This is a genomic window from Pseudomonas putida (assembly GCF_004357765.1).
Classification (GTDB): Bacteria; Pseudomonadota; Gammaproteobacteria; order Pseudomonadales; family Pseudomonadaceae; genus Aquipseudomonas; species Aquipseudomonas putida_U.
Genome location: NZ_SMTE01000002.1, coordinates 344,275 through 401,945, shown reverse-complemented (window position 1 = coordinate 401,945; position 57,671 = coordinate 344,275). Strand labels below are relative to the sequence as shown.

Annotated in this window: 47 protein-coding genes and 1 pseudogene (2 of these 48 only partly in view); 30 read left to right on the top strand and 18 right to left on the bottom strand. The window is 63.3% G+C overall.

Translation table 11 applies throughout. The features are described from left to right. The 4 genes from metX to E2H86_RS04260 form a co-directional block, all read right to left on the bottom strand. Positions 1-776, bottom strand: partial view of a homoserine O-succinyltransferase MetX gene (gene metX / locus E2H86_RS04275; protein WP_133325047.1) — the 5' portion only. 364 nt of this gene lie to the left of the window's left edge; the window shows 776 of its 1,140 coding nt (coding positions 1-776); the start codon lies at positions 774-776; its stop codon lies beyond the left edge, outside the window. A 98-nt stretch (positions 777-874) separates the two neighbouring features. Next, positions 875-1,465, bottom strand: coding sequence for a YggT family protein (locus E2H86_RS04270; RefSeq protein WP_133325045.1), 591 nt, complete (start codon positions 1,463-1,465; stop codon positions 875-877). Between the two features lie 10 nt (positions 1,466-1,475). Beyond that, positions 1,476-2,294, bottom strand: coding sequence for a pyrroline-5-carboxylate reductase (gene proC, locus E2H86_RS04265; protein WP_133325043.1), 819 nt, complete (start codon positions 2,292-2,294; stop codon positions 1,476-1,478). 38 nt (positions 2,295-2,332) lie between these two features. Further along, complete coding sequence (locus E2H86_RS04260) at positions 2,333-3,019, bottom strand: YggS family pyridoxal phosphate-dependent enzyme (RefSeq protein ID WP_133325041.1); 687 nt, start codon at positions 3,017-3,019, stop codon at positions 2,333-2,335. Positions 3,020-3,084: 65 nt separating this feature from the next. Here E2H86_RS04260 and E2H86_RS04255 point away from each other — a divergent pair, with 65 nt between their 5' ends. Beyond that, positions 3,085-4,089 carry a type IV pilus twitching motility protein PilT gene (locus E2H86_RS04255; protein ID WP_133325039.1) on the top strand — a complete coding sequence of 335 codons (1,005 nt, stop codon included), beginning with the start codon at positions 3,085-3,087 and terminating at the stop codon, positions 4,087-4,089. 95 nt (positions 4,090-4,184) lie between these two features. Here E2H86_RS04255 and E2H86_RS04250 read toward each other — a convergent pair whose 3' ends face one another. Next, a complete protein-coding gene (locus E2H86_RS04250) occupies positions 4,185-4,808 on the bottom strand; it encodes a C40 family peptidase (protein ID WP_133325037.1) in 624 nt (207 codons plus the stop codon). Between the two features lie 165 nt (positions 4,809-4,973). Here E2H86_RS04250 and E2H86_RS04245 point away from each other — a divergent pair, with 165 nt between their 5' ends. Next, the gene (locus E2H86_RS04245; protein WP_133325035.1) at positions 4,974-5,390 is read left to right on the top strand and encodes an NINE protein; all 417 of its coding nucleotides are present in this window, start codon (positions 4,974-4,976) and stop codon (positions 5,388-5,390) included. 546 nt (positions 5,391-5,936) lie between these two features. Here the strand turns inward: E2H86_RS04245 and E2H86_RS26745 are convergent. The 4 genes and pseudogenes from E2H86_RS26745 to E2H86_RS04230 all read right to left on the bottom strand — a co-directional run. Further along, positions 5,937-6,032 (bottom strand): annotated as a pseudogene (locus E2H86_RS26745) (helix-turn-helix domain-containing protein); the annotation flags it as partial. 174 nt (positions 6,033-6,206) lie between these two features. Then, positions 6,207-6,905: an SPOR domain-containing protein gene (locus tag E2H86_RS04240; RefSeq protein WP_133325033.1), complete on the bottom strand. Its 699-nt coding sequence runs from the start codon at positions 6,903-6,905 to the stop codon at positions 6,207-6,209. Position 6,906: 1 nt separating this feature from the next. Continuing rightward, positions 6,907-8,643: an arginine--tRNA ligase gene (gene argS, locus E2H86_RS04235; RefSeq protein ID WP_133325031.1), complete on the bottom strand. Its 1,737-nt coding sequence runs from the start codon at positions 8,641-8,643 to the stop codon at positions 6,907-6,909. A 107-nt stretch (positions 8,644-8,750) separates the two neighbouring features. Continuing rightward, entirely contained in the window at positions 8,751-10,970 is a 2,220-nt protein-coding gene (locus E2H86_RS04230; protein ID WP_133325030.1) for a primosomal protein N', read from the bottom strand. 168 nt (positions 10,971-11,138) lie between these two features. On the opposite strand from E2H86_RS04230, the gene rpmE reads away from it, so the two are divergent. From rpmE to E2H86_RS04215, 3 genes are all read left to right on the top strand, one after another. Beyond that, a complete protein-coding gene (gene rpmE / locus E2H86_RS04225) occupies positions 11,139-11,351 on the top strand; it encodes a 50S ribosomal protein L31 (protein ID WP_133325028.1) in 213 nt (70 codons plus the stop codon). A gap of 2 nt (positions 11,352-11,353) precedes the next feature. Then, positions 11,354-12,181: a thermonuclease family protein gene (locus tag E2H86_RS04220; RefSeq protein ID WP_133325026.1), complete on the top strand. Its 828-nt coding sequence runs from the start codon at positions 11,354-11,356 to the stop codon at positions 12,179-12,181. Positions 12,182-12,359: 178 nt separating this feature from the next. Further along, a complete protein-coding gene (locus tag E2H86_RS04215) occupies positions 12,360-13,628 on the top strand; it encodes a malic enzyme-like NAD(P)-binding protein (RefSeq protein ID WP_133325024.1) in 1,269 nt (422 codons plus the stop codon). Positions 13,629-13,689: 61 nt separating this feature from the next. Here the strand turns inward: E2H86_RS04215 and E2H86_RS04210 are convergent, their stop codons facing one another. Next, positions 13,690-16,137 carry a penicillin-binding protein 1A gene (locus tag E2H86_RS04210; protein ID WP_397466169.1) on the bottom strand — a complete coding sequence of 816 codons (2,448 nt, stop codon included), beginning with the start codon at positions 16,135-16,137 and terminating at the stop codon, positions 13,690-13,692. A gap of 177 nt (positions 16,138-16,314) precedes the next feature. Between E2H86_RS04210 and pilM the strand changes: the two genes are divergently transcribed. From pilM to gspM, 22 genes are all read left to right on the top strand, one after another. Continuing rightward, positions 16,315-17,154 (top strand): type IV pilus biogenesis protein PilM, encoded by an 840-nt coding sequence (gene pilM, locus E2H86_RS04205; protein ID WP_133325020.1) that lies wholly within the window; start codon positions 16,315-16,317, stop codon positions 17,152-17,154. Beyond that, the gene (locus E2H86_RS04200; RefSeq protein ID WP_165976029.1) at positions 17,154-17,690 is read left to right on the top strand and encodes a PilN domain-containing protein; all 537 of its coding nucleotides are present in this window, start codon (positions 17,154-17,156) and stop codon (positions 17,688-17,690) included. The genes pilM and E2H86_RS04200 overlap by 1 nt, the downstream gene beginning before the upstream one ends. Continuing rightward, entirely contained in the window at positions 17,687-18,700 is a 1,014-nt protein-coding gene (locus E2H86_RS04195) for a pilus assembly protein PilP (RefSeq protein ID WP_133325016.1), read from the top strand. The genes E2H86_RS04200 and E2H86_RS04195 overlap by 4 nt, the downstream gene beginning before the upstream one ends. After that, on the top strand, positions 18,618-19,889 hold the full coding sequence (locus tag E2H86_RS04190; protein ID WP_133325014.1) for a type IV pilus secretin PilQ: 1,272 nt from the start codon (positions 18,618-18,620) through the stop codon (positions 19,887-19,889). Before E2H86_RS04195 ends, E2H86_RS04190 begins: the two co-directional genes overlap by 83 nt. Positions 19,890-19,893: 4 nt before the next feature. After that, positions 19,894-20,412: a shikimate kinase AroK gene (gene aroK / locus E2H86_RS04185; RefSeq protein ID WP_133325012.1), complete on the top strand. Its 519-nt coding sequence runs from the start codon at positions 19,894-19,896 to the stop codon at positions 20,410-20,412. A gap of 90 nt (positions 20,413-20,502) precedes the next feature. Continuing rightward, positions 20,503-21,600, top strand: a complete 1,098-nt coding sequence (gene aroB, locus E2H86_RS04180; protein WP_133325010.1) for a 3-dehydroquinate synthase — start codon at positions 20,503-20,505, stop codon at positions 21,598-21,600. A 15-nt stretch (positions 21,601-21,615) separates the two neighbouring features. Beyond that, on the top strand, positions 21,616-23,205 hold the full coding sequence (locus E2H86_RS04175; RefSeq protein ID WP_133325008.1) for an SPOR domain-containing protein: 1,590 nt from the start codon (positions 21,616-21,618) through the stop codon (positions 23,203-23,205). Between the two features lie 372 nt (positions 23,206-23,577). Continuing rightward, positions 23,578-28,023, top strand: coding sequence for a glutamate synthase large subunit (gene gltB / locus E2H86_RS04170; RefSeq protein WP_133325006.1), 4,446 nt, complete (start codon positions 23,578-23,580; stop codon positions 28,021-28,023). A 123-nt stretch (positions 28,024-28,146) separates the two neighbouring features. Continuing rightward, a complete protein-coding gene (locus E2H86_RS04165; protein WP_133325004.1) occupies positions 28,147-29,565 on the top strand; it encodes an FAD-dependent oxidoreductase in 1,419 nt (472 codons plus the stop codon). A 160-nt stretch (positions 29,566-29,725) separates the two neighbouring features. Further along, entirely contained in the window at positions 29,726-30,790 is a 1,065-nt protein-coding gene (hemE, locus tag E2H86_RS04160; RefSeq protein WP_133325002.1) for a uroporphyrinogen decarboxylase, read from the top strand. 212 nt (positions 30,791-31,002) lie between these two features. After that, positions 31,003-32,472, top strand: coding sequence for an N-acetylglucosamine-binding protein GbpA (gbpA, locus tag E2H86_RS04155; RefSeq protein WP_230385167.1), 1,470 nt, complete (start codon positions 31,003-31,005; stop codon positions 32,470-32,472). Between the two features lie 83 nt (positions 32,473-32,555). Next, the gene (locus E2H86_RS04150) at positions 32,556-33,008 is read left to right on the top strand and encodes a hypothetical protein (protein ID WP_133325000.1); all 453 of its coding nucleotides are present in this window, start codon (positions 32,556-32,558) and stop codon (positions 33,006-33,008) included. Beyond that, complete coding sequence (gene gspD, locus E2H86_RS04145) at positions 33,005-34,855, top strand: type II secretion system secretin GspD (protein ID WP_133324998.1); 1,851 nt, start codon at positions 33,005-33,007, stop codon at positions 34,853-34,855. The genes E2H86_RS04150 and gspD overlap by 4 nt, the downstream gene beginning before the upstream one ends. Further along, on the top strand, positions 34,852-36,315 hold the full coding sequence (gene gspE / locus E2H86_RS04140; RefSeq protein ID WP_133324996.1) for a type II secretion system ATPase GspE: 1,464 nt from the start codon (positions 34,852-34,854) through the stop codon (positions 36,313-36,315). Before gspD ends, gspE begins: the two co-directional genes overlap by 4 nt. Before the next feature lie 2 nt (positions 36,316-36,317). After that, positions 36,318-37,523 (top strand): type II secretion system inner membrane protein GspF, encoded by a 1,206-nt coding sequence (gene gspF / locus E2H86_RS04135; RefSeq protein ID WP_133324994.1) that lies wholly within the window; start codon positions 36,318-36,320, stop codon positions 37,521-37,523. A gap of 1 nt (position 37,524) precedes the next feature. Beyond that, the gene (gene gspG, locus E2H86_RS04130; RefSeq protein ID WP_133324992.1) at positions 37,525-37,971 is read left to right on the top strand and encodes a type II secretion system major pseudopilin GspG; all 447 of its coding nucleotides are present in this window, start codon (positions 37,525-37,527) and stop codon (positions 37,969-37,971) included. Then, complete coding sequence (gspH, locus tag E2H86_RS04125) at positions 37,971-38,432, top strand: type II secretion system minor pseudopilin GspH (protein ID WP_207955610.1); 462 nt, start codon at positions 37,971-37,973, stop codon at positions 38,430-38,432. The genes gspG and gspH overlap by 1 nt, the downstream gene beginning before the upstream one ends. Then, positions 38,410-38,793, top strand: a complete 384-nt coding sequence (gene gspI / locus E2H86_RS04120; RefSeq protein WP_133324988.1) for a type II secretion system minor pseudopilin GspI — start codon at positions 38,410-38,412, stop codon at positions 38,791-38,793. Before gspH ends, gspI begins: the two co-directional genes overlap by 23 nt. After that, the gene (locus E2H86_RS04115; RefSeq protein ID WP_165976031.1) at positions 38,780-39,358 is read left to right on the top strand and encodes a type II secretion system protein GspJ; all 579 of its coding nucleotides are present in this window, start codon (positions 38,780-38,782) and stop codon (positions 39,356-39,358) included. Before gspI ends, E2H86_RS04115 begins: the two co-directional genes overlap by 14 nt. Beyond that, positions 39,355-40,212: a general secretion pathway protein GspK gene (locus E2H86_RS04110; protein ID WP_133324984.1), complete on the top strand. Its 858-nt coding sequence runs from the start codon at positions 39,355-39,357 to the stop codon at positions 40,210-40,212. The genes E2H86_RS04115 and E2H86_RS04110 overlap by 4 nt, the downstream gene beginning before the upstream one ends. After that, on the top strand, positions 40,205-41,317 hold the full coding sequence (gene gspL, locus E2H86_RS04105; protein WP_133324982.1) for a type II secretion system protein GspL: 1,113 nt from the start codon (positions 40,205-40,207) through the stop codon (positions 41,315-41,317). The genes E2H86_RS04110 and gspL overlap by 8 nt, the downstream gene beginning before the upstream one ends. Next, the gene (gene gspM, locus E2H86_RS04100) at positions 41,314-41,784 is read left to right on the top strand and encodes a type II secretion system protein GspM (RefSeq protein WP_133324980.1); all 471 of its coding nucleotides are present in this window, start codon (positions 41,314-41,316) and stop codon (positions 41,782-41,784) included. The genes gspL and gspM overlap by 4 nt, the downstream gene beginning before the upstream one ends. 12 nt (positions 41,785-41,796) lie before the next feature. Here the strand turns inward: gspM and E2H86_RS04095 are convergent, their stop codons facing one another. After that, positions 41,797-43,041: an MFS transporter gene (locus tag E2H86_RS04095; RefSeq protein ID WP_133324978.1), complete on the bottom strand. Its 1,245-nt coding sequence runs from the start codon at positions 43,039-43,041 to the stop codon at positions 41,797-41,799. 107 nt (positions 43,042-43,148) lie between these two features. Between E2H86_RS04095 and E2H86_RS04090 the strand changes: the two genes are divergently transcribed. Both E2H86_RS04090 and E2H86_RS04085 read left to right on the top strand, forming a co-directional pair. Next, positions 43,149-44,042, top strand: coding sequence for a LysR family transcriptional regulator (locus tag E2H86_RS04090; RefSeq protein WP_133324976.1), 894 nt, complete (start codon positions 43,149-43,151; stop codon positions 44,040-44,042). Positions 44,043-44,146: 104 nt separating this feature from the next. Further along, a complete protein-coding gene (locus tag E2H86_RS04085; RefSeq protein WP_133324974.1) occupies positions 44,147-44,920 on the top strand; it encodes a ParA family protein in 774 nt (257 codons plus the stop codon). 91 nt (positions 44,921-45,011) lie between these two features. Here the strand turns inward: E2H86_RS04085 and trxC are convergent, their stop codons facing one another. From trxC to betI, 7 genes are all read right to left on the bottom strand, one after another. Continuing rightward, positions 45,012-45,446, bottom strand: a complete 435-nt coding sequence (gene trxC / locus E2H86_RS04080) for a thioredoxin TrxC (RefSeq protein WP_133324972.1) — start codon at positions 45,444-45,446, stop codon at positions 45,012-45,014. A gap of 58 nt (positions 45,447-45,504) precedes the next feature. After that, a complete protein-coding gene (gene selO / locus E2H86_RS04075) occupies positions 45,505-46,965 on the bottom strand; it encodes a protein adenylyltransferase SelO (protein ID WP_133324970.1) in 1,461 nt (486 codons plus the stop codon). A 162-nt stretch (positions 46,966-47,127) separates the two neighbouring features. Further along, on the bottom strand, positions 47,128-50,436 hold the full coding sequence (gene mscK, locus E2H86_RS04070) for a mechanosensitive channel MscK (protein ID WP_133324968.1): 3,309 nt from the start codon (positions 50,434-50,436) through the stop codon (positions 47,128-47,130). A 34-nt stretch (positions 50,437-50,470) separates the two neighbouring features. Then, complete coding sequence (locus tag E2H86_RS04065) at positions 50,471-52,213, bottom strand: potassium/proton antiporter (protein WP_133324966.1); 1,743 nt, start codon at positions 52,211-52,213, stop codon at positions 50,471-50,473. Positions 52,214-52,392: 179 nt separating this feature from the next. Further along, positions 52,393-54,090 (bottom strand): choline dehydrogenase, encoded by a 1,698-nt coding sequence (betA, locus tag E2H86_RS04060; RefSeq protein WP_133324964.1) that lies wholly within the window; start codon positions 54,088-54,090, stop codon positions 52,393-52,395. Between the two features lie 76 nt (positions 54,091-54,166). After that, the gene (betB, locus tag E2H86_RS04055; protein WP_133324962.1) at positions 54,167-55,639 is read right to left on the bottom strand and encodes a betaine-aldehyde dehydrogenase; all 1,473 of its coding nucleotides are present in this window, start codon (positions 55,637-55,639) and stop codon (positions 54,167-54,169) included. A 37-nt stretch (positions 55,640-55,676) separates the two neighbouring features. Continuing rightward, positions 55,677-56,333 (bottom strand): transcriptional regulator BetI, encoded by a 657-nt coding sequence (gene betI, locus E2H86_RS04050; protein WP_133324959.1) that lies wholly within the window; start codon positions 56,331-56,333, stop codon positions 55,677-55,679. 334 nt (positions 56,334-56,667) lie between these two features. Between betI and E2H86_RS04045 the strand changes: the two genes are divergently transcribed. Further along, on the top strand, positions 56,668-57,671 hold the 5' portion of the coding sequence (locus E2H86_RS04045) for a BCCT family transporter (RefSeq protein WP_243744028.1). 943 nt of this gene lie beyond the right edge of the window; the window shows 1,004 of its 1,947 coding nt (coding positions 1-1,004); the start codon lies at positions 56,668-56,670; its stop codon lies beyond the right edge, outside the window.

Here is a 57,671-nt window from a genome sequence, read left to right as displayed (position 1 = left end):
CTGTGGAAATCGTAGTTGAGCTTGTCGCTCTTGAGTTCCCGGCCGAATTTCTCGCCCATCGAGTCGTCGGACAGGTAGGTGATGTGGCCGACCATGCGCGCCAGCATGAGTCCGCGCTTGGGGATCACGCCCTGATCCTGGAACGAGCCACCGTGGAACTCGGGGTCGGTGAGAATGGCCTGGCGCGCCACTTCGTTGAAGGCGATGTTCTGCGCCGAAAGCTTGGGCGCCGAGGCGATGTCGACGCAGTGGCGCACGCGCTCAGGATAGGTGATGGTCCATTGCAGGGCCTGCATGCCACCGAGGCTGCCGCCGACCACCGCGGCCCACTGGCCGATGCCCAGGCGATCGGCCAGGCGCACCTGGCTGTGCACCCAGTCTTCCACGGTCAGCACCGGAAAATCGGCGCCATAGGGCTTGCCGGTGGCCGGGTTGAGGCTGCTTGGCCCCGTGCTGCCATTGCAGCCGCCGAGGTTGTTCAGGCTGACCACGAAGAATCGGTTGGTGTCGATCGGCTTGCCTGGGCCGATGCAGCTGTCCCACCAGCCCGGCTTGCGGTCGGTGACCGCGTGATAGCCGGCGGCATGGTGGTGGCCGGACAGAGCATGGCAGATCAGCACAGCGTTGCTCGCGCTGGCATTCAGGGTGCCATAGGTTTCGTAGACCAGCTCGTAGCTGGTCAGGGAACGGCCACAGGCCAGGGCCAGGGGCTCGTCGAACCGGGCGACCTGCGGGGTCACCAGACCGACGGAATCTTCGGGAAGGACAGTGGACATCGACCCTGCTCACGCTTGACGGAGGCGTAAGTCTAAAGAGCGCTACCCCCAGCGGCAAGCAAAGGCTTGCCGCCAGGCTCAAGGAGCGCTGATCCGGGTCAGATCATCCGCCACAGTTCTTGTGGCATGCCGGCGTAGGCGGCCAGCGGGGGCATGACGAACGACTGGATCACCTGGATGGCGATGAAGGCGAAGATCGGCGAAATGTCCAGGCCGCCAAGGTTCGGCACCAGGCGGCGGAACGGCGCGAGTACCGGTTCGCTGATCTGGTAGGCCAGCTCGGCTGCCGGGTTGTGGCTGTTGGGCGCGATCCAGGACACGATCACCATGACGATCATCGCCACCCAGAAAATCTTCAGGAACAGCGACGTGATGCCGATGATCGCCCACAGCAGCAGGTGCAGCACATCGCCGAAGACGCCGTAGGTCAGCATCAGCACGAAGGCCATCAGCAGCGCCTGAATGACCACGGCGAGCAGCAGCGAAGACGTATCCAACCCGCCGATGCTGGGGATGATACGGCGGATCGGCTTGAGCAGCGGTTGGGTGGCGCGCACCGTGAACTGGCTCAGCGGGTTGTAGAAGTTGGCTTTGACCAGTTGCAGCACGAAGCGCAGCAGGACGATCACCAGGTACAGGCTGACCAGGGTTTGCACCACGAAGATCGCGGCGCCGGACAGTGCATTCATCAAGAACTCCTTATTTGCCCAATTGTTCGGCGAGTTCGGCCGAGCGTTTGGCCGCAGCCTGCAGCGCTTGCTCGACGAGGGCCTCGAAACCGTTGCCCTGGAACGACTTGATCGCAGCTTCAGTGGTGCCCGCCGGCGAAGTCACACGGCGACGCAATTCGGCGGCGTCGACATCGCTGGAAACGGCCATGCGCGCAGCCCCCAGGGCGGTCTGCAGGGTCAGCTGCGAGGCGGTTTCACGCGGCAGGCCGAGTTTTTCACCCGCGGCAATCATGGACTCGATCAGCAGGAAGAAATACGCCGGGCCGCTACCGGAGACAGCGGTGACGGCATCCAGTTGCTGTTCCTGCTCCAGCCAGACGGCGGTGCCGACCGCCGACAGCAACTGCTCAGCCTGTTGGCGCTGGGCGTCGGTCACTTCGGAAGTGGCATACAGGCCGCTGACGCCTTCGCGCAGCAGGGCCGGGGTGTTGGGCATGCAGCGCACCAGCGGGCGGGCACCCAGCCAGGCTTGCAAGCTGGCACAGGTGATACCGGCAGCGATGGAGACGATCAGCTGGCCGTCCTGCAGCGAGGGCTGCAGGGTCTGGCACACGGTTTTCATCACTTGCGGCTTGACCGCCAGCACCACCACGTCGGCACTGGCCACGGCCTGGGCATTGTCTTCGTAAACCTCGATACCGTGCTCGACGTGGACGCGGGTGCGGGTCTCGGCGCCGGGATCGCTGGCGGTGATCTGCGAAGCATCCAGGCCCTGGGCACGCAGGCCACCGATCAGGCTGGCGGCCATGTTGCCGGCGCCGATAAAGGCGATACGTGTCTTGCTCATGTCAGGTCCTTGAGGGAAAGAGTGAGTAAAGCATGGAATCAGGCAGCCCCGTAGTCGCGGGCACCGAACAGGGCGGTCCCGATACGGATCCAGGTCGCGCCCTGGGCGATCGCCGCTTCCAGATCGTGGCTCATGCCCATGGAGAGGGTGTCCAGGCCAAGGTCCAGGCCGTCGCGCAACTGGCGCACGGTGGCGAAGGCCGCCTCTTGCGCCGCCCGGTCATCGGTCGGTTCGGGAATCGCCATCAGCCCGCGCAGGCGCAGGTTGGGCAACGCCATCACCGCCTCGGCCAGCGCCGGCAGGTCGGCCGGGGTGCAGCCGGACTTGCTGTCTTCGCCGCTGACGTTCACCTGCAGGCAGATATTCAGCGGCGGCAGCCCGGCAGGGCGCTGTTCGGAAAGGCGTTGTGCGATCTTCAGGCGATCCACGGAATGTACCCAGTCGAAATGTTCGGCAATGGCTTTGGTCTTGTTCGACTGGATGGGGCCGATGAAGTGCCAGATCAAGGGCAGATCGGCAAGTTCCTGTTGCTTGGCCAGGGCTTCCTGCAGGTAGTTCTCCCCGACATCGCGCACGCCGGCGGCATGGATCTCGCGGATGGCGGTGGCGGGTTTGGTCTTGCTCACGGCCAGCAACTGGATGCTCGCCGGAGCCCGGTCGGCAGCCTTGGCGGCGCTATCGATGCGGGTGAGTAGGGCGGAAAGGTTGTCTGCTATGGTGGACATGGATCGATGCCGGCGGCTCAGGAGTCTGCCGCATTCTACCTGCTTGACGGTCTTTGGGGAGTCTCATGGATGTGACCGACCTGTTGGCCCTGGCCGTGGAGGCAGGGGCGAGCGACCTGCACCTGGCCGTGGGTGAGATACCAATGCTGCGCTGTGCGGGCGAGTTGCAGCGCATGGGCCTGCCGAGCCTATCGCCGGCATTGCTGGACCATGCCCTGGCGCAATGGCTGGATGCCAGCCAGCACCAGCGCTGGCTGCGCGGAGAGGATCTGGACCTGGCACTGGACCTGGAGCCGCTTGGGCGTTTCCGCGTGAACCTGTTCCGCCAGTTGCGCGGCGCTGCGGCAACGTTTCGCCTGATCCCGAAGAACGTCGCCAGCCTCGCTGCACTCGAACTGGAAAATTTGTACCCAATGATTGCCAATCATAGCGACGGCCTGGTGCTGGTCGGCGGTCCGACCGGCAGCGGCAAGTCCAGCACCCTGGCGGCTTTGCTGCACCAGCTAGGGAGTCAGCGAGCGTTGCACATCGTCACGCTGGAAGATCCGATCGAAGTTATCCACAAGAGCGGGCGAAGTCTGGTGACTCAGCGGGAAATCGGTCGCCACGCCCAGGATTTTTCCCAGGGCCTGCGCAGTGCGCTGCGCCAGGACCCCGATGTGATCATGATCGGCGAACTGCGCGACCTGGAGACCATTCGCCTGGCGTTGCGGGCTGCGGAAACCGGGCATCTGGTCCTGGCCACGGTGCATGCGCGTTCGGCTTCAAGCAGCCTTGAGCGCCTCGTAGAGGTGTTCGCCGCCGAGGAAAAGCCGCTGGTGCGTGCGATGCTGGCCGATTCGCTGCGTTTGGTCGTGGTGCAGGCGCTGGTCAAGCGGGTCGACGGCGGACGTGTGGCAGCCCGGGAGGTATTGGTGGCGACCCCGGCGGTACGCAACCTGGTTCGTGAGGGGCGCATGGAGCAGTTGTGTTCAGTGATGCAGGCAGGTGCTGCGCAGGGAATGTCGACGATGGAGGGCGCCGTGCGGCGGCTGGTGGAGAAAAGGCTGATCAGTGACCATCACCTGTAGCCGCTCGTTGACGTGGCAGGCCCGCTCCTTCGGGCGGGCTTGAAGCAAGCGGGCCTGCCCCGCGAACAGGTCGTCGAGCTGCAGCGCCGATCGGATCAGCGCTTGGCCAAGCTCAGTTGCTGTTCCTTGGGCAGCATTCGCTTGGCCACCACGTAGTGCTTTTGCCAGTAAGGCTTGCTCAGCGTGTCGATGCTCACCCGCTTGCCGCGACGCGGCGCATGGATGAAGCGATCGTTGCCCAGATAGATGGCAACGTGATTGACCCGACGGCTCTTGATGTTGAAGAAGATCAGGTCACCGGGCTTGAGGTCGCTCTTCGCCACCTTGATGCCGTGGCCCTGGGCCATGGCATTGGAGGTGCGTGGCAAGTCGACATTGGCCACGTCATCGAAGGCGTACTTGACCAGACCACTGCAATCGAAGCCCTTCTTCGGGCTGCTACCGCCCCAGCGATAGGGGGTGCCGAGCATATTGACGGCGCGACTGAGCACAGTGCTGCTCTGCTTCGGCGACATCGCGGCCACCGGCAGACCGTGACTGCTGGCAACGCTGCTCGGGCGAGCACGCAGCGTGGTGTGCTTGGCCGGGGCGTGTTTCACCGTGGCATTGGTGGTATAGCCGGTGAACCCGTTGGGAAGACGTTGCTCACGATTGGTGGCGTGGGCGGCCAGGGGCAATAATAGGCAGAGGGTCAGCCATGTCTTGAAGAAAGGCGGCATAGATGAAGCTCTTATGAATGTTGTGTGTTGGGCGCGCAACTTTATAACAGCTTTTTGATCAATTTCTGATCCGTTGGTCGATTGTCATGTTGCCGTACGTCGGCCTGCGCCAGAAAAGTCACATTTTTCGTTAGAAAATTTTTGGATAAACCCAGGGAGCTATGAATGAACAGTTATCAAGACGGCGTGCCGTATCACGACACCCATAGCAAGGTCATCGGCTACCTGTTGTGGATCTTCGGCTTCACCGGATCGCACCGTTTCTACTACGGCAAGCCGATCACCGGGACCATCTGGTTCCTGACCCTCGGTGTGTTCGGTATCGGCTGGCTGATCGACCTGTTCCTGATCCCGTCGATGGACCGAGAGGCCGACATGCGCTTCACCTCCGGCCGTATCGACTACAACATCGCCTGGATCCTGCTGACCTTCCTCGGCATCTTCGGTGTGCATCGCCTGTATCAAGGGAAATGGATCAGCGCGATCATCTATTTCTTCACCGGTGGGTTGTTCCTGCTGGGGGTGTTGTACGACTTCTGGACGCTGAACAGCCAGGTCTCCGAGGCCAATGCCCAGCGCTGAAAGGGCTGCCGGCACCCAAAGGTTATTCACGGATTGTCGGGGAGCTTGGCTTGGCTTGGCTTGGCTTGGGTTGGCTTGGGTTGGCTTGGGTTGGCTTGGCTTGGGTTGGCATTTAGATCGTGAGCTGATCCATTGTGTGTAGCGGCGCTACTGGCCCCTTCCGCCTTTACGGCGGGCAACTTTTTTCTTGGAAAAAGTTGCACAAAACCGCTTGCTCCTGCATCCGGCCCTCCGCTTCGCTACGGGTCCCCTCGCTACGGCGCCTTCCGGGCCCGCGCGGCCTACGACTTGCTGCGCAAGTCTACATCTCGCGCCTTCGGCTAACGCCGAAGGGTGCTGCGCACCTGGCCCTACAGGCGCCTACGCTCGGCCTCCTGACGTCGCAAAGTTAGGGGCGGCGCCTGCACTGGCGTTATCTTCGAAAGACAGATCGCGAGATCCGCTACAACACAAAACGATAGGTAGAGGGAAAAGCGAGAGCGCAGCGATTCGCCTGCCGTCGCTCTGGCTTTTGATCTTGCTCTTGATCTACCCGCGACCTCAGAAGGCCGAGTGGAGGGCGCTGAAGCTAGGCGGACCCTGCAGGTAATCCGCGATGAAAAGCGTTTTCATGTCCATAGGTTTCAGCTCTTGCCAAGGCATGGTCAGATCCTCGAAAAACCGACCATGCCAGTTAAAAACTGTTACCTATGTGCGTGAACTGATTTGTAACCCATGTGGGTGAGTCATACCCAAACCCCTGCCCCCCACTAATCCGTGAAGAGCCAAAAAAGGCCTTGTCGCGTCGTGTGACAAGGCCTTTTTCACTCGCTGGCTTTATTGGCGAGTCTGACGCTGCTGCAACAGCAGGTTGCTGAAACCTGCTCCCGCCAACTGCTTCTGTGCCCCGGTCAACTGTTCGCGGTTGCTGAACGGACCTACCAATACGCGGTACCAGGTTTCATCCTTGACCGTACCCGACTCTACCTTGACCGCCTGGCCGAGCAGGATGATCTGCGCGCGAACCCGGTCGGCATCGGCCTGCTTGCGGAACGAGCCGGCCTGCAGGAAGAACTGGGTGGTGGCCGCCGGCTTGATCACGGGCGGTGCCGGTGGTGGCGTCTGTCCAAGCAGTGCTGCCTGGGCGCGTGCGGTATCGATCTTGGCGGCTTCGGCAGGGGTGACCGGTGTCGGCGGTTGGGCAGGCACGGGCGGAGTCTTCTCTGGCACAGCCTCCGGCGGCACGATCACCTCGGACTCCGGCAACAGGGTATAGAAGTCGTACTTCGGCTTCACCGGCTGCTGTGGGGTGGCGGCATTGCCCTTGCTGGCCTCGGCCACCTTCTCTGGCTTCTGCTGCTCGGGTTTGCTGCGTTTGATATCGCCGCCGCCCGGTTCGAGCTTCATCAGGAAGACGATGAAAGCACCGACGGTGAGGCCGACCGCCAGCCAGACCCATCCGGGGATGGGCTGCTTGGCGGGGGCTTGCGGGCGGCTGGCGCCGCGTTTGGGGGCGGGTTTTTTCTTGGCAGCCAACTTACATGCGCTCCAGGGTTTCCAGGCCCAGCAACTCGAGGCCCTGCTTGAGCGTGCGGCCGGTCAGGGCCGCCAGGCGCAGGCGGCTCTGCTGCTGCTCCGGGCTCTCGGCGGCGAGGATCGGGCAGTTCTCGTAGAAGCTCGAGAACAGACCTGCGAGGTCGTACAGGTAGCTGCACAGCACGTGTGGCGTACCCTTCTCCGCGACGTTGTTCAGGACTTCACCGAACTGGGCCAGGCGTGCAGCCAGGTCCTGCTCCTTCTCGGCCTGCAGCACGATTTGCCCGTCCACCTCGTCGAAGCCCTTGCCCAGCTTGCGGAACACGCCGGCCACGCGGGTGTATGCATACAGCAGGTAAGGGGCGGTGTTGCCCTCGAAGTTGAGCATCAGGTCGAAGTTGAAGCTGTAGTCGCTGGTGCGATGCTTGGACAGGTCGGCGTACTTGACCGCGCCGATACCCACCACTTCGCCGATATGGCGCAGGTCGTCCTCGGCCAGGTCTGGGTTCTTGTCCTTGACCAGGGCATAGGCGCGTTCCTTGGCTTCGGTGAGCAGGTCGATCAGCTTCACCGTGCCACCGTCGCGGGTCTTGAACGGGCGGCCGTCGGCGCCGTTCATGGTGCCGAAGCCCATGTGCTCCATCCGCATCGGATGGCCGACGAAGCCTGCGCGGCGCGCGACTTCGAACACCTGGTTGAAGTGCAGGGCCTGGCGCTGATCGACGAAGTACAGCGCGCGGTCGGCCTTGAGCACGTTGCTGCGGTAGCGCACGGCCGCGAGGTCGGTGGTGGCGTACAGGTAGCCGCCGTCGGCTTTCTGCACGATCACCGGCAGCGGCTCGCCTTCGCTGTTCTTGAATTCATCGAGGAAGACGCATTGGGCGCCCTGGTCTTCGACCAGCAGGCCTTTGGCCTTGAGATCGGCGACCACGTTGGCCAGGTCGTCGTTGTAAGCGCTTTCGCCCATCACGTCGGCCATGGTCAGCTTGACGTTGAGCAGCTCGTAGGTCTTCTGGCAGTGCGACAGGGAAATATCCTTGAAGCGCGTCCACAATGCCATGCAGTCAGCATCGCCGGCCTGCAGCTTGACCACCAGACCACGTGCACGGTTGGCGAATTCTTCGGACTCGTCGAAGCGTTTCTTGGCTGCGCGGTAGAAGTTCTCCAGGTCCGACAGTTCGTCGCTGGTGATCGGGTTCTCTTCCAGGTAGGCCAGCAGCATGCCGAACTGGGTACCCCAGTCGCCCACGTGGTTCTGCCGCACGACGTCATCACCGAGGAACTCCAGCACGCGGGCGACGCTGTCGCCGATGATGGTCGAGCGCAGATGGCCGACGTGCATTTCCTTGGCCAGGTTGGGCGCCGACATGTCGATCACCACTTTCTCGGCAGGTCCGTTCTTGCGCACGCCGAGGTGATCGTCGGCCAGGGCGGCGTCCAGGCGACTGGCGAGGGCGCCGGTGTTCTGGAAGAAGTTCAGGAAGCCGGGGCCGGCGATTTCGACCTTGCTGATGTCATCGCTGGCCGGCAGCGCATCGATGAGCTTTTCTGCCAGGTCACGCGGCTTCATGCCCGCTTGCTTGGCCAGCATCATGGCAATGTTGCTGGCGAAATCGCCGTGGGTCTTGTCGCGGGCGTTTTCGACCTGGATCGCCGGCGTCAGCCCTGCTGGCAGCACACCATCGGCGGCGAGTTGGGTGAGGGCTTGCTGGATGAGCTGGCGAATGGTGTCTTTCATGGGGTTCTCTTTTCGACCGCAAGCGCGGTGAGCGCCTGGATGCGCAGGTGGAAAAACTGGCTATTATCCGTTGCCGGGAGCGGGTTGCCAACCTTTGAACTGCTGGCTCAGTACAGGTCGACAGGGTCCACGTCCAGCGACCAGCGCACCTGGCGCCCGCTCGGCATCTGCTCCAACACTAGCAACCAGGCGCTGATGAGTCGATGCAAGGGCGCCCGGGTGTTGGCCTGTATCAACAATTGCGCCCGGAAGCGGCCGGCGCGCCGCTCCATCGGTGCCGGTACCGGTCCCAGCAGTTCGATGCCGGGCAGGCGCTGCTCGGCCACCAAGCGCTCGGCGGCACTGCAGGCCTCATCGAGAAAGCCTTCTGCCTGGCCGGGCTTGTGCGCCTCGGCGCGCAGCAGGGCGAGGTGCGAGAAAGGCGGCAGCCCGGCACTGCGGCGTTCTTCCAGGGCCTGCTCGGCAAAAGCGAAATAGCCCTGTTCGGTCAATTGCACCAGCAATGGGTGGTCGGCCAGGTGGGTCTGGATGATCACCTTGCCCGGTTCTTCGGCGCGTCCAGCTCGCCCGGCCACCTGGACGATTAGCTGGGCCATGCGCTCGCTGGCGCGAAAATCGCCGGAGAACAGTCCTCCATCGGCATCGAGGATGGCTACAAGAGTGACCCGGGGGAAGTGATGACCCTTGGCCAGCATCTGGGTGCCGACGAGAATGCTCGGCTGTCCCCGCTGGATGGTGCTGAACAGGTTGTGCATGGCGTCCTTGCGCGCGGTGCTGTCACGGTCCACCCGCAGGACCGGGTAGTCCGGGAACAGCACCTTGAGCCGCTCCTCGGCGCGTTCGGTGCCCGCGCCAACGGCACGCAAGTCGACGTGCTGGCACTTGGGGCAGTGGTGCGGCAGGCGTTCGTCGTAGCCACAATGGTGACAGCGCAGTACCCCCGAGCGCTGGTGCACGGTCATGCGGGCGTCGCAGCGAGGGCATTCCGACAACCAGCCGCAGTCATGGCATAGCAGTGTGGGCGCGAAGCCGCGACGGTTGAGGAACACCAGTACTTGCTGGCCGGCCTCGAGGGTCTGGCGAATGGCCTGTTGCAGCGGGCCGCTGATGCCGCTGTCCAGGGGTAGGCTCTTGACGTCCAGGCGCAACATTCGCGGTGGGCGCGCGCCGCCGGCGCGCTGGTTCATGCGCAGCAGCCGATAGCGTCCAGTCAGCGCGTTGTGCAGCGTTTCCAACGACGGGGTCGCCGAGCCGAGCAGGATCGGGATGTTTTCCTGATGGGCGCGCACCAGTGCCAGGTCGCGGGCATGATAGCGCAGGCCTTCCTGCTGTTTATAGGAGCCGTCGTGCTCTTCGTCGATGATGATCAGGCCGGGGTTTTTCATTGGCGTGAACAGCGCCGAGCGCGTGCCGATGATGATGTCCGCCTCGCCGTCGCGCGCGGCCAGCCAGGCGTCCAGTCGTTCGCGATCGCCGACCGCCGAGTGCAGCAGGGCGATGCGGGCGTTGAAGCGCTGTTCGAAGCGGGCCAGGGTCTGAGGGCCGAGGTTGATCTCAGGAATCAGCACCAACGCCTGCTTGCCGGCCTCCAGCGTTTCGCGAATCAGTTGCAGATACACCTCGGTCTTGCCGCTGCCGGTAACGCCGGCCAACAGAAACGCGGCGAAGCCGCCAAAGCCTTCGCGAACGCTGTCGAAGGCCTCGCGCTGTTCGTCGTTGAGCGGCAATTCCGGCTGCGCCAGCCAATGTTCGTGGCGGGTGCTGGGCAAGTGGCGACGGACCTCGACCTGGACCAGCTCCTTGGCCAGCAGCAGATCGAGGCTGTCCTTGTTCAGGTTGAGCTTGCCCAGCAAGCTGTGCGCCACGCCATGGGGATGCTGGGCCAAGGTCTTGAGCGCATCCCGCTGGCGTGGTGCGCGGGCGATGCGCGGGTCTTCCAAGCGTGCACCGGGTGCCACGTGCCAGAAACGCTCCTGGCGCATCTCGGCCGGTTCGCCTTGGCGCAGCAGGGTGGGGAGCGCCCAACTGAGGGTGTCTCCGAGGCTGTGCTGATAATACTGGGCGGTCCACAGGCACAGCTTGAACAGCGACGCCGGGATCGGCGACACCGGGTCGAGCAGGGCCGTGGCCGGCTTGAGCTTGTCGGCGGGCACCTCGCTTTGCGCGCATACCTCCACCAGCACGCCTATCATTTCGCGTCGACCGAACGGCACGCGAATGCGCATGCCTGGGGTCAGGGCAAGACGCGCCATGCTCGCCGGTGCCTTGTAGTCGAACAGGCGGCGCAGCGGAGAGGGCAGGGCAAGACGCAGGATGACATCGGACACGCGGAAGGTCTCGGCAGGGCATTTCAAGGTTTGGCGAGCCTAGCAGACGACCGTTGGTACACGCGACAACTTGCGCTAGCGCTGTGCTCTGGTATTATTCGCCGCCTAATTACGTGCGGTATTCAACAATTGGTGTTGGATGGCGGCACGCAGCTCGAGGAAGCAACCATGAAAGATATTCATCCGAACTACGAAGTAGTTGCAGTCACTTGCAGCTGCGGCAACAAATTCGAAACCCGTTCGACCCTGGGCGATACCCTGGCGATCGACGTGTGCAACCTGTGCCACCCGTTCTACACCGGTAAGCAGAAAGTCCTGGACACCGGTGGTCGCGTACAGAAGTTCGCCGACCGCTTCGGCATGTTCGGTACCAAGAAGTAATCATGCGCATGGCGAATCCTTCGGGCTTCGCGTTGTTGCAGAAGAAGGCGCCCCTCGTGGGCGCCTTTTTTGTGGCTGCGATCTGGCACTGCCCTGCTTCGGCCACTGCCTTTTGCCCGCTGCCAGCCAATCCGCAGACGGTCGCGGTTCGCCAGGTGGTCGATGGCGACACCGTGCGCTTGAGCGATGGCCGCAGCGTGCGGATGATCGGTATCAACGCGCCGGAAATCGGGCGCAAGGGGCGCACCAGCGAACCCTATGCCGAAGCCGCCAGACGGCGCCTGCAGGCGTTGGTAAAGGCCAGTGATGGCCAGGTCGGCCTGGTGTTGGGGGCGCAGGGCAGGGACAAGTACGGTCGCACCCTGGCGCATTTGTATGGGCGCAATGGCGACAATCTCGAGGCGCGGTTGCTTAGCGAAGGCTTGGGTTACCGGGTTGCGGTGGCGCCCAATGTCAGCCTGGCGCGCTGCCAGCAGCGGGCCGAACAGGCTGCGCGCGACGCTGGCGCCGGCCTATGGCGGCAATCGCCGGTGCTGCGTGCCGATGCCGTGCGGCACGCCGGCTTCGCCGTGCTCAGTGGCACCGTGCAAGGCATCGAGCGTAATCGAGGTGGAGTCTGGCTGACCTTGGATGATGCCGTGGTGTTGCAGGTGCCGGCTCGTCTGCAGCGCAGCTTTCCCTCCAGCTTCTTCGAACACCTCAAGGGGCATCGGGTCGAGGCGCGGGGTTGGGTGCTGGATCGGTCCCGCCGGGGAGGGCTCAAGTCGGGCCAGCGGCGCTGGGTGCTGCCGCTGACCGACCCCAGCATGCTGCAGCGTATTTCCGGCTAAAACATGTAGACATTAAGAGTGTAGATTGTACACACTGTGAGGCGTATGCCCCGTGGGTTATAGCGGAAAGTCTTAGGCCAAAGGCCTTGACACAAGTGACCGGGCAGTCTTGTGACTACCCGGCTCTTTGCGTATCCTCGGCGGTCCGTCAGAACAGTAAACAAGCGGAATGCCCACCATGTCAGACCTGAAAACCGCCGCTCTCGATTATCACGCTCAACCTCGTCCGGGGAAACTGAGCGTCGAGCTCTCCAAGCCAACCGCCACTGCCCGTGACCTCGCCCTGGCCTACAGCCCTGGCGTTGCCGAGCCGGTGCGCGAGATCGGCCGCGATGCAGAGCTGGCTTACAAATACACCGGCAAGGGCAACCTGGTTGCTGTGATTTCCGATGGTACCGCCATCCTCGGCCTGGGCGACCTCGGCCCACTGGCCTCCAAGCCGGTCATGGAAGGCAAGGGTGTTCTGTTCAAGCGTTTCGCCGGTATCGATGTGTTCGACATCGAAGTCGAGTCGGAAAGCCCGCAGGCTTTCATCGATACCGTGCGTCGTATTTCCATCACCTTCGGTGGCATCAACCTGGAAGACATCAAGGCACCTGAGTGCTTCGAGATCGAGCGCACTCTGATCGAGCAGTGCGACATCCCGGTGTTCCACGATGACCAGCACGGTACCGCCATCGTCACCGCGGCCGGCATGATCAACGCCCTGGAAATCGCCGGCAAGAAGCTCGAAGACGCCAAGATCGTCTGCCTGGGTGCCGGCGCTGCCGCCATCTCCTGCATGAAGCTGCTGGTCAGCATGGGTGCCAAGGTCGAGAACATCTTCATGATCGACCGCAGCGGCGTGATCCACGCTGGTCGTGACGACCTGAACCAGTACAAGGCGCAGTTCGCCCACGCCACCGACAAGCGCACCCTGGCCGACGCATTGGACGGCGCCGACGTGTTCGTCGGCCTGTCCGGCCCGAACCTGCTGAGCCCGGAAGGTCTGAAGTCGATGGCTGCCAACCCGATCGTGTTCGCCTGCTCGAACCCGGATCCGGAAATCAAGCCTGAACTGGCCCATGAAACCCGCAGCGACGTGATCATGGCTACCGGTCGTTCCGACTACCCGAACCAGGTCAACAACGTACTGGGCTTCCCGTTCATCTTCCGTGGTGCGCTTGACGTTCGCGCCAAGCGCATCAACGAAGAGATGAAGATCGCCGCCGCCATCGCCCTGAAAGACCTGGCCAAGCTGCCGGTTCCGAAGGAAGTTTGCGACGCCTACAACGTCCAAGCCCTGGAATTCGGTCGCGAGTACATCATTCCGAAACCACTGGATCCACGTCTGATCACTGTGGTTTCCGATGCCGTGGCCAAGGCCGCCATCGAATCCGGCGTCGCGACCCTGCCGTATCCGAAGCACTACCCGCTGAACAGCGTGGATGAAGTGTTCAACGGCTGAAAGTAGCAGACAAAAAAGAACCGGCTCATATGAGCCGGTTTTTTTTGCTTCAGGTTCCAGGCTAGAACAGGTCCATCGGCGTCGCTTCGTCGGCCGGTAGCGGGCTGCCAGGTGCCACCCCATTGCCCAGTTCGTCCACCGAGGGTGGCGAGTCTTCGGCCTTGAACAGCTCGAAGTAGGCGTTAGGCGTGCTTGGCGAAGCGGCCCGTCCACTGATCGGATCGACGCGCAGGCTGAGGATGCCCTCGGGTTCGGCAGGCGCATGGCTTGGCTTGCCTTTGAGCGCCGCGCCCATGAAGTTCATCCAGATCGGCAGTGCCGCGGTACCGCCGTATTCCCGACGGCCAAGACTTTCCGGCTGGTCGAAACCGACCCAGACGGAAGTCACGTAGTCGGCGTTGTAGCCGGAGAACCAGGCGTCCTTGGACTCGTTGGTGGTACCGGTCTTGCCTGCGAGGTCGTCACGGCCCAAGGCCAGGGCACGACGACCGGTCCCTCGCTTGATCACGTCCTGCAGCATGCTGGTGAGGATGTAGGTGGTGCGGCCATCGACGATCCGCTCGGCCACCGCCGGGGTCTGCGGCTGCGCAGCCTCCTGGCTGTCAGCCGGTGCCTCCCCAGGCAATGCGGCGGTGCTGAGCGGCTGCTCCGGCGCGGCTACTCCGGCGTTGTCTTCGGCGCCTTGAGGCACGCGAGCGGGATTGGCGGTGAACAAGGTTTCGCCATTGCGGCTCTCGATCCGCTCGATCAGGTACGGGTTGATCTTGTAGCCGCCGTTGGCGAAGGTGCTCCAGCCGGTCGCGATCTCCATCGGCGTCAACGTTGCGGTGCCCAGTGCCAGGGACAGGTTGCGCGGCAGGTCCTGCTTGTTGAAGCCGAACTTGCTGATGTAGTCGATGGTGCGGTCGACGCCCATGGCTTGCAGCAGGCGAATCGACACCAGGTTGCGCGACTTGTACAGCGCCTCGCGCATGCGGATCGGGCCGAGGAACGTGTTGGTGTCGTTCTTCGGTCGCCAGACTTTGTCCAGGTACTCGTCGACGAACACGATCGGTGCGTCGTTGACCAGGCTGGCCGCGGTATAGCCACTGTCCAACGCCGCGCTGTAGACGAAGGGTTTGAAGCTCGAGCCTGGCTGGCGCTTGGCCTGCATGACGCGGTTGTAGTTGCTCTGCTCGAACGAGAAACCGCCGACCAAGGCGCGGATCGCGCCGCTATAGGGGTCGAGGGTCACCAGTGCACTTTGCGCCGCCGGCACCTGACTGAACTTGAGCGAACCATCCTCCAGGCGTTGTACCCGTACCAAGTCGCCCACCTGGGCAACGTCCGCCGGTGATTGCGGCGAACGCCCCTGGGCGTTGGTGTTGAGGTAAGGACGTGCCCATTTCATGGTGTCCCAGGCAACGTGCTCTTCTTCACCGTCGCGGGTCATCACCTTCAGCCCGGTCTTGTCGACCTCGGTGACGATGGCCGGTTCCAGGCCGCCGAGGGCGCGCTGTTTGTTCAGTTCCTGCAGCCAGGCAGCGTGGGTCTTGCCGGGGAAACGCGACTCGGGGCCACGGTAGCCGTGGCGCTCGTCGTAGGCGGTGAGCCCATTGAGCACGGCTTTGTTGGCCATTTCCTGCATGTCGCTGGGCACCGTGGTGGTCACCCGGAAACCTTCCGTATAGGCGTCGCTGCCGTAGCGCCCGACCATTTCGGCGCGGGCCATCTCGGCGATGTACGGCGCGTTCACCTCCGGCGTCGGCACGTGATAGCTGGCGTTGAGCGGTTCAGCCAAGGCCGCTTCGTAGCTGGCCTGATCGATTTTGCCGAGCTTGTACATGCGGCCCAGGATCCAGTCGCGGCGCTCCTTGGCGCGCACCGGATTGGCCAGCGGATTGAAGCGCGACGGTGCCTTGGGCAGGCCGGCGATCATCGCCATCTGCGCCAGGCTGATGTCGCGGATCGACTTGCCGTAGTACACCTGCGCGGCGGCATCGATGCCATAGGCGCGGTTGCCCAGGTAGATCTTGTTGACGTACAGCTCGAGGATTTCGTCCTTGGTCAGTTCCCGTTCGATCTGCAGCGCCAGCAGGATCTCGGTGGTCTTGCGCGAGAAGCTGCGCTCGTTGGTCAGGAAGAAGTTCTTCGCCACCTGCATGGTGATGGTGCTGCCGCCGGTCTGGATATGGCCGGACTTCAACAACTGGGTCGCGGCGCGCATCAGGCTGCCCGGATCGACGCCGTAGTGGTTGAGGAAATTGTCATCTTCGGCTGACAGAAGCGCCTGAATGAATTGCGGGGGAATATCCGCAAAACGGATCGGCGAGCGGCGCATTTCGCCGAACTCGGCAATCAGCTTGCCGTCGCTGCTATAGACCCTCAGGGGGATCTGCAACTGGATGCTTCTGAGAGCGTCGACCGAGGGCAGGCTGGGACTAAGATACAGAAACGCACCGCTCACACCGAGTACGAGCGCGCAGATGACTGCGACGAGAGACCACCAGAAGAACTTCAGCAGGCGTATCAAGGCTTTTGGGTGTCCAGGTTGAGGAGTGGATTGCACGCGGCCAGCGCCGGAAAAGCGCTGGGCATTATAAGCATTTTTCGCTCCGCCGGGTCACCGCCTGGGCGGCCGGCCTCGGCGCATGGCCTGCACGGCCGTCTGTCGGCGGGGCGACATCACAGTAAAAAAGGAACAGCGATGCTAGGACGCTTCGGCAAGGATGCCGGTTCACTGCTGGGGGTGGAGATCGCCTCCGATTCGGTACGGATCATTCAACTCCAGGGCTGTCGTCGGCGTCACCGGGTGGCGGCCTGCATATCGGAGCCCCTGTCTTCCGATGGGGCTGCCGGCGACCCCGACAGCGTCGTCGCCGCCCTGGAAAACGCCCTGCGCCGTTGTGGCAGTCGGCAGCGCCGGGCAGCCCTGGCGTTACCGGGTTCCCAGGTCATCTTCAAGCACTGCCAGTTGCCACAGGGCCTCGGGGCGTCCGGACTCGAAGCGCAACTGCTCGCCGATGCCGAGCGGCTGTTTCCGTTTCCACTGGATGACCTGGCGCTGGACTTCCAGGTGCTTGGCGCTTCCGGTGAGCGGGACGGGCACCAGGACGTGCTGGTGGCCGCCTGTCGGCAGCGAGCGCTGGAGCCGGTCGAACGGATGGTTGCGCGGGCCGGACTGGACCTGGTGGCGGTCGAAGTCGATAGCATTGCCTTGCGGCGTGCGATGCCGACCCGTGCGGAGGGCGACCAGGCGCTTTTGCGGTTGGAAGGCGGGGACGCCATCCTGTATGGCTGGTCCCGCGATCAAGTCCCGCAGCGCCATGCTTTGGAGCTTGCGCCAGGTGCAGTGGGCATTCCTTCTTCGCTTGTGCTGCAGTCGCTGCAGGTGGTCGGTCGTCAAGCGCTGACGCCTGACCGGCTCGATGCATTGAGCGCGACACTGGGTGTTCCATGCCATGCGCTACCGGCCATGCCAGGGATGACCAGGGGGGATGGGACCATGGTCCTGGCCTACGCATTGGCGCTGGGAGGGCTGCATTGATGCTGCGCCTGAACCTGTTGCCCTGGCGCGAGCGCCAACGGCTGTCTGCGGTGAAGCGATTCAAGCGAGCGCTGGTGGGCAGCATGTGCCTGGCGTTGTGCCTGGTGTTGCTGATCGATCGGATGGCGAGGCAACGTGTCCAGCAACAAGCTCTCGCCAATGATCGACGTGAGCGCGCCATCGCGGCGCTGGACCAGCAACTCGAACCGTTCGCACAGGTGCGTACGACGCTGGAGGCGGCGAGCAGGCAGTCCCAGGCCCTCGCTTCGCTTCGCGCCGGGCAACAGCGCTTGCCTGCGCTATTGAGCGAACTGGAGCAGGCATTGCCTGATGGCGTCGAACTGACCACGCTAAGCCTTGATGGTGCGCAGTTACACATGACGGGTTTGGCGGTGTCTGCGGGTGCGGTGGCGGCGTTCATGAAAGGCCTCGAAGACGCCAGGGGGGTGAGTGAACCCGCGCTTCGGCACATGCAGCGCCAGGCAGGCGGGGAGCACTTCCGCTTGGCCGTGCGTGTAACGGCTTCGCCGTCGTGACGCGCTGGCCCTGGGTGGATGAGGACTGGATTGCGGTTCAGAGCAGCGCGGTGCGCTGCGCGTTGGTCGCCCTCGCTGCGCTGTTGGTGCTGGGAGCAGGTGCCGCCGTACGCCTGCCCGATCTGTTGCGGCTGCAGCAGGAACAGGCGTTGGTCAGCCAGGCGCTGGCCGCTGAGGAGCAGGCTGGTCGGCGCGATGTGGCGGGGTTGCAAGCACTGCGTGCGAAGTTGATCGGCGTGCAGAGTGAGGTGCAGGGAGCGCTTTGGCGACTTTCCGCGGGCGAGGGGGTGGCCGGTCTGGTGGAGCATCTATCCCGGTCTGCCCAGGTGCGCGGGGTGATCCTCGAGCGACTCGAGTTGCTCGATGAAATCCGCGAAGACCTTTACTGGCGAATGCCCATGCAGGTGCAGGTGGTCGGACGTTACGGCGCTCTGCGGCACCTGCTCGACGACTGGCTGGGGCAGGTTCGCGTACTGGGAACTGGCGACTTCCAGTGGCGGCAGACGGAGTCCGAGGACGGCCTGTTACGTTTGACCTTGCAAGTAAATGCCTACCGCGCCGAGGGTGAGCCGGTGATGCCCGCATCGCTGGCTGACGAGCCCGCTCGGCCTTTGCCGGCAGCTCCTGCCGGTGACCTGTTCGCCAGCGGCGGTGGGCCGGGAGAGGCCGGTCTGGCTGGCGTCGCACTGGGTCAACTGAGGATGGTCGGTAGCCTTGCCCGGGGCGAGGAGCGACAGGCCTTGCTGCTGGCCGGAGGCCAGGTGTATCGGGTCCAGTTGGGGGATGTGCTGGGGCGTAACGAGGGGCGGGTGGCGAATATCGATGAAACCACCCTGGAGGTGCGCGAGCGCTTGTTCGCAAACGGGAGCTGGCATGAACACAGCGTGTACTTGAGCGTGGGGCATCGGCGGCATGGAGAAGGCAGGGATGAAGTGGGGCAGAAGTTGGAAATGGCTGTTGGCGCTGATGATGCCGATCCCGCTGGCTTCGGCGACAGCCTACCGTGGTGAAGCGTTGTCGTTGAATGTCCAGGATGTGCCGGTGCGCGCAGTGTTGCAGGTGTTAGCCGACCATGCCGGGATCAACCTGGTGGCGAGCGATGCGGTCGAGGGCAGTGTCACCCTGCGCTTGCAGGAGGTGCCGTGGGACCACGCGCTTGACCTGATCCTGCGTAGCAAAGGCCTGAGCAGTCGTGAGGAAGGCAACGTCCTGTTGGTCGCGCCCGCCGGAGCGCTTGCCTGGCCATCGGGCGAAGCCACTTTGGGACAACCGGACCCGCCGTTGCAGCCCCTGCGTCGTGAATTGCTGCCGGTTCACCATGCCAAGGCAAGTGAGTTGGCCGAACTGCTGCTGGAGACGCTCGCCGACGACGGCATTCTCACCGGGCGTGGCAGCCTGAGCGTAGATCCACGCACCAACACCTTGGTGGCCTACCAGCCGGCCGGGCGCTTGGCGGAATTGCGACAGCTGGTCGCGCAGTTGGACGTGCCGGTGCGCCAGGTGGCGATCGAGGCGCGGATCGTCGAGGCCAATGTCGACTACGAAAAGAGCCTGGGAGTGCGTTGGGGCACTGCGTTGCATGGCGAGTCTGCGCGGCTGGGCAAGGACCTGTTCGTCGACCTTGGCGTCGAACGGCCCGCAGCTGGCCTTGGTCTGGGCCTGTTGCGGGGCGGCCTGTTGCTGGACCTCGAACTCAGTGCCATGGAAAAGAGCGGTAATGGCGAGATCATCTCCCAGCCCAAGGTGGTTACCGCCGATAAGGAAACCGCACGGATTCTCAAGGGCACAGAGGTGCCCTACCAGGAAACCAGCAAGAGCGGCGCCACTTCGGTGTCGTTTCGCGAAGCTTCGCTGTCGCTGGAAGTCACCCCGCAGATCACCCCGGATGGCAAGGTCATCATGGCGGTGCGGGTGACCAAGGACGAGCCTGATTACGTCAATGCCTTGAACGACGTTCCGCCGATCCGCAAGAACGAAGTCAATGCCAAGGTCCGCGTGGCCGATGGCGAAACCATCGTGATCGGCGGTGTGTACTCGACCACGCAAAACAAAGTGGTCGACAAGGTGCCATTTCTCGGCGATCTGCCGTATGTTGGGCGGCTATTTCGACGCGATGCATTACAAGAGAAAAAATCCGAGCTGCTGGTCTTCCTGACTCCGCGTATCATGAGTGACCAGGCGATTGCTGTGAGTCGTTGATTCTGTGCGAAATTTGATACTTGTAGGGCCCATGGGTGCCGGTAAGAGCACCATCGGGCGCCTGTTGGCCAAAGAGCTGCGCCTGCTGTTCAAGGATTCCGACAAGGAAATCGAACTGCGAACCGGCGCCAATATCCCGTGGATTTTCGACAAGGAAGGCGAACCGGGCTTCCGTGACCGAGAGCAGGCCATGATCGCCGAGCTGTGCGAGCTCGATGGCGTGGTCGTCGCCACCGGCGGCGGCGCGGTCATGCGCGAAGCCAATCGTCGTGCCCTGCATGCCGGCGGTCGGGTGATCTATCTGCATGCCTCGGTGGAGCAGCAGGTCGGGCGCACCGCGCGCGACCGCAATCGCCCGTTGCTGCGCACCGCCAATCCGGAAGCCACCCTGCGTGCCCTGCTCGAGGCTCGTGACCCGCTCTACAGGGAAATCGCCGATCTGGTGGTGGAAACCGACGAACGGCCGCCGCGCATGGTAGTGCTCGATATTCTCGAGCGTTTGCAGCAGTTGCCGCCCCGGTAAGCCGGGACTATTCTCGGCGACCAAGCCGAGGCGAGGTTCAACGCGTGGCTCCCACCATTGGCGCCGCGCCCAAGTACATTGTGGGGATACATGCAGACACTAAAGGTCGACCTGGGCGAGCGCAGCTACCCGATCTACATTGGCGAAGGCCTGCTGGACCAGCCCGAATTGCTGGCCCCGCACATTGCCGGGCGGCAGGTCGCCATCGTCTCCAATGAAACCGTTGCCCCACTTTACCTCGAGCGGTTGAGCAAGACCCTGGGGGCCTATTCGGTCCTGCCGGTGGTCCTGCCCGACGGCGAGGCCTACAAGAACTGGGAAACCCTGCAATTGATCTTCGACGGTCTGCTGACGGCGCGGCATGACCGTCGCACTACCGTCGTCGCGCTCGGCGGCGGCGTGGTCGGTGACATGGCCGGTTTCGCCGCGGCCTGCTATCAGCGTGGCGTCGACTTCATCCAGGTGCCGACGACCCTGCTGTCTCAGGTCGACTCGTCGGTGGGCGGCAAGACCGGTATCAACCATCCGTTGGGCAAGAACATGGTCGGTGCGTTCTACCAGCCCAATGCGGTGCTGATCGACACCACGAGCCTCAAGACCCTACCTGTGCGTGAACTTTCCGCCGGCCTTGCCGAGGTGATCAAATACGGCCTGATCTGCGACGCGCCGTTCCTCGGTTGGCTCGAGGACAACATGGCTGCGTTGCGTGCACTGGAGCCGGTTGCGCTGACCGAGGCCATCCGTCGCTCCTGCGCGGCCAAGGCTGCGGTGGTGGGCGCCGACGAGCGGGAGTCCGGCGTGCGTGCCACGCTGAACCTGGGCCACACCTTTGGTCACGCCATCGAGACCCACATGGGATATGGTGTCTGGCTGCATGGCGAAGCCGTGGCAGCAGGCACGGTCATGGCCCTGGAGATGTCCATGCGCCTGGGCTGGATCGACCAGGCGGCACGCGATCGCGGGATCCGCTTGTTGCGTGATGCCGGGTTGCCGGTGGTGCCTCCCCAGGAAATGACCCCGGCGCACTTCATGGAGCATATGGCGGTCGACAAGAAGGTGATCGATGGCCGTTTACGCCTGGTGCTGTTGCGCCAGATGGGCGAAGCGGTGGTGACCGACGACTATCCGAAAGAGATTCTTCAGGCCACGCTGGCGGCGGATTACCGTACGATCGTGGCCCAGCTTTGAGGTTGTGACAGCGCAATGACCAGTTTGCATGCCGATGAGGCGTTTCTCGAGCACTACCAGCTGAGCCACGATCCGTTCGCGCCGCGTGTGCCCGGCTTCAAGTTCTTCCCTGCCCAGCGCAAGCCGGTGCTCGGCCAGCTGCACCACCTGGCACGCTACAGCCAGCTGATGCTGGTGGTCAGCGGTCCGGTGGGCAGCGGCAAGACGCTGCTACGCCAGGCCCTGGTGGCCAGCACCAACAAGCAGTCGGTGCAGAGCGTGGTGATCTCGGCCCGCAGTGCCGGCGATGCTGCCAGCGTGCTTGGTCAAGTGGCCCAGTCGCTGGGCGTAGCCCAACCGGAGATGCAGGCGATCCTGTCCCAGGTGGTACAACTGGCGCTGACCGGGCAGGAAGTCTATCTGTTGGTGGACGATGCGGAACAACTCGGCGAGTCGGCACTCCAAGCGTTGCTGGAACTGGCGGCGGGCGTACCGGAAGGGCACCCCCACGTGTTCCTGTTCGGCGAGCCGTCCCTGATCGCTTCCCTTGAGGCGATCCACACCGATGAAGAGCGCTTCCATGTCATCGAGCTGGCGCCCTACAGCGAGGACGAGACCCGTGAATACCTCGAGCAACGTCTTGAGGGCGCGGGGCGCGGCATCGAGGTCTTCAGTCGTGAGCAGATCGTCGATATCCATGAACAGTCCGACGGATGGCCTGGCAACATCAATCAGGTCGCCCGCGATACTTTGATCGAAGCCATGATCGCTACCCGTTCCACGGCCAAGCGACCATCCATGGGGTTCAAAATGCCTAAAAAACACGTGCTCGCCCTGTCTGCAGTCGTAGTGGTCGCCGTGGCGGCTGCCGTGCTCATGCCCAAGAAAGGCGACAAGGCGCCCGCCGAAGCGCCGGTCGCGCAAGCGCAGTTGCCATTGGGCGATGGCCAGCCCAATGCCGCGCAATCCAACAATGGCGGCCCCGCCATCGAGTTCTCCGGCAACTCCCAGCCCATGCCATTGCCGTTGGTCGGTCAGTCCCAGCCGGTGATGCGCGAGCCGCTTGCCCAGGCCGCAGGTATGGGGGATGGAGAGGAGGGGAGCCCCGCCGGCACCACCGAGCTGCAGCCGTCCAATCCGCCGACTGTGACCACCACTGCGCCGCCTGAAGGCGTCGCTGCAGGTCCTGCGCCAACGCCGGTCCAGCCGGTTGCGCCTGCCCAGAAGCCTGTCGCTACCCAGCCCGCCAAGTCGGTTGCACCTGCCAAACCGGCTTCGCAGCCAACTCAGGTCGCCACTGCCAAACCAGCGACCAAACCTGCTGCTGGCGGCAGTGGCAACAGCGGCTGGTACAGCGGCCAGAAGCCCGGCAACTACGTCGTTCAGATCTTCGGCACCAGCTCCGAGGCCTCGGCCCAGGCCTTCGTCAAGGCGCAAGGTGGCGACTATCGCTACTTCAAGAAAAACCTCCAGGGCAAGCCACTCTACGTCGTCACTTATGGTAGTTTTGCCAACCGTGATGCCGCGGTTGCGGCGATCAAGAACTTGCCAGCGAAGGTTCAGGCTGGTAAACCTTGGCCACGTACCGTCGCCAGCGTCCAACAAGAGCTGGCTGCGGCCCGCTGATACCTGCCGGGCGGCACCACCCCGCTGCCCAGTTGCTGAGCGACCACTGATACCCGTCTAGCCTGCTGCGCCTGAGCGCGGCAGGCTTTTCTGTCCCAGACTGCCGGCCACAAGCCCAACTTGCAGTCATGGCTGAAACGCTTCAGACTCGAGCCAATCCGCTATCACGGCGTATGGCGTAAAACATTCAAAAATGCGACATGAATTTTCAATGGTGAGACATGAAAATTTGTGAGCGTCACTGTCGCTGTGCAACAATGGTTTTCCATGGCCACCGCAAAAAAGCTGGCATTTGATCGGCGTGGATGGTAAGTGGTTGTACTAAAAAGAGATTTGCCTCCGTTGAGAGGTGAACCTGGTGAGAAAGTGTCTATGAAAACAGGTCTGTACCATCCCGAAGAATTCAAGGACAACTGTGGTTTTGGCCTGATCGCCCATATGACGGGTGAACCGAGCCACCACCTTCTGCAAACCGCCATGCAGGCGCTGACCTGCATGACCCACCGCGGTGGCATCAACGCTGACGGCAAGACCGGTGACGGTTGCGGTCTGCTCATGCAGAAGCCCGATCAGTTCCTGCGTGCCGTGGCCCAGGAACACTTCGCCGTCGAACTGCCAAAGCAGTACGCCGTCGGCATGGTGTTCTTCAACCAGGACCCGGTCAAAGCCGAAGCTGCCCGCGCCAACATGGATCGCGAGATCATCAATGCCGGTCTGAAGCTGGTCGGCTGGCGCAAGGTGCCGATCGACACCAGCGTGCTCGGGCGCCTGGCCTTGGAGCGCCTGCCGCAGATCGAACAGGTGTTCATCGGCGGTGAAGGCCTGAGCGACCAGGAATTCGCCATCAAGCTGTTCAGCGCCCGTCGTCGTTCGTCCGTGGCCAACGCCCATGACGCCGACCACTACATCTGCAGCTTCTCGCACAAGACCATCATCTACAAAGGCCTGATGATGCCGGCGGACCTCGCCGCATTCTTCCCGGACCTGGGCGACGAGCGCCTGCAGACCGCGATCTGTGTGTTCCACCAGCGCTTCTCCACCAACACCCTGCCGAAATGGCCGCTGGCTCAGCCGTTCCGCTTCCTCGCCCACAACGGCGAGATCAACACCATCACCGGTAACCGCAACTGGGCCATGGCCCGTCGCACCAAGTTCTCCAATGACCTGATCCCTGACCTCGAAGAGCTCGGCCCGCTGGTCAACCGCGTGGGCTCGGACTCCTCGAGCATGGACAACATGCTCGAACTGATGGTCACCGGTGGCATCGACCTGTTCCGTGGCGTGCGCATGCTGGTGCCGCCAGCCTGGCAGAACGTCGAGACCATGGACGCCGACCTGCGTGCCTTCTACGAATACAATTCCATGCACATGGAACCGTGGGATGGCCCGGCCGGTATCGTCATGACCGAAGGCCGCCACGCGGTCTGCCTGCTCGACCGCAATGGCCTGCGTCCTGCGCGCTGGGTGACCACCAAGAACGGCTACATCACCCTGGCTTCGGAAATCGGCGTCTGGGACTACAAGCCCGAGGACGTTCTGGCCAAGGGCCGCGTAGGTCCGGGCCAGATCTTCGCCGTGGACACCGAGACCGGCCAGATCCTCGATACCGATGCCATCGATAACCGTCTCAAGTCCCGCCACCCATACAAGCGTTGGCTGCGTCAGCATGCCTTGCGCATCCAGGCGACCTTGACCGACGACCAGGGCGTGGCCAGCTACGACAGCGACCAGCTCAAGCAGTACATGAAGATGTTCCAGGTCACCTTCGAAGAGCGTGACCAAGTACTGCGTCCGCTCGGCGAGCAAGGCCAGGAAGCGGTCGGTTCGATGGGTGACGATACGCCGATGGCCGTGCTGTCCCAGCGCGTGCGTTCGCCGTACGACTTCTTCCGCCAGCAGTTCGCTCAGGTGACCAACCCGCCGATCGATCCACTGCGCGAAGCGATCGTCATGTCGCTGGAAATCTGCCTCGGTGCCGAACGCAACATCTTCCAGGAATCCCCAGAGCATGCCTCGCGGGTTATCCTCAGCTCGCCAGTGATCTCGCCGGCCAAGTGGCGTTCCCTCATGAGCCTGGAACGTGAAGGTTTCGAGCGTCAGCTGATCGACCTCAACTACGAGGAAAGCGTCGGCCTGGAAGCTGCCATCCGCAACATCGCCGATCAGGCCGAGGAAGCGGTTCGCGCGGGCAAGACCCAGTTGGTGCTGAGCGACCGCAACATCGCCCCGGGCAAGCTGCCGGTTCACGCTTCGCTCGCCGTCGGTGCCGTGCACCACCGTCTGACCGAAAAGGGTCTGCGTTGCGACAGCAACATCCTGGTCGAAACCGCCACCGCTCGCGACCCGCACCACTTCGCCGTGCTGCTGGGCTTCGGCGCCTCGGCCGTGTATCCCTACCTGGCCTACGAAGTGCTCGCCGATCTGATCCGCACCGGTGAAGTCCTCGGCGACCTGGACGAGGTGTTCAAGTACTACCGCAAGGGCATCTCCAAAGGCCTGCTGAAGATCCTGTCGAAGATGGGTATCTCCACCATCGCCTCGTACCGTGGCGCCCAGCTGTTCGAAGCCGTGGGTCTGGCCGAGGAAGTGGTTGGCCTGAGCTTCAAGGGCGTGTCCAGCCGTCTCAAGGGAGCGCGGTTCGTCGACCTGGAAAGCGACCAGAAGCTGCTCGCCGCAGAAGCCTGGAGTGCGCGCAAGCCGATCCAGCAAGGCGGCCTGCTGAAGTTCGTCCACGGTGGCGAATACCACGCCTACAACCCGGACGTGGTCAACACCCTGCAAGCTGCCGTGCAGCAAGGCGACTACGCCAAGTTCAAGGAATACACCACGCTGGTGGACCAGCGCCCTGTGTCGATGATCCGTGACCTGCTGAAGGTCAAGGTCGCTGATCAGCCATTGCCGCTGGATCAGGTCGAACCGCTGGAAGCGATTCTGCAGCGCTTCGACTCCGCTGGTATCTCGCTCGGCGCGCTCTCGCCAGAGGCCCACGAGGCGCTGGCCGAAGCCATGAACCGCCTGGGTGCACGTTCGAACTCCGGTGAGGGCGGTGAAGACCCGTCGCGTTACGGCACCATTCGCAGCTCGAAGATCAAGCAGGTGGCCACCGGTCGCTTCGGCGTCACCCCGGAATACCTGGTCAATGCCGAAGTGCTGCAGATCAAGGTGGCCCAGGGCGCCAAACCCGGCGAAGGCGGCCAGCTGCCTGGCGGCAAGGTCAACGGTCTGATCGCCAAGCTGCGCTATGCAGTGCCGGGCGTGACCCTGATCTCGCCACCGCCGCACCACGACATCTACTCGATCGAGGACCTGGCGCAGCTGATCTACGACCTCAAGCAGGTCAATCCGCAAGCGCTGGTGTCGGTCAAACTGGTGGCAGAAGCCGGTGTCGGCACCATCGCTGCCGGCGTGGCCAAGGCCTATGCCGACCTGATCACCATTTCCGGCTACGATGGCGGCACCGGCGCTTCGCCTCTGACCTCGATCAAGTACGCCGGCGCGCCATGGGAGCTGGGCCTGGCTGAAACCCACCAGACCCTGCGCGGCAACGACCTGCGCGGCAAGGTGCGGGTGCAGACCGACGGCGGTCTGAAGACCGGCCTGGACGTCATCAAGGCAGCCATCCTCGGCGCCGAAAGCTTCGGCTTCGGCACCGCGCCGATGATCGCCCTGGGCTGCAAGTACCTGCGTATCTGCCACCTGAACAACTGCGCCACCGGCGTGGCTACCCAGAACGACAAGCTGCGCAAAGATCACTACATCGGCACCGTCGACATGGTGATCAACTTCTTCACCTTCGTCGCTGAAGAAACCCGCGAGTGGCTGGCCAAGCTGGGTGTGCGTAGCCTGGGTGAACTGATCGGCCGTACCGACCTGCTCGACGTGCTGCCAGGCGACACCGAGCGCCAACAGCACCTCGACCTGACGCCGTTGCTGGGCAGCTCGCACATCCCGGCCGACAAGCCACAGTTCTGCGAAGTGGAGAAGAACCCGCCGTTCGACAAGGGCGAATTGGCCGAGAAGATGGTCGAGATGGCCCTGCCAGCGATCCGCGACCAGGCCGGTGGCGAGTTCAGCCTCGACATCTGCAACTGCGACCGCTCCATCGGTGCGCGCATCTCTGGCGAAATCGCCAAGCTGCACGGCAACCAGGGCATGGCCGCAGCGCCGATCACCTTCCGCTTCAAAGGCACGGCTGGCCAGAGCTTCGGCGTGTGGAACGCCGGTGGCCTGAACCTGCACCTGGAAGGCGATGCCAACGACTACGTCGGCAAAGGCATGACCGGTGGCAAGTTGACCATCGTGCCGCCGGCCGGTAGCCCGTTCGAAACCCAGCACAGCGCCATCGTGGGTAACACCTGCCTGTACGGTGCCACTGGCGGCAAGCTGTTCGCCGCCGGCACTGCGGGCGAGCGCTTCGCTGTGCGTAACTCCGGCGCCCACGCTGTTGTCGAGGGTACTGGCGATCACTGCTGTGAATACATGACCGGCGGCTTTGTCTGCGTACTGGGCAAGACCGGTTACAACTTCGGTTCTGGCATGACTGGCGGCTTCGCCTACGTGCTCGACATGGACAATACCTTCGTCGACAAGCTCAACCACGAGCTGGTGGAAATCCAGCGTATCAGTGGTGAAGCGATGGAGGCCTACCGCAGCCACCTGGCGCGTGTCCTGGGCGAATACGTCGAAGAAACCGGCAGCGAGTGGGGGCGTGAGCTCTCGGAGAACCTGGACGACTATGTGCGGCGCTTCTGGCTGGTCAAGCCGAAGGCAGCCAACCTCAAGCAACTGTTGTCCAGCACCCGTGCCAACCCGCAGTAAATAAAGCTGCAAGTGGCGAGCTGCAAGCTGCAAGTGAAGGCAGCATGCGGTTCGCCCGGCTTAAGTGATCGTCTTGCGGCTTGCGGCGTGTAGCTTGCAGCTGCTGTAAAGAGGTTTTGAAAAATGGCTGAACGTCTGAACAACGACTTCCAGTTCATCGAAGTGGGTCGTAAGGACCCGAAGAAGAAGCTGCTGCGTCAGCGCAAGAAAGAGTTCGTGGAAATCTACGAACCTTTCAAGCCCCAACAGTCCGTCGAACAGGCGCACCGCTGCCTGGGCTGCGGCAACCCGTATTGCGAGTGGAAGTGCCCGGTCCATAACTTCATCCCCAACTGGCTGAAGCTGGTTTCCGAGGGCAACATCCTGGCGGCGGCGGAGCTTTCCCACCAGACCAACACCCTGCCGGAAGTGTGCGGCCGCGTGTGCCCGCAGGACCGCCTGTGCGAGGGTGCCTGCACCCTGAACGACGGCTTCGGCGCGGTAACCATCGGTTCCGTCGAGAAATACATCACCGATACCGCCTTCGCCATGGGCTGGCGTCCGGACATGTCCAAGGTCAAACCGACCGGCAAACGCGTTGCCATCATCGGTGCCGGTCCGGCTGGCTTGGGCTGTGCCGACGTGCTGGTGCGCGCCGGGGTGACCCCGGTGGTGTTCGACAAGAATCCGGAAATCGGCGGCCTGCTGACCTTCGGTATTCCTGAGTTCAAGCTGGAAAAGACCGTGCTGAGCAATCGTCGCGAAGTCTTCACCGGAATGGGCATCGAGTTCCGGCTGAACACCGAGGTGGGCAAGGACATCACCATGGAGCAACTGCTCGCCGAGTACGACGCAGTGTTCATGGGCATGGGCACCTACACCTACATGAAGGGCGGATTCCCGGGCGAGGACCTGCCAGGCGTGCACGATGCACTGGATTTCCTGATCGCCAACGTCAACCGCAACCTGGGTTTCGAGAAGTCCCCTGAAGACTTCGTCGACATGCAGGGCAAGAAAGTCGTGGTGCTGGGTGGTGGCGACACCGCGATGGACTGCAACCGCACTTCGATCCGCCAGGGGGCCAAGTCGGTGACCTGCGCCTATCGCCGTGACGAAGCCAACATGCCGGGTTCGCGCAAAGAAGTGAAGAACGCCAAGGAAGAAGGCGTGAAGTTCCTCTACAACCGTCAGCCTATCGCCATCGTCGGCGAAGACAAGGTCGAAGGCGTCAAGGTGGTCGAGACCCGTCTCGGCGAGCCCGATGCCCGTGGCCGCCGCAGCCCCGAGCCGATCCCAGGCTCCGAAGAGATCCTGCCGGCCGATGCCGTGGTGATCGCCTTCGGCTTCCGTCCGAGCCCGGCGCCGTGGTTCGAGCAGCATGGTATCCAGCTGGACAGCCAGGGCCGTGTGGTGGCACCGGAGAAAGGCAAGTTCAAGCACCAGACCAGCAACCCGAAGATCTTCGCCGGTGGCGACATGGTCCGCGGTTCGGACCTGGTAGTGACGGCGATCTTCGAAGGCCGTACCGCCGCCGAAGGCATCCTGGACTACCTGGAAGTCTGATCCAGCGCATTCGCGGGCGAGTCGACCCGACCCGCCCGCGGAGCTTTTGTATACAAAAACGCTTGATCCATGGCACCTAATAGACAAATCGCATGGCCTCGACCGTGCCTTTTGCGCTGGCGTCTGAGAAAATGCCGGCACTATTTTTCCGGATGCCGACATGACTGCCCTGAAGAACGATCGTTTCCTGCGTGCACTGCTCAAGCAACCCGTAGACGTCACCCCGGTGTGGATGATGCGCCAGGCTGGCCGCTACCTTCCTGAGTACCGCGCGAGCCGTGCCAAGGCTGGCGACTTCATGAGCCTGTGCATGAACCCGCAGTTCGCCTGCGAGGTCACCCTGCAGCCGCTGGACCGTTATCCGCTGGATGCCGCGATCCTCTTCTCGGACATTCTCACCATCCCTGATGCCATGGGCTTGGGCCTGTATTTCGAGACCGGCGAAGGCCCGCGTTTCAAGAAGGTCATCACCACCCCGGCCGATATCGAGGCGCTGCCGATCCCCGATCCGCAGAAAGACCTCGGCTACGTCATGGATGCGGTCAGCACCATCCGCCGCGAGCTCAATGGCCGAGTGCCTTTGATCGGTTTCTCCGGAAGCCCCTGGACCCTGGCCACCTACATGGTCGAAGGCGGCTCCTCCAAGGACTTCCGCAAGACCAAGGCCATGGCCTACGACAACCCAGAGGCCCTGCACCTGCTGCTGGACAAGCTGGCCCAATCGGTCACCAGCTACCTCAACGGGCAGATCCTGGCCGGCGCCCAGGCTGTGCAGATCTTCGACACCTGGGGCGGCAACCTGTCGGCAGCGGCCTATCAGGAATTCTCCCTGGCCTACATGCGCAAGATCGTCAGCGGCCTGATCCGCGAGCACGAGGGGCGCAAGGTACCGGTAATCCTGTTCACCAAGAATGGCGGGCTGTGGCTGGAAAGCATCGCTGAGGCCGGCGCCGATGCCTTGGGCCTGGACTGGACCTGCGATATCGGCGATGCCCGCCGTCGCGTGGGCGACAAGGTGGCGTTGCAGGGCAACATGGACCCGACCGTGCTCTACGCCAAACCCGAGGCCATCCGCAAGGAAGTGGCGCGTATTCTGGCCAGCTATGGCAATGGCAGCGGCCATGTATTCAACCTGGGCCATGGCATCACCCCGGAAGTCGATCCGGAACATGCCGGCGCGTTCATCAACGCCGTGCACGAGTTGTCGGCGCAGTACCATCAGTGAGTTGATCGCCGACCCGGTCAGCCCAAGCTGATCGGTGCGGTGGAAAAGCACCTCATGAGCCGGGACGTGGACGTCCCCATCATGGAGCTCATGAACTGAAAGTCCACAGTTCTTACAGGTTTAATCCTACATATCGACTTACGACAACTTTCTAGACTCGCGCACTCCCGTCGGGCCCTCCCGACATAGTCCCAAGCAGTTCGGGGTGCGATATGAGTCAGAAAAACAATCTACGAGGAATCATCACCAGCGGTGTGTGGCTGGCGGTTGCTAGCGCGGGCATGCACGCTCAGCTGGCCAACGCGCATGGCTATGCGAGTGAGCCACCTTCGCGTGCCTACGCCTGTCGGCTGGGTTTGAACACCGGCTGTGGCCAGGCGATGTATGAGGAGTTCTCTGTCGGCGAGGCCCCGAAAGGCTTTCCGGCACAGGGTCCTGCAGACGGCAAGATCGCCAGTGGTGGAGTGCGTGCAGACTTCTCACCGTTAGATGAACAGTCGGCCAACCGCTGGCATCTCACTCCTCTGACGCAGCGGGAGGTGGCCTTCGACTGGTACTACACCACGGGGCACCGGACGACCCGGTGGGAATATTTCATCACCAAGAGCGGTTGGAACCCCAATGCGCCTTTGGCGCGAGAAGCGTTCGAAACGGCACCTTTCTGCACCGTCGACGGTCACGGCAAGCCAGCCCGTGGCGAGGGGCAGGAGTCTCACGGTCCAGCCTTGGAAAAACACCAGTGCACGCTGCCTGCCGACAAGTCCGGACAGCACATCATTCTGGGTGTCTGGACCATCGACGATACCGCCGCCGCATTCTACAACGTCATGGACGTGGACATTCAGGTCGACGGTGGCCCGGCGCCTGAGTGGCCCCGAGTCGGCAGCATCAACCCGCAGCGTGACCTGCAAGTGGGCGACAGGGTCAAGGCTCGCGCGTTCGTGGAAGGTGTCGAAAGCCCAGAACTGAGCGCCAGTATCAGCATCGACAACGCCGACGAGGGCCTTGCCCCGAACTGGTCGTACAAACTCGCCAAGCGTATCAACGAAACCCTGCCCCTGGTGCGCGCAGGCCAGATCGATAGCGACGGCGAAATCAAGCCGGTGCAGGGCAGCAATACGATTTTCGCCAAAGCGGAGTCGGGTATCACCAGCTATCAGTTGGACTTCAAAGGCAAGCCGGTCGATGACAGCTACATGCACCTGCATGACCTGAAGCCCGACTACACCCTGACGGATGGCAAGACCAGCGTGGACTTCACGGTAATGACCAACCGTGATCTGCAAGTGACTTCGCGTCTGTTCGACAGCGCCAACCAGCAGGTCGGCTTCGCTCGTCAGGCGGTGAATGCCACCTCCAGCCCGATCAAGCTGCAGGCCACCAGCAGTGAAGGCGAGCACCTGCTGAAAGTCGTCGGCGTCAACAAGACCGGCCGCATCCTGCTGCAGGAAGAACGCCCTGTGCAGCTCAAGGCCGCAGGCGGCGACCAATACGACTTCGAATTCCCGCAGTCGTTGGCGAGCTATGCCGCTGGTGTGACCGTTCTGCAGCCCAAGACCGGCGAAGTCTTCGAGTGCAAGCCATTCCCGTATGAGGGTTGGTGCAAGATCTACTCGGAAAATGCCAACCAGTACGAGCCGGGTGTAGGCAGCAACTGGCAGGACGCTTGGATCAAGCGTTGAGAAAGGTCCGATAAGTGCCTCGCCAGATGTTGTCCTGATCAATGAAGTCGTTATCGGTGTTGTCGTGGTTGGCTGTTCCGCTCGTGACGCTCGTCTTTCTGATCGCACGTGAAACGACGCGGCCCACCGTTGCCGTGGCCGTCGAGCAAGGAGCAGTTCGGCCCGCAGCACCGACATACCCATCATTGCCCACGGCAACCCTGGCGTTGGCCTTCGGCTACCACGAGCCTGGTGCCCAGGCCGCCAGTCCGGCAGGGCTGGTACTCAAGGCAAGTTTCATCTCCAGTCGCGGCACCGCCCGTGTGCTGGTGGCCAGCGGCCAGGATGAGCGTTTCTACCAGGTGGGCGACCGCTTGCCGGGTGGCCATGTGGTGCGCCACATCGATGTCCGTTCCATGACGCTCTGGGATGGCAGTGGCGAGCGCAGAGTGACGCTGTCCGAGGGCCGAACCAACCACATCTATCCATCTGGTGGCGCACGTGACCCAGGTCCTGCTGCTGCCGATCCACCCCGCTTGTTGCGGGAGGTGCAATGAAATTCCAACGTTACCTGCGAGCGGCTTCTCTGGGCGCGTGTCTGAGCATCGGCTGCTCGCTGGTACTCGCAGATCAGCCCGATCAGCCAACGTGGCAGTTGGCAATGAGTGATGCCGATGTGCGCGACGTGGTGCGCGAAGTCGGGATGATCCTCGACCAGACGATCGTGCTCGATCCGCGTGTGCAGGGCCGCATCACTGTCCATTCCAATGAGCCCCACGATCGCGAGGGGGTTCGCCGCTTGTTCTATTCGGTGCTCAGTGCACAAGGCTTTGCGGCGGTGAACGACGGCGATCGCTTGCTGATCGTGCCGGCCAGCGAGGCCAAGGCCTGGGCCAACCAGCAGGTCGAAAGCATTCCTGCTGCCTTCGGCACGCGCGTGTTCGAACTTTCCGGCAGCACGGCATCCGATCTGGCCGGCCTGCTCCGGCCGCTGGTGTCGAGCAATGGCTACATAGGTCCTTCCAACTCGGCCAACGCCCTGGTCGTGACTGACTCGGCGGCGAACCTGGACCGCCTGCAAAGCCTGGTGGCGCAACTGGACAGCGGGCAACGGCAGGATTATGAGTTGGTGACCCTGCGCGCCACCCAGGCGACTGACCTGTTGCCCGTGGTCGAGCAATTGACCGCGGCCCCGGACAGCGGTTTGCGTGTGCTATCCGACCCGCGCGGCAATCGTCTGCTGGTGCTTGGTCCGTCCACATCGCGCAAGCGTCTGGCCCAACTGATCCGTGACCTGGATGTTCCGGCGCCGATCAGTTCGCAGAACTGGCGCGTCGTCCGGCTTCAGCATGGCAATGCCGAGCAGTTGGCCGAGGTTCTCGGCGAGGTGGGCAAGCGTTTGGCAGGCAAGAGCGACCCGCAGGCTCTGGGCCAGTCGCTCACGGCAGGTACCATGGTGAAAGCCGATGTCAGCCAGAATGCCCTGGTACTGCTCGGAGAGCCGCGCATGCTCGGCAACGTAGTCAAGATCATCGAGCAGTTGGACCAGCCCCGTGCGCAGGTGTTGATCCACGCGGCGATCGTCGAGGTCAGTGGCGACATCAATGAAGCCCTGGGCCTGCAGTGGGGGATCAATACCGGCAGCCTGAAGGGGGGAATCACCTTCCCCGACAGTGGCGCCGCCTGGGGCGACCTGCTGGGCGATGACAAGGTGCTACCCAGCGGCGCAGCGCTGGCACTGGGTTCGGACCGCTTCGGCGTGCTGGTCTCGGCGTTGGCCAGCAACAGCCGCAGCAACCTGCTCTCCACACCCAGCCTGCTGACCCTCGACAACCAGGAAGCGCAGATCCTGGTGGGTCAGAACGTGCCGTTCAAGACCGGCTCGTACACCACCTCAGGCAGTGGTGCGGATAACCCGTTCACCACCGTCGAACGCAAGGACATCGGCATCAGCCTCAAAGTCCGCCCGCACATCAACGAGGGCCGGAGCCTGCGTTTGGAGGTGGAGCAGGAAAGCTCCGAACTGGCGCCGAGCACGCTCGAAGGGGACCTGGTCACCAGTAAGCGCACGCTCAAGAGCACGATCCTGGCGGAGGATGGCGAAATCATCGTGATTGGCGGCCTGCTCAAGGACAGTGTGCGTCAGGAGCAGCGCGCAGTGCCGCTGCTCGGGCGGTTGCCGCTGATCGGAGGTCTGTTCCGCTGGACCCGGGACACCCAGGAAAAAACCAACCTCATGGTGTTCTTGCGGCCCACCATTCTTCGCAGCCAGGCAGAACTGATCGAGTCAGGACGCCGTGCATACGATGAAGTGCATGCTTCTGATCCGGCGCGCCTCTCCGAAGATCCACACTCGCTGTTCGAAACGCGGCGCATGCCGGTGGGCGAGGAGTCCGCCCAGTGAGTCCCGTGCTGCCCTTCAGCTTTGCCCGTCGCCACGGGATCCTCCTCGACCAGCAGGCTGCGCAGCCAGCACTGCTGATGCGCGAGGATGCCACGCTGGAGGCGCTTTCCGAGGCCCTGCGGGTGGTGGGTCCTGACTGGCCGTTGCGTTGGGTGGATGCCGAGCAGTTCGCCCGGCACCTGACGCAGTGCTATGGCGCGGCCCAGGATGCCGCCCAGTCGCTGATCCAGGGCCTGGACGAACACATCGATCTGTCCCGCCTGGCCGAGGCCTTGCCGCAGACCTGCGACCTGCTCGACCAGCAGGACGATGCGCCGATCATCCGCTTGCTCAACGCCCTGCTCAGTGAGGCCGTCAGGGCGCAGGCTTCGGATATCCATCTCGAGACATTCGAGCAACAGCTACGGGTTCGGATGCGCATCGACGGCATCATGCGTGAAGTGCTCACGCCACCCCGGGCGGTCGCGGCTTTGCTGGTCTCGAGAATCAAGGTCATGGCGCGCCTGGACATCGCGGAAAAACGCGTGCCTCAGGATGGTCGGATCAGTCTGCGGCTGGCGGGTCATGAAGTCGATGTGCGGGTCTCGACGCTGCCCGCCGCACATGGCGAGCGGGTGGTGCTGCGTCTGCTGGACAAACGCGCTGTGCGCCTGGATGTCGATCACATGCAGATGCAACCGTCGGTGCGCGACAGCTTCCTGGGCCTGCTGGACAGGCCCCATGGCATCTTCCTGGTCACCGGCCCGACCGGCTCCGGCAAGACCACGACCCTCTACACCGCGCTTTCGGTGCTCAACCAGGAGTCGCGCAACATCCTCACCGTCGAGGATCCGATCGAATACCACTTGCCCGGCATCGGGCAGACCCAGGTCAATACCAAGGTCGAGATGACCTTTGCCCGTGGCCTGCGGGCGATTCTGCGGCAGGACCCGGACGTGGTGATGGTCGGCGAGATCCGTGACCGGGAAACCGCCGACATCGCCGTGCAGGCGTCGCTGACCGGCCACCTGGTGCTGTCGACCCTGCACACCAACGATGCCTTGGGCGCCATCACCCGGTTGGCGGACATGGGGATCGATACCTGCCTGCTCGCCTCGTCGCTCGCTGGGGTCATGGCCCAACGCCTGGTGCGTAGGCTGTGCCCGCACTGCAAGGTCGCCTGTGCGGTGGACGCCGCCATGGCACGAGCCCTGGGCAACCCCGATGATCTGCCCACGCATCTTTACCGGGCCGCCGGTTGCGAGCATTGCCAGATGGGTTACAGAGGACGTGTGGCGCTGCACGAGCTGGTGGTTGTCACGCCGTCCCTGGCTCAAGCCATTCATGGTCGCGCCGCCCAGGCGCAGATGCGCGAGATGATCCGGCCCATGACGTCCAGCCTGTTCCAGCACGGCGTTGAGCGTGTCTGCCAAGGGCAGACCAGTGTCGAGGAACTGTTGCGCGTGACGGGACAGGATTGACGATGCCGGTTTTCAGGTATCAGGCACACTCGCTCGAGGGCGCACGTCTACGTGGCACGCTGGACGCGCCGAATGCGCGTCAGGCCCGGCAACAGCTGCGCGAGCAAGGCCTGACGGTGTTGGCGATCAGGGCGGTGCAGCCGTCGCCTTTCACTGCGCTGGCCCCCGGTCACCGGCTTTCGCTCGACCGTCGTTGCCTGCTGACCCGACAACTGGCCACCTTGTTGCAGGCCGGCATGCCGCTGACCGAGGCCTTGCACGCGGTGGCGTGGCAGACCAACCAGCGCCAGGCCAAGCAGCTGTTGCTGGGCGTGGCCGAGCGGGTCGCCGAAGGCAATGCCTTTGCCGATGCACTGGCGCATTATCCCGCAGCTTTTCCCCCCATGTACCGTGCCACTGTCGAGGCGGCCGAGCGCTCCGGGCATCTGGCCGGGGTGCTGGAACGGTTGGCCGAGCATGGCGAGGCCCAGCAGGCCCTGCGCCAGAAGGTGCAGTTGGCGATGCTCTATCCGCTGATCCTGATGGTCGTGTCGATTCTGGTGGTGGGGTTTCTGCTGGGCTATGTCGTGCCAGACGTGGTGCAGGCCTTCGCCCGTGACCAGGCGCAATTGCCGTTGCCGACCCAGGTGCTGATCGCGCTAAGTGAGGGGGTCGTCAGCCTGGGTTTGTCGGCATTGCTGTTGGTGGTGCTCGCTGCGGTGGGCATAGCCCTGGCGTTACGTCAGCCGCAACGACGCCGGCAATGGCATGCCCTGGTCTTGCGCTTGCCCGGTTATGGCGGCTTCGTGCGCGCCAGCGACGCGGCGCGGTTTGTCAGCACGCTGGCGATTCTAGGTCGCAGTGGTGTCGTTCTGGTCGATGCTATGACCATCGGCGCGGACGTCGTGGGCAATCGGGTACTGCGCGAGCGCCTGCAAGCGGCTGCGCGGGAAGTCGCCGAAGGAACGACCTTGGCCAATAGCCTTGCCCGCAGCGAGACCTTGCCCCCATTGATGCTGCACATGATCGCCAGCGGCGAGCGGGCGGGCGAACTGGACAGCATGCTCGAACGCGCCGCCGACCTTCAGGCCAAGCACCTGGCCGGCCGTATCTCTCTTCTCGTCAGTCTCTGCGAACCCCTGATGCTGCTGGTGATGGGTGGCATCGTGCTGTTCATCGTGCTGGCCATCCTCCTGCCGATTCTCAACCTCAACCAATTGGTCAACTGATATGTCTCCTGGCTCTGTTCGTCGCCGACAACGCGGCTTCACCCTCATCGAAATCATGGTGGTCATCGTCATCCTGGGCGTACTCGGCGCACTGGTCCTGCCCAATGTGATGAGCCGCCCGGAACACGCCAAGCTGACAGCGGCACGTACCGATATCCAGTCCATTTCCACCGCGCTGGAGATCTATCGCCTGGACAACGGGCGCTACCCCAGCACGGCCCAAGGCCTCGAGGCACTGGTCAAGCGTCCTACCATCGCCCCATTGCCCCGTCAGTGGAGTGCCCAGGGGTACCTCAAAAGCGCTCCGCTCGACCCCTGGGGCGCGCCATACCAATACGCCAGTCCCGGGACCCGTTCGAACCAGGGCTTCGATCTCTATTCCCTCGGCGCCGACAGCCAGCCGGGGGGTGAGAACGCCGATGCCGATATCGGCAACTGGACCGAATGATGCGGCGCCAGGCACGGGGCTTCACCCTTCTGGAAATGATGCTGGTGCTGGTGCTGGTGGGCATCGTCATGGGGCTCGCGGGGTTCCAGGCTGGGCGTGACCCGCAGCGACTGGCCCGTGAAGAAGCGAGCCTGTTCTTGCAACTGGTTCAGCATGCCCGGCACCAGGCCGTCCTGGAGGGGCAGGCGCTTGGCGTGCACATCGACCCGCACGGCTATCAGCTGCTCAAGGCGGCAGGGCGAATCTGGCAGGTCGAAGGGCCGCGCCACGATACGGGGCTGGACCTGTTGCTGGAGATCGACAGCCTTCCTGTGGTCCTCGCCAGCGATTCGAATATTGCCCAGTTGGTGTTTGCCAGCAACGACGAATACACCCCTTTTTCGTTGTCCTTTCAGCAGGCAGGTGTGGAACTTGCCCGCGTCACGAGCGATGGCCTGAATGACCCCTGGCTCGAACTCTGAACGTGGCTTCACGCTGTTGGAAGTGCTGGTGGCACTGACGGTGTTCGCCGTCCTTGCCGCGGCGGTGACCACGGCCAGTCAGCACCTGCTGACGCAGTCCCAGGATGTGCGTGATCGCTTGTTCGCCAGTTGGATTGCAGACAACCACCTCAGCGAGCTCCGCGTGCAGGCGATGCCGGCCAAGGCGCAACGTACGTTGCAGGTTCGCCTCGATCAGCGCACCTGGGTGCTCGAGGAATCGCGGCGCTCACTGGTGGGCCTTGGTCTGGTGGAGGTGAGCGTGAGCGTTGGCCTGGCGGCTGATGGGCGACCGCTTCACCAGGCGGTGGGCTGGCTGGAGGCAGGCGATGAACGCCCATGATCCACGGCGTGCCCAGCGCGGCTTCACGCTGTTGGAACTGCTGCTGGCCATCAGCGTCTTCGCCTTGCTTGCCACCGGCACCAGCCAGTTGCTGGCGACCTGGGTACGCGCCGATGCCGCGCGTCAGGCCTACGCCGACGAACTCCGCGCACTCGGCCGAGCCATGAGCGTGATGCAGCGTGACGCCCTGCAAGGTTACTGGCCAGCCTCCGGGGACAAGCGTGCGAGTTCCAATGTGGTGCTGACGCCGCATCGAGTGAGTTGGTTGCTGGGCGCAGAATACGACCGCCAGGCATTGCCGCGCAGCGATCTGAGGATCGTCGAGTACTGGCTCGAGGATGGGGTGCTGTGGCGTCAGCGGCGCACGCTGGAGTACGGCGAAGTGCGCCCGCAGCGGCTATTGGAAGGCGTAGTGGCGTTGCACTGGCGGTTGTATGGCGCAGAGGAGGGTTGGTCATCCGACGGGAAGATGACCCAGCCACCGTTGGCGCTCGAAGTCATCCTGTCGACCCAGCGTCTGCAGGCGATACGCCGGGTCCTGCCGTTGGCGGGGGCCAGCCTGTGAGCAAGCCGCGGCAGCGGGGCGTGGCACTGGTAACCGTGCTGCTGGTGATGGCACTGCTGATCATGCTGGTCGCCGGCTCGTTACGCAGCCATCACGGCATGCTCGGTGCTATCGGGCAACAGATCGACGCGTCGCGGCTTTTGCAGCTGGCGCAGGCGGGAGAGCGCTACGCCATGGCGCAGCTCAAGCAGCAGGCCACCACCTTGTTGCAGATTACCCATACCGGCCAGCCCTGGGCGCAACCGCGCGTGCTCGATCTTGCGCAGGGGCAGGTGCACTTGAAGTTGGAGGACCTGTCCGGTCGCTTCAACCTCGGGGCGCTCACTGCACGCAAGACCTTGGACCCGGTGCTGCTCGAACGTTGGCAGCGTCTGTGTCGCGTCTTGCAGATCGAGGCGCCGGCATTGGACGCCCTGGCTGGTCAACGGCTGCTCGATCCCAGCCAGCTGCGGGCTCTGCCGGGTGTCGATGGCGAAGTCATGCGGCGTTTGCGCCCCTGGGTCGTGGCGTTGCCGGCGCAAGCGGGGCTGAACATCAATACCGCGTCGGCCACGTTGCTCGCAGCCCTCGAAGGGGTCGAACCCGCCACCGCCGAGCGCCTGGTCAACGGGCGGGACGAGGAGGGCTCTGCCAGCGTTCAGCGCTTTCTGGCGCAGCCACAACTGGTTGGCCTGGGCATCGACAGCCATGGCCTGAGGGTAAACAGCCGATGGTACCGCCTGGAAGTCCGGGCAGTGCTACAGGGCCGGTCCCTTTACTTGTACAGCGACTTGGAGATCGACCCGGACACGCTTCGGATACGCGTGGTGCGTCGGGTTCATTCTGCACAACCGGAGCCAATGCCCGATGAATGACATTTACCTGTTTCTGCTGGCCGAGGGGCTGGCGCAGGGGGACGCGCAGTGGCCAGTGCTTGTGCGTGCGGCGGATGGTAATACCTACCGTTCCACCTTGGCTGAGCTGCCGGCGGCACTGAGCGACGCAGGTGTGGTGCTGGTGCTGCCCATGGAAATGGCGGGATATTGCCCGATCGGGCCGGTGCCGGGGCGGCGCCCCAGTCGCGAGGCCCTGGCGTATGCCGCCGAAGAGCAGCTGGCCGCATCGCTGGAAGCATCGCACCTGGCGTTCGGGCCGGTGGATGGACAGGGTCGGCGAAAGGTCCTGATCGTCGCCCAGGCGCAACTGCGCCGGGTGCTGGCGCTATTGCAGGGACAGGGCATCGACCCTGTAGCAATCCATGTCGATGCCGATCTGCTGGTGGCCGAGCGGGTCTGTGCTCTGTGGTTCGAAGGGCGCTGGTTGTTAGGGGGCACCGAGGGCGTGCGGCTGGCGGTCGGTGCCCAGGCTGCGGGAGCTCTCTTGGCGAAATGCCCGGGCATGCCTTGGATGGCGGAGGCCGGGGCGATTACTGGGATGGGTGACGAACGGCAGGTCGGCAATGCCCTCGACATCTTGTTGCAAGGCCGTGGCGGCGCCGTGGACCTGCGCCAAGGGGACTTGCGGCGGCGAGGCAAAGCCCCCTCTTGGGTAGGGCTGGCAGGCGGGGTGACGCTTGCCGCGCTGATGGTCTGCGCAGCGGATCATCTGCAGGCTGAGCGATTGTCGCGGCTCGCATCACGCCAGCATGCCGAGACCGTCCAGGCATTGCAGCGCTGGACGCCCGGGCAGCCTGTCGGCTCAGACTTGAACCTGCTGATCAGTTCGCTGCAAGCCCGCCCCCAGGCAACCACCGCGGTAGAGAAGCTGGCCGGATTCGCCGAGCAGTTGGTCGCGGCCGCGAACATCACCATCGAGCGTGCCGAATCGAGCCCTGCGCAAGGATGGCGGGTGGACGTTGTCGCTCAGAGCTTCGGCGACCTTGAACGACTGGCCGAGCGGGTTCCAGGTCTGCATATGGAGCATGGCCGGCAGGACGATGGCGGCGTTCGAGCCAGTCTTTCCTGGGAGGAGGTTGATTGAAACCCTGGAGCGATCACACCTTGGTGCGTCAGTGGCAGCAGATATCGAGCGCTCGACGTGTCCTGTTGCAAGTGGGTCTGTGGGCCTGCGGCCTGCTGGTGATTCATCAACTGCTCTGGCTACCGGGTCAGGCGCGCTTGCAGCAGGCTGAACGAAATCTCGTGGCGGAATATGAGCAGGGCGCCAATTTGCGGCGGCTGATGCAGGGGCCGCCCCGGTCAGATGGCGCAACCCCCCGGCTGACACCTGCCACCTTGAGTGAGCGCGCCAAGGCCGCCGGTATCCGCATCAACAGTCTGCAAGCCAAGGCCGGGCAGCTGGATGTCAGCCTCGAAGGCCCGGCCACCCAGGTCTTGCCGTGGTTGCATCAGCTCGAACGGGATGGTGGCAGAGTTCGTGGCATCCAGTTGCAGGCCCAGGGTGAGTTGCTGCATGCGCGCTTGGTGCTGGAACTGGCGGACATTTGAAGTGCGCCGTGTTCAGGCACTCTTGGGCGCCAGCTTGCTCAGATGCAGTGCCACCAGCAACGCCACGGCCAACAAGCTGCCAATGAACAGCCCGATGCCGTTCCATCCGCCATGGTGCCAGAACACCCCGCCCGCCGTACCGGCCACGCTGGAGCCTGCGTAATAACAGAACAGGTACAGCGACGAAGCCTGGCCCTTGGCCTTCAGGGCCCGGCGACCGATCCAGCTGCTGGCCACCGAGTGCGCGCCGAAGAAGCCGAAGGTGAACACCAGCATGCCGACGATCACCAGCGTCAAGGGACTGGCCAGGGTCATCAGCAGCCCGCCGGCCATCACCAGGATGCTCGCCCAGAATACCCGGCGGCGGCCTAGCTTGTCGGCAAGGGCGCCCACTTGCGCCGAGCTGTAGATGCCCGACAGGTACACCACCGAGAGCAGGCCGACCAGTGCCTGATTCATGTGATAGGGCTCGGCGAGGAGGCGGTAGCCAATGTAATTGAACAAGGTGACGAAGGCGCCCATCAACAAGAACGCTTCGAGGAACAGCCATGGCAGGCCGGCATCCTTGAAGTGCATGAGGAAGCCATCGAGCAGGCTACGTGGATTGAGCGTCTGCGCGCGGAAGTTGCGAGATTCGGGCAGGACCTTCCAGAACACCACTGCCGCCACCAGGGCGAGGCCACCGATCACCAGCATTGCCGTGTGCCAACTGACGAAATCGATGAGAACGCCGGTGATCAGGCGACCGCTCATCCCCCCGATGGCGTTGCCGCCGATGTACAAGCCCATGGCCAGCCCGATGTGCTGTGGGTGGATCTCTTCGCTCAGGTAGGTCATCGCCACCGCCGCCAGGCCGCTCAGCGACAGGCCGACCAGCGCGCGTGTGGCCAGCACCAGTTCCCAGGTCGGCATCACGGCGCTGGCCAGGGTCGACAGTGCGGCGCAGAGCAAGGCAGCGACCATCACCGGCTTGCGTCCGATGCGATCGGAGATCGGGCCGGTAACCAACAGTCCGAACGCCAGCAGGCCCGTCGATACCGACAGCACCAGGCTGCTCTGCGCGGCGTTGATCGAAAACTCCTTGGACAGCAGCGGCATCATCGGCTGAACGCAGTACAGCAAGGCGAACGTGGCGAAACCGCCGCTGAACAGGGCCAGCACGGTCTTCATGAAGGCGGGGGAGCCTTTTTCGATCCAGATCTCGTTCAGCGGGGCGGGGTCGGGCTCGGCGGAAAGTGGGGCTACAGCAGTTTTCACGGGGGAGACCTCTGGGGCAATGGAAAAAATCATATAGCTGCCTAATGATTAGATCCAATATATTGTTCGACCTATTTAAGAGCTTTAACGACTCGTTAGGAGCGAACATGGAACTGCGTCACCTGCGGTATTTCATCGCCGTCGCCGAAGAGCTGCATTTCGGCAGGGCCGCGCAGCAACTGGGCATCTCCCAGCCGCCCCTGAGCCAACAGATTCAGGCCTTGGAACAGGAGCTGGGTGCGCGCCTGTTCGAGCGCACGAACCGACGAGTGGAGCTCAGCGAGGCTGGCCGACTGTTTCTCGAGGAGGCGCGGCAGGTGCTGGCACAGGTGGAGAAGGCGGCCGACGTGGCCCGACGTGCCCAGCTCGGCGAGTTAGGTGAGTTGAAGATCGGCTTCACCTCATCGGCGCCGTTCACGTCGAAGATTCCCAAGGCTATCCACGCCTTCCGCCAGCGTTTTCCTGCCGTGCACCTGCACTTGCAGGAAATGAGCAGCCGCGATGTGGCCCAAGCGGTGTTCGACGAATCCATCGAGGTCGGCCTGATGCGACCGATGCCGTTGCCGGACGGACTTCTGGCCACGGAACTGTTCCGCGAGCCGTTGGTGGCCGTCATCAATGCCTCGCATCCGCTGGCTGCCGGTACCGAGCAGGGCCTGCACATGGCGGCATTGGCCCATGAGCCATTCGTGTTCTTCCCCCGTAGCTATGGCAGTGGGCTGTATGCCCAGTTGCAGAGCCTGGCACGCCAGGCCGGCTTCAGCCCGCACTTCGCCCAGGAGGCGGGTGAGGCGATGACCATCATCGGGTTGGTCTCGGCGGGGTTGGGCGTGTCGGTACTTCCGGCTTCCTATCAGCGCATGCGCATCGAAGGGGTGGTCTATCGCACGTTGCTGGACCAGGACGCGATGTCGGCAGTGTGGCTGTTGCAGCGTGCCCATGGTGGATCGGCGATGGCCAAGGCCTTCGCCGAATTGCTGACCGACCAGGTGAGTGGCTGAGCGCAAACGCTCGGACGGTTGGTGGCGGGCACGGATGAACAGGGCTGGTCAATGCCGTGGCGCCGCCACATACTCGGGCATTCGTTGATACACGGAGGTCTGTCATGCGGCGTGTGGTGTTCAATCAGAAAGGTGGTGTGGGCAAGTCGAGCATCGCTTGCAACCTGGCGGCGGTGAGTGCCAACGAGGGTTACCGGACCCTGCTGATCGACCTGGATGCCCAGGCCAACTCGACCCAGTACCTGACCGGCCTGACCGGTGAGGACATTCCCATGGGCATCGCGGATTTCTTCAAGCAGAGCCTGTCCAGCGGGCCCTTCAGCAAGAAGAACAAGGTCGATATCTATGAAACGCCGTTCGACAACCTGCATGTCGTCACGGCGACCCCGGAGTTGGCCGACCTGCAGCCCAAGCTCGAAGCCAAGCACAAGATCAACAAGTTGCGTAAGTTGCTCGACGAGCTGGACGAGGACTACGAGCGGATCTATATCGATACACCACCGGCGCTGAATTTTTACGCTGTTTCTGCACTGATCGCGGCCGATCGTGTGTTGATTCCCTTCGATTGCGACAGCTTCTCACGCCAAGCCCTGTATGGCCTGCTGGCCGAGATCGAAGAACTCAAGGATGACCACAACGATGAGTTGGTGGTCGAGGGCATCGTCGTCAACCAGTTCCAGTCCCGCGCCAGCCTGCCTCAGCAAATGCTCGACGAATTGCTGGCGGAGGGGTTACCGGTGCTACCGGTGTACCTGGGCAGTTCGGTGAAGATGCGTGAATCGCACCATGCCAGCCTGCCGTTGATACACCTGGAACCGCGGCACAAGCTGACCCAGCAATTTGTCGAGTTGCATTCGTTGCTTGAGGAGAATGGGTGAGTTTGCCGTGGCATTTTCAGCGTCTGTGAGATCGAGCGCCGCGCGGGCGGCGCTCGATCTCGCAGGCGCCAAACAACTCAAGCCATGCCCTTCAAACCCCCAAGCTCCGCAACCACTCCAGCAACGACTGAAGCGGGAAAGCCCCCGCCTGGCGGCTGACTTCGCGGCCATTCTTGAACAGGATCAGGCTGGGGATCGAGCGGATGCCCAACTGGCCAGCGAGGTTGCGATTGGCTTCGCTGTCGAGCTTGGCCAGGCGGCAGCGGCCACTGAGCTGACGGGCGGCCTGCTCGAAGGTCGGGGCGAAGGACTTGCACGGGCCGCACCAGTCGGCCCAGACGTCGACCAGCAATGGCAGGTCGCCCTTGATTTGGCTGGCATAGCTTCTTTCGGTGAGGTCGAACGGCGTGCTGAGCAGCACATCCTGCTTGCAGCGCCCGCATTTAGGCGCATCGCCCAAGCGGGCGGCGGGCAGGCGGTTGAGACCGTTGCAGTGAGGGCAGGGGATTACCAATGGCTCTGACATGTCTGTTCCTTGTGTGTTGTAGGTACCGGCCTATCGCCGGTACAGCCAGCACCGATCATCATGAGGAGCAGCTGATCTCCAGATGCTTGCCCCACTCGGGTGGTCGCTCGGCATAGGCCTGCATGCCGGGCTGCTCTTCGAACGGCGTGCTCAACACCCGATGCAGCCGCCGCACTTCACTATAATCCCCGGCTTCGGCGGCTTCGATGGCCTTTTGCGCCAGGTAGTTGCGGAGCACATACAGCGGATTGACCGCGTGCATCCGTTGCCGACGCCCTTCGGCATTGGCCGGTTCGCGCTGACACCGAGCGAGGTAATCCGCGCCCCACGCATCGAAACCTGCGAGGTCGACGAAGTCGTCACGTACGACCCTGAGCGCCTCGGCCAGCGGCTGCTCGCCCAGTCTGCGGAAGAACAGGTTGTAGTCCACACCGCCGCTCTGCATGCGTTGCAGCAGCCGCTCGACCAGCGCCATGTCGTCGTCCTCGGCGCAGGTCAGGCCCAGGCGGCGACGCATCAGGTCCAGGTAATGGGCCTGGTACAGCGGCAGGAACAGCCCCAGCGCTTCCTTGAGCGGCTCCACCTCGACCACCGTGGTCAGCGCCTGGGCCAGGGCGCTCAGATTCCAGTGGGCGATCGGCACCTGATTGGCGTAGCTGTAGCGGCCTCGGTCGTCGGAGTGGTTGCAGATGAAGTTGGCGTCGAAGTCGTCGAGGAAGGCGTAAGGGCCGAAGTCGAAGGTGATGCCGAGAATCGACATGTTGTCGGTGTTCATCACCCCATGGCAGAAACCGTAGGCTTGCCAGCGTGCGATCAGCTCGGCGTTGCGCTCGACGATGGTGCGGAACATCGCCAGGTACGGCTGCTCGGCGTCGCGACATTCGGGATAGTGCTGATCCAGCACATGATCGATCAGCAGTCGCTGCTGCTCTGGCTGCTGGGTGTAGTAGAAGTATTCGAAGTGGCCGAAACGCACATGGCTGTGAGCCAGTCGCGTGAGCATCGCGGCGCTTTCGCGGGTTTCGCGCCACACCGGGGTGTTTGAACCGACCACGCACAGCGCACGGCTGGTGGGAATACCCAGGGCGTGCAGGGCTTCGGAGGCAAGGAATTCGCGAATCGACGAGCGCAACACGGCGCGGCCATCGCCCATGCGCGAGTAGGGCGTCTGCCCGGCACCCTTGAGGTGCAGATCCCAATGCTCGCCGGCGTCGTTGAGCACTTCAGCCAGCAGCAGGCCTCGGCCATCGCCAAGGCGTGGGTTGTACGAACCGAACTGGTGGCCGGAATAGACCATCGCTCGTGGGTCGGCCTCCTCCCAGAGCTTGGCGCCGCTGAACAGTTCGGCAAAGATCGGCAGTTCTGCCTGGGTCGGGTCGAGGTCGAGCAGGGCCATGGCCGACTCGCTCGCCACCACCAGGCGCGGCTCGGCGATGGGCTCGGGCAGGACCTGAGTGGAGAAGGCATCGCCCAGGCGGGCGAAGCGGTTGTCGAAGCTGAGTTGGTCGAGGGCTTTCACGGGGCCGGCTCCTGAAGTCTGGACATCGGGGCCGCTTTGCGGCCCTTCGCGGGCAAGCCCGCTCCCATAGGTAGTGCGCGGTCTCTGTGGGAGCGGGCTTGCCCGCGAACGAGGGCGCAGCCCTCGCAGGGGGTGCGCACAGCATAAAGTATTGGAGTGTACTCAGGCCGGTGCGGTGCCATCCGATTTTGGTTGTTCCAGTGGAATCAGCTGTTGCTTGCCGCCCTTGGTGTCCATCAGGAACACCTCGACCTGGCGCACCGAGATCTTGATGCCGTGCGCCTTGAATTCACGGTTGATATAGCGGTTGATCTCGTCCAGGGTCGGGTTGCGGTCGCCCAGGTCGCGCACGTGCATGCGCAGTTCGTGGTCCAGCGAGCTCTCGCCGAAGTTCAGGAAGTACACGATCGGCTCCGGGTCCTTGAGCACCCTTGGGTTCTCGTGGGCGCCCTTGAGCAGCAGCTCGCGCACCAGATCCAGGTCCGACCCGTAGTCGATGCCAAGCTTGAGCGTCACCCGGGTGACCGTGTCGGTCAGCGACCAGTTGATCAACTGGCCGGTGATGAAGGTCTTGTTGGGGACGATGATGTCCTTGCGGTCGAAGTCGGTGATGGTGGTGGCGCGGATGCGGATCTTGCTTACCGTGCCTGACAGGTTGCCGATGGTGATGGTGTCACCGATACGCACCGGGCGCTCGAACAGGATCATGATGCCGGAGATGAAGTTGGCGAAGATCTCCTGCATACCGAAGCCCAGGCCGACCGACAGCGCCGCCACCAGCCATTGCAGTTTGTCCCAGCTGACCCCGAGGGTCGACAGGGTGCTGACGATACCGATCCCGACGATGGTGTACGACAGCAGTGTCGTGGTGGCGTAAGCGCTGCCCTGGGCCAGGTTCAGCCGCGACAGTACCAGCACCTCCAGCAGACCTGGCAGGTTGCCGGCCAGCGCGAAGGTGATGCCGACGATCACCAGCGCACCGAGGAGGTCGCCCAGACTGATCGGCACCATGCTGGCAGCGGACCCGGTGCCGCTGGTGTACTCGTACAGGGTGAAGTTGTTGAGGTAGGCGAACACCGACAGCAGGTCCGACCAGACCCAGTACAGCCCGGCGATGAAACCACCGAGCAGGGCCAGGCGGATCAGGCGCAGCGACTGCTGGTTGACCTGCTCGATATCCAGGGTCGGCTCTTCGCTGATGACCTCGCCATCGAGCCCTTCCTTGGCCGCCGCACGCTTGCTCAAGGCTCGCTGATAAGCCAGGCGCCGCGCCGCCACCGACAGGCCGCGGACGAAGGCCGCTTCGATCACCAGCCAGAACAGCAGCAGGTACAGGGTGTAGATCAGACGGTCGGTGAGTTTCAGGGCGGTGTAGTAGTAGCCGAAGCAGACCGCCACGAACAGCGCGATCGGCAGGGCGGTGAAGGCCACCCCGACCGCCTTGCGGAACAGCGAGGTATCCCGGTGCGCCGGGCTGCTCAGCAGCAGGCGGCTGAGCAGCCATGCCATCAGCGCGTAGCAGGTGAGCACGATACCGATGCCCAGTACGTCGTCGGCCAGCGCCGAAGGTTGATGTTCGGCCACCGCGACCACGCCGACCAGCGCCAGCACCACCGTGCCCAGGCGCCGGACCCAGCCGCGCAGGAACTCGACCTGGGGCTTGTGCCAGCGGAAGTGGATCTCGGCCACGCCACCGGGAGCGAGGATGCGGTAGGCGGTGTAGAACACCAGCCAGGCCTGGGCCAGTTGCCAGAGTGCTGCGCCCAGGTTGGCGTTCTGCCCGCGGGCGTCGATCTGCAGGGCATAGCTGCACAGCGCCAGGCCCAGGCTGACCGGCATCGCCAGGAGAATGTTGATCAGGATCGCCTGTGGCGTGTGCCACTGGCTGTCGCGACGGAAGTGGCCGATGTCCTGGTGCACCTTGCCCAGGCGCTGGTACAGGTACTTGCGGCGCCACAGCAGTGCGCCGATCACCAGTAGCAGCGGCAGGAACAGCAGCGGGCGCTGGCTGAGGCCGTCGGCCAGTTCCTTGATCCCTGAGCTCCATGGCAGGCTCGCGACCTGGCTGGCGAACCGCTCGGGCACATAGCGCAGCCAGTCCCAGTCCAGGGCTTTGTTGCTGGGAATCCAGAACATCTGCTCTTCGAGGGTGGTACGCAGGCCCTGGGCCGTGCCCAGCAGTTGCTTCTGGTTGAGCTGCAGGGTGATCGACTCGTTGAGCAGTGCCGACAGTTCCCGATTCAGCCGCTCGAGCAGGTCGCTGCGGGTGATTGCGACTTCCAGCAACGCCTTGCGCAGTTGCGGGGTGACCTGCTCCTGGGGCTGGTTGGCCAGCAACTTGTCGACATAGGCCAGCGGGCTGCTCATCTGTTCGCGCTGCTGGTTGATCTCGAACTGATACAGGCGAATGTCGGCGATCTGGTCGGCCAGGTCGCGGTCGACCTTCAGGTGGGGCAGTGCCTGTTTCTGCTGATAGAGGATCTTCGACAGCAGCAGGCTGCCCTTGAGTACGCTGATCTGTTCGTCCAGGGCCTGGTCGGCCTGGGTCAGGCTGTCCAGTTGCTGCTTGGTGCGCAGGTTTTGCTGGGTCAGTTCGTTGAGGCGGTCGGTGCTCTTGAGCAGATAGTCGGACAGCTTGAGGTTGGTCGCGCTTTCGTTGGCCAGCAGGGTGCTACCCCCGGCTTTTTGCGCTTCGATCGACTGCTGGGTGACCGTTTGCTGCGACTGCGCCAGGCGCTTGTCATTGATCAGCGTCTGCAGGTCCTGAATTTCCTGCTCCAGGCGGGTGGCACGTTCGATCAGCAGGTCGTGGCGGGCGTTGCCCAGGTCCTGCAGTTGGCCATTGCCGGCCAATTCCTGACGCCGGAGCAGGGTCAGGGCATTGAGCGAGGCCAGCTCGGCAGTGAGTTGGTTGCGCTGGTCGGCGTTGATCGGCTTGCCATCGACCTTGCCGCTTTTCAGGGCGTTATTGATCTGCTGGGTGCGGGTCTGGTTGTTGCTGATTTCGGCCTGGGCCCGCTCGGGGCGGGTCTGCGAATTGATGATCAGGCTGTTGGCCTCGGACAGCGCCTTTTGCAGCTCGCCCTGCTGGGTACTGCGCTCACTGAGCAACTGTTCGAGCTGCGGCACGCTGAGGTCGGCGTAGCGCTCGGCCACCGGCACGCTCTTGCTGCCCTTGAGCTTGGACAGCTCACGTTGGCTTTCGGTGGTCTCCTTCGGTGCGTCGGCCAACTGCTGCTTGAGGGCAGCCAGCTTCTTCTCGCTGTCCTCGGCGCTGGCGAGCAGGGTCAGGGTCTGTTCCAGGACTTGCTGCAAGGCCTTCTGCTCGGCCTCCGGCAGCTTGCGCTCGGCGATCTTGTCGAGGCTGCTCTGGATGCTGGCAGTGGTGGGCGCCTCGGCCGCGAGGGTCGTGAACGAGAAGGACAGGCACAGCCCGAACAGGGCTGCGCGAAGGGATGCGCGCAGGGACATAGGCAGACTACTTAGGATCAGGCTGAAACGGAGTTTAGAGGAACAATCCTGGTCCTGGTCGCGTTCCTTCGGGGAATCTGACGCCCACTTTCTGGATCTTGTTCCCGTCCATGGTGGCCACGGTCCAGATCGTGCCGTGCCATTCGACCTGGTCGCCCACTACTGGAGCGCCTCCGACCTTCTGTCGGATGAACTGCGCCAGCGGCATTTTTGCGTCCAGGCCGTCGAGTTTCAGGCCATACAGTGCCGCCACCGCACCCAGCTCGGCATCGCCCTCGAGCACGAAGTCGCCGAAGAAGCGCAGGTCGAGTCCGCGCTGCGGTGCCTGGCTGAACAGCTTGCCCAGCGCTGGCAGGTTGTGTTCGTGGCCGATCACGCAGAGCATGTCGCCGACCTCCAGGACGGTACTGCCAGAGGGGTGCAGCAGCTGTTCGCCACGGAACAGGGCGGCGATACGGGTGCCCTCGGGCATCTTCAACTCGCGCAGTGCGGCGCCGATGCACCACTTCTCCGCGCCCAGGCGGTAGACGAACATCTCCCACTCGCTGGTGATGTGGACCTCCAGGGCCGAGCGTGAGATCGGCGCGGGGTCCGGCGGGACCGTGACCTTCAGCAACTTGGCCATCCACGGCAGGCTGGTGCCTTGCACCAGCAGCGACACCAATACGATGAAGAAGGCCAGGTTGAAGAACAACTGGGCGTTGGGCAGGCCGGCCATGAGTGGGAACACGGCCAGAATGATCGGCACCGCGCCGCGCAGGCCGACCCACGAGATGAAGCCTTTTTCTCGGCCATGGAAGGCCTTGAACGGCAGCAGGCTGGCGACTACCGACAGGGGGCGGGCCACCAGGATCATCCACAGTGCCAGACCCAGCGCGGGCAGGGCGATCGGCAGCAGGTCGTGGGGGGTGACCAGCAGGCCGAGCACCAGGAACATGCCGATCTGTGCCAACCAGGCCATGCCGTCGAGCATGTGCAGGATGCCATGGCGACTGCGGATCGGCTTGTTGCCCAGCACCAGGCCACACAGGTACACGGCGAGGAAGCCACTGCCGTGCAGGGCGTTGGTCAGGGAGAACACTGCCAGGCCGCCGGCTATCACCAGGATCGGGTAGAGCCCACCTGCCAGGTTGATGCGGTTGACCAGTTGCAGCATCAGCCAGCCGCCGCCCAGGCCGATCAGCCCGCCGATGCCGAACTCCCGCAGCAGGTGGCCGAGCAGGCTCCAGTGCAATCCGGTCTGGCCGCTGGCGATCATGTCGATCAGGGTGACGGTGAGGAATACCGCCATCGGGTCGTTGCTGCCCGATTCGATTTCCAGGGTCGCCGTGACCCGTTCGTTCAGGCCCTTGCCGCCCAGCAGCGAAAACACCGCCGCAGCGTCGGTGGAGCCGACGATGGCGCCGATCAGCAGGCCTTGGATCAGGCTCAGGTCGAACAGCCAGGCGGCGACCATACCGGTGAGACCGGTGGTGATCATCACGCCCACAGTGGCCAGCGACAAGGCCGGCCACAGCGCCACCCGGAAGCTGGCAACGCGGGTGCGCAGGCCGCCGTCGAGCAGGATCACTGCCAACGCCAAGTTGCCCACCAGGTAGGCGGTCGGATAGTTGTTGAAGATGATGCCGCCACCATCGACCCCGGCTGCCATGCCGACGGCGAGGATGATGACCAGGATCGGGATCCCCAGGCGCGACGACAGCGAACTGACCAGGATACTTGCGCCCACCAGCAATGCGCCGATCAAGAACAGGCTGTTGATGGTGCTTGCATCCAAAGGCAGGTACTCCGGGACAGCGCGGGGAAAAGGACACGGTAGTTGCGATGAACTAGCAGGTCGCGTGCCAATCGATTCTAACCTGATGAATTGGCAGCATGTAAAGCGTTTCTGCAGATGTAGAAAAGGCACCGTAGCGGTGCCTTTTAGGTTGTTGCCGGTGATGGCCCTTTCGCCGATCAGCCTTGCTTCACCTCACGCATCGCCTTGCCCTTCACCGGTGCATCACCCGCCACATAGTACTTGGCGGTGCTGCGCGGCAGTGGCTGGCGACCACGGATCTTGTCCGAGATCTTCTCGGCGATCATGATCGTGGTGGCGTTGAGGTTGCCGGTGATGATGATCGGCATGATCGACGCGTCCACCACACGCAGGCCTTGCATGCCATGCACGCGGCCTTCGTTGTCGACCACGGCCATGTCGTCGGTGCCCATCTTGCACGAGCAGGACGGGTGGAACGCGGTCTCGGCGTGTTCGCGAATGAACTTGTCCAGTTCCTCGTCCGTCTGCACATGCTCGCCTGGGCTGATTTCGCGACCACGGTACGGGTCCAGCGCCGGCTGGGCCATGATCTCACGGGTCAGGCGGATGCCGTCACGGAACTCCTGCCAGTCCTGTTCGGTAGCCATGTAGTTGAACAGGATGCTTGGGTGCTGGCGCGGATCCTTGGACTTGAGCTTGATGCGGCCACGGCTTGGCGAGCGCATCGAACCCATGTGCGCCTGGAAGCCATGCTCTTTCACGCCGTTGGAGCCGTTGTAATTGATGGCCACCGGCAGGAAGTGATACTGGATGTTCGGCCACTCGAACTCGGGGCGCGTACGGATGAAACCGCCGGCCTCGAACTGGTTGCTGGCGCCGATGCCGGTGCCTTTGAACATCCATTCGGCGCCGATGGCCGGCTGGTTCCACCACAGCAGCGATGGGTACAGCGACACCGGCTGGGTGCAGGCGTACTGCAGGTACAGCTCGAGGTGGTCCTGCAGGTTCTCGCCGACGCCTGGCAGGTCGTGCACTACTGGGATGTCGAGGCTTTCCAGCAGTTCGCGCGGACCGACGCCGGAGCGCTGCAGCAGTTGCGGCGAAGCGATGGCGCCGGAGCTGACGATGACTTCCTTGCGGGCACGGGCTTCGACGCGCTCTTCGCTGTCCCCGACCAGGTAGGTCACGCCAACGGCACGCTTGCCTTCGAACAGCACGCGGTCGGTCAGGGCGTGGGTGACGATGGTCAGGTTCGGACGCTTCTTGGCCTGGTCCAGATAACCACGGGCGGTGCTGGCGCGGCGGCCTTGCTTGGTCACGGTGCGGTCCATGGGACCGAAGCCTTCCTGCTGGTAGCCATTGAGGTCTTCGGTACGCGGGTAGCCCGCCTGCACGCCGGCTTCGACCATGGCATGGAACAGCGGGTTGTTGCCGGCCTTGGGTGTGGTCACGCTGACCGGGCCTTCGCCGCCGTGGTAATCGTTAGGGCCGATGTCGCGGGTTTCGGCCTTGCGGAAATACGGCAGGCAGTCGAGGTAGGTCCAGTCTTCCAGGCCTGGCAGTTTCGCCCAGCCGTCGAAGTCCATGGCGTTACCGCGGATGTAGCACATGCCGTTGATCAGCGACGAGCCACCCAGGCCCTTGCCGCGGCCACACTCCATGCGGCGGCCGTCCATGTGCGGCTCCGGGTCGGTCTCGTAGGCCCAGTTGTAGCGGCGGCCCTGCAGCGGGAAGGCCAGGGCCGCCGGCATCTGGGTGCGGAAGTCGAAGCGGTAGTCGGGGCCGCCGGCTTCGAGCAGCAGCACGGTGACGTTGGCGTCTTCGGTCAGGCGGGTGGCCAGGGTGTTACCGGCGGAACCTGCGCCGACGATGATGTAATCGAATGCTTGGGACATGAGCGTTCCCTCGTTTGGCGGTGATCAGGAGGCGGGAACGCCCGTGCACGGTGGCACGGGCGTGGCTGGACCGGGTTTAGAAAACCGAGGTATAGCCGCCCAGTTCGACCTGGACCGACTTGATGCGAGTGTATTGAGCCAGCGAGCTGATGCCGTTCTCACGGCCAACGCCCGACTGCTTGTAGCCACCGACCGGCATTTCCGCCGGCGACTCACCCCAGGCGTTGATCCAGCAGATACCGGCTTCGAGCTGGTGAATGATGCGGTGGGCGCGGGAGATGTCGTTGGTGCAGACACCAGCGGCCAGGCCATATTCGGTGTCGTTGGCGCGGCGGATGACTTCTTCCTCGGTCTCGTAGGTGAGGATGCTCATCACGGGTCCGAAGATCTCTTCCTTGACGATGGTCATGTCGTCGCGGCAGTCGGTGAACACGGTCGGGGCAACGAAGGCGCCCTTGGCGAAATCACCGGTAGTCAGGCGTTCGCCGCCGCACAGCACACGGGCACCTTCTTCTTTGCCCTTGGCGATGTAGCCGAGCACGCTTTCCATGTGTGGGAAGCTGACCAGCGGACCGAAGTTGGTGTTCTCGTCTTCCGGGTTACCGGCACGAATGCGTGCCACCCGCTCGACGATCTTGGCTTCGAAAGCGGCTTTCATCTCGGCTGGGACGAACACGCGGGTGCCGTTGGTGCAGACCTGGCCGGAGCTGTAGAAGTTGGCCATCATGGCGATGTCCGCGGCCTTGTCCAGGTCGGCGTCGGCGCAGATGATCAGCGGCGATTTGCCGCCCAGTTCCATGGTGACTTCCTTGAGCGAGGAGCTCGAAGCGCTGGCCATGACCTTCTTGCCGGTGGTGGTGCCGCCGGTGAAGGACACTTTCTCGATGCGCGGGTGCTCGGTCAGCCAGGTGCCGACTTCACGGCCACTGCCAGTCAGAACGTTGAACACGCCGTCCGGCAGGCCGGCTTCGGTGTAGATCTCGGCCAGTTTCAGGGTGGTCAGGGAAGTGACTTCCGACGGCTTGAAGATCATCGCGTTGCCTGCGGCCAGGGCCGGGGCGGACTTCCACAGGGCGATCTGAATCGGGTAGTTCCACGCGCCGATGCCGACGGTCACGCCCAGCGGCTCGCGGCGGGTGTAGACAAAGGACGACTCGCGCAGCGGGATCTGTTCGCCTTCGATGGCCGGTACCAGGCCTGCGTAGTATTCCAGCACATCGGCGCCGGTGACGATGTCGACGTAGCGGGTTTCGGAGTACGACTTGCCGGTGTCCAGGGTTTCCAGCATGGCCAGCTCGTCGTTGCGCTCGCGCAGGATGTCGACGGCGCGGCGCAGGATGCGCGAACGCTGCATGGCGGTCATCGCCGCCCAGACTTTCTGGCCACGCTCGGCGCTGGCGACGGCTTTTTCGACGTCCGCCTCGGTGGCACGTTGCACGTGGGCGAGGACTTCGCCGTTGGCCGGGTTGATGGCTTCGAAGGTGGCATCGCTGCCGGCGTCGACATAACCACCATCAATGTAGAGTTTTTGCGTTCCGAAACGGGCCATAGTGTCCTCGCAAGTGCAGTGTGTGTTTGGCTGCGCGTCACGCTCCCGCCGGGTTGGCAAGCGCCGTGTGCGTCTGGTCAGCGGCCTGGGCGCTTGCGCTCAGGGTGTGCTGCTTAGCCAGTTGTAGATCCATGTATTCGTAAGCGATCCGTATCGCCTGGTCGGTGTCGAAAGCATCTCCCGACAAAGCGCCACGCAGCCACAAACCGTCGATCAGGGCCGCCAGTCCGCGGGCAGCCTTGCGCGCATGGTAGAGCGGCAGGACGCGGCGGAACTGACAGCACAGGTTGGAATACAGGCGGTGATCGTTGATCCGCTGCAACCTGTGCAAATCGGGCTGGTGCATGCTGGACGCCCAAAAGGCCAACCAGGTTTTCATTGCCGGGCCATTCACCTGGCTGGCATCGAAGTTACCCTCGATGATCACTTTCAGGTGGGCGCGCGGACTGTCGTCGGTCAGGGCCTGGCGCCGTGCTGCAACGCCTTCGTTGAGCATGGTCATGATGTAGCCCATCGTCGCTGCGATCAGGCCGTTCTTGTCCCGAAAGTAGTGACTGATGATGCCGTTCGACACGCCGGCCAAACGGGCAATGAGCGCAATGCTGGCGTCCCCCAGGCCGACCTGATCGACCGCCTGCAGGGTGGCTTCGATCAATTGCTGGCGGCGGATGGGTTGCATACCGACCTTGGGCATCTTGCTTTCTCCTCAGGCCTGCGAGCAGACGACAAGCGGCTGACTCGGCGAAGACCAGTCTATTTTGTTTTGATTGAACGTTCAATCAATAAAGAATAAGCTCTGCGACAATTTGTGCCATTGACAGTTGTTCAGGCGGTCGAGCCGGCACGAATTGACACCCCGGGAAATTTTCCAGGGTGCTTTTATAACACCCGGGGCAGTGGGGGTATTCCACCAATTGCTCGGGAAAAGACTGATTAGCCTCCACAGCCGCACTGCCCGGAGCCTTCGTGCAATGAGTTCTGCCTCCCTAACCAAACCCCCCGCCGAGAGGGTAGGGGTCAACCGCGTGGTGTTCTTCACCTCCGCGCTGATGATCCTCGTTTTGACTGCCTTGCTGATTGCTGTTCCCGAAACCGCTGGCCGAATCCTGGGTGTTGCCCAGCATTGGCTGACGCGGACCTTCGGTTGGTACTACATGCTGGTGATCTGTGGTTACCTGCTGTTCGTCGTTTATCTGGCATTCTCCGACTACGGCAAGCTCAAGCTTGGCGGCAAGGACGACCAGCCCGATTTCAGCTACGGCGCCTGGGCCGGGATGCTGTTCTCGTCCGGCATCGGTATCTCGCTGCTGTACTTCGGCGCATCCGAACCGCTGGACCACTACTTCAACCCACCGGAGGGTACGCCTGCCAGCCTCGAGGCCGCGCGTCAGGGCTTGCAGTTGACCTTCCTGCATTGGGGCCTGCATGGTTGGGCGATCTATGCCCTGGTCGGCCTGGCCGTGGGCTATTTCGCCTACCGCCACAATCAGCCGCTGGCACTGCGTTCCGCGCTGTACCCGTTGGTCGGTGAACGTTGGGTCAAGGGCGCTGCCGGCAATGCCGTGGACATTTTCGGCATGTTCGTCACCCTGTTGGGCCTGGTGACCAATCTCGGTATCGGCTCGATGCAGGTGGCCTCCGGCCTGGAATACCTGTTCGGCATGGACCACAGCAAGACCAACCTGCTGGTGGTCATCCTGGTCATGGCCGGTGTGGCCACCGTGGCGGCGGTTTCGGGTGTGGAGAACGGCATTCGCCGTCTGTCCAACCTGAACATCGTGCTGTTCAGCGGCCTGCTGATCTTCGTGCTGCTGGGCGGCCAGACCCTGCACTTGCTCAATGGCCTGGTGCAGAACGTCGGTGATTACCTCAACGGCATCGTGCTGAAAACCTTCGATCTCTACGTCTACGAGGGCGAGGCCGGCAAATCCGAGCGCTGGCTCGGTCTGTGGACCGTGTTCTACTGGGCCTGGTGGATCTCCTGGGGCCCATTCGTCGGCATGTTCATCGCCCGTATTTCCAAGGGCCGTAC

Coding starts and splice junctions, on each gene's coding strand:
- E2H86_RS04270 (WP_133325045.1), bottom strand. CDS start 1,465: ATGAATGCACTGTCCGGCGCCGCGATCTTCGTGGTGCAAACCCTGGTC.
- proC (WP_133325043.1), bottom strand. CDS start 2,294: ATGAGCAAGACACGTATCGCCTTTATCGGCGCCGGCAACATGGCCGCC.
- E2H86_RS04260 (WP_133325041.1), bottom strand. CDS start 3,019: ATGTCCACCATAGCAGACAACCTTTCCGCCCTACTCACCCGCATCGAT.
- E2H86_RS04255 (WP_133325039.1), top strand. CDS start 3,085: ATGGATGTGACCGACCTGTTGGCCCTGGCCGTGGAGGCAGGGGCGAGC.
- E2H86_RS04250 (WP_133325037.1), bottom strand. CDS start 4,808: ATGCCGCCTTTCTTCAAGACATGGCTGACCCTCTGCCTATTATTGCCC.
- E2H86_RS04245 (WP_133325035.1), top strand. CDS start 4,974: ATGAACAGTTATCAAGACGGCGTGCCGTATCACGACACCCATAGCAAG.
- argS (WP_133325031.1), bottom strand. CDS start 8,643: ATGAAAGACACCATTCGCCAGCTCATCCAGCAAGCCCTCACCCAACTC.
- rpmE (WP_133325028.1), top strand. CDS start 11,139: ATGAAAGATATTCATCCGAACTACGAAGTAGTTGCAGTCACTTGCAGC.
- E2H86_RS04220 (WP_133325026.1), top strand. CDS start 11,354: ATGCGCATGGCGAATCCTTCGGGCTTCGCGTTGTTGCAGAAGAAGGCG.
- E2H86_RS04215 (WP_133325024.1), top strand. CDS start 12,360: ATGTCAGACCTGAAAACCGCCGCTCTCGATTATCACGCTCAACCTCGT.
- pilM (WP_133325020.1), top strand. CDS start 16,315: ATGCTAGGACGCTTCGGCAAGGATGCCGGTTCACTGCTGGGGGTGGAG.
- E2H86_RS04200 (WP_165976029.1), top strand. CDS start 17,154: ATGCTGCGCCTGAACCTGTTGCCCTGGCGCGAGCGCCAACGGCTGTCT.
- E2H86_RS04190 (WP_133325014.1), top strand. CDS start 18,618: ATGAAGTGGGGCAGAAGTTGGAAATGGCTGTTGGCGCTGATGATGCCG.
- aroB (WP_133325010.1), top strand. CDS start 20,503: ATGCAGACACTAAAGGTCGACCTGGGCGAGCGCAGCTACCCGATCTAC.
- E2H86_RS04175 (WP_133325008.1), top strand. CDS start 21,616: ATGACCAGTTTGCATGCCGATGAGGCGTTTCTCGAGCACTACCAGCTG.
- gltB (WP_133325006.1), top strand. CDS start 23,578: ATGAAAACAGGTCTGTACCATCCCGAAGAATTCAAGGACAACTGTGGT.
- E2H86_RS04165 (WP_133325004.1), top strand. CDS start 28,147: ATGGCTGAACGTCTGAACAACGACTTCCAGTTCATCGAAGTGGGTCGT.
- hemE (WP_133325002.1), top strand. CDS start 29,726: ATGACTGCCCTGAAGAACGATCGTTTCCTGCGTGCACTGCTCAAGCAA.
- gbpA (WP_230385167.1), top strand. CDS start 31,003: ATGAGTCAGAAAAACAATCTACGAGGAATCATCACCAGCGGTGTGTGG.
- gspD (WP_133324998.1), top strand. CDS start 33,005: ATGAAATTCCAACGTTACCTGCGAGCGGCTTCTCTGGGCGCGTGTCTG.
- gspF (WP_133324994.1), top strand. CDS start 36,318: ATGCCGGTTTTCAGGTATCAGGCACACTCGCTCGAGGGCGCACGTCTA.
- gspG (WP_133324992.1), top strand. CDS start 37,525: ATGTCTCCTGGCTCTGTTCGTCGCCGACAACGCGGCTTCACCCTCATC.
- gspH (WP_207955610.1), top strand. CDS start 37,971: ATGCGGCGCCAGGCACGGGGCTTCACCCTTCTGGAAATGATGCTGGTG.
- gspI (WP_133324988.1), top strand. CDS start 38,410: ATGACCCCTGGCTCGAACTCTGAACGTGGCTTCACGCTGTTGGAAGTG.
- E2H86_RS04115 (WP_165976031.1), top strand. CDS start 38,780: ATGAACGCCCATGATCCACGGCGTGCCCAGCGCGGCTTCACGCTGTTG.
- gspL (WP_133324982.1), top strand. CDS start 40,205: ATGAATGACATTTACCTGTTTCTGCTGGCCGAGGGGCTGGCGCAGGGG.
- E2H86_RS04090 (WP_133324976.1), top strand. CDS start 43,149: ATGGAACTGCGTCACCTGCGGTATTTCATCGCCGTCGCCGAAGAGCTG.
- E2H86_RS04085 (WP_133324974.1), top strand. CDS start 44,147: ATGCGGCGTGTGGTGTTCAATCAGAAAGGTGGTGTGGGCAAGTCGAGC.
- trxC (WP_133324972.1), bottom strand. CDS start 45,446: ATGTCAGAGCCATTGGTAATCCCCTGCCCTCACTGCAACGGTCTCAAC.
- mscK (WP_133324968.1), bottom strand. CDS start 50,436: ATGTCCCTGCGCGCATCCCTTCGCGCAGCCCTGTTCGGGCTGTGCCTG.
- betA (WP_133324964.1), bottom strand. CDS start 54,090: ATGTCCCAAGCATTCGATTACATCATCGTCGGCGCAGGTTCCGCCGGT.
- betB (WP_133324962.1), bottom strand. CDS start 55,639: ATGGCCCGTTTCGGAACGCAAAAACTCTACATTGATGGTGGTTATGTC.
- betI (WP_133324959.1), bottom strand. CDS start 56,333: ATGCCCAAGGTCGGTATGCAACCCATCCGCCGCCAGCAATTGATCGAA.